The sequence below is a fragment of the Pseudomonas sp. NFACC10-1 genome (assembly GCF_900119195.1).
Classification (GTDB): Bacteria; Pseudomonadota; Gammaproteobacteria; order Pseudomonadales; family Pseudomonadaceae; genus Aquipseudomonas; species Aquipseudomonas cerasi.
The window spans coordinates 229,568-287,238 of the sequence record NZ_FPJB01000007.1 but is presented as its reverse complement, the minus strand read 5'-3'; the positions used below and the strand labels follow the sequence as shown (position 1 = coordinate 287,238).

Sequence of the window (57,671 nt, the reverse complement as noted above, 5' to 3'; positions counted from 1 at the left end):
GAGGTATTATCGCGAGAATATGATCGGGTTTTCATCGATGGAATAACCGCTGATGATTTAGACCTCGATCTAGTCAAGACTGTTGCAGATCAAGTATTGAAAGGGATGTCTATTGAAAGGTGCCTGCAATATTTGGAGTTGGCCGAGTACGGGATGTCTCATTTGCGATATCGCCGTGCAGCTTTGCTTTTATTCGCAAAAAATGCGAGCAAATGGCACCCAAGACTTCAAATCAGAATATTAAAAATTGATGGAAATGAGGTAGGGTCCGGCGAAACGTATAATGTCATTGCAGACCAAATCACATCTGGAAATATCTTGACATTGATCAACCAAGCCTGGGAAGCACTTCGCCCGCATCTAGTTCAAACCAGGATGGATAAGGATGCTCGATTTGAGCAACGTTCTATTTATCCTGAGCTGGCATGCCGAGAAGCGTTACTTAACGCTATCGCCCATAGAGATTATTCGGACGAAGGCAGAGGAACGGAAGTTTATATTTTTGACGATCATTTAGAAATTCGAAATCCTGGTGCACTGTTAACTTCTATTCGCATAGAAGACATAATGCACCAAAAGGGAGTGCATCAATCCAGAAATACTTACGTTTCCCGTGTACTTCGTGAACTTGGTTATATGCGCGAACTCGGTGAAGGAATGCGACGAATATACGATTTAATGAACAAGAACGAATTAGCCCCACCGAGGCTGGAAAGTAGATTCGAAGGGTTTAGCATAACACTGACAAACAAGGCTATGTATTCTGCTAAAGACGCCCTTTGGCTTAGTCAGTTTGACAAAGTTGAATTAAGCAGAGAAGAAAAGTCAGTTATTTTACTTGGACAGGACGGCCGCATATTCTCAGCCATACAAATTTGGGATGCCGTCGGCATAGTCGATACTGAAGATTATCGAAAGCTTGTTGACTCTTTAAATCGCAAAGGAGTTCTAGTTAATGCAATAGAGCGGGAAAAAGCAAGAAGTATCGCCAGGCAGAAGAAGATACCCTTTAAAGAATACCCGAGGCTAAAAATTGAAATACCATCTTCCCCTAGCCTAGATGGTAGAATCACAATCATCAATACCAAGCAAGCTATCACGGAGAAAGACACCTCCATTACTCAAGTCGCCTCCACAGAGCCAAGCCAAACTATACATATAGGCAATCTCCCCTCAAAAGTGAGAAAAAATGATCTGTATGATTTTTTCAGCGGCTTCGGCTCTATAGCAAAACTCGTAATCCCGAACAATAATGGATTGACGAAAGGCTATGGCTTCATAGAGTTCGAGGATTCCAGCAGCAGCCAAGACTTACTCAATACCCAGGACGAACTAATCTTTGCCGGACGCAAACTTGTACTGAGTCCTGCGACCAGAAAATCTAGCAACTAAACTCAAACTTCTGCGGGGTGCTATTAACACCCCGCTTAATCTTTTCTCCGCTGTAACTTTTCTGTTAAATATTGGCTGGACAAAACCAAAACGTCAAAAATCCAGTTCTCTAACCTCCTACTATTGCTAAACGCCAGCAAACAAACTGAATGTACAATTTTGACCTCCAACATTCAGGACTTCCTTATTCTCTGGCACTAATATTTTAAATGCAGATGTGACGACTTTTCTACAGCAAGACTAGCAATTCCTAGGCGCTTCAATCGGATATCTGTCCTAGGGCCTAAATCCGATCGGTCGAGCAACACCCATAATTGTCGTCACCGCAAGGGATGCCTGACGTACGGTTGAAAAGTTAATGTTAATATCCGTTATAGGCTCGATAGCAGCCACCCTAAAAGCGCAACTTTAGATATTGTCGATACTCCCAGAAGCTGACCTTCCACTTGATTCACTATGGGCTAGAAGCATCAGTTTAAAATCCCTACACAATGTCAGGAATAAGCACAAAAGAACCGTGAGCGACCGCCTCATTCCTTAAGGGGAAGTGCTGCTTTCCCCCAGTGTTTATATCATGATATATTTCAATTTTCTTTAATTTTAGAAGCGCAAATTACATGAACCTGCCACCTGAAAAACTATACAAATACGTCCCACCTGCTAGAGTTGATATAGTGCAAAATTTGACAATACGTTTTACTCAGCCGTCGGCACTGAATGACCCATTCGAATTTAACCTGCTGCTCAGCGAGGCTATATCAACCCAACAGCTACGAGAGCACTACGAAAGAGCAGACAAGCACGAACTAATCATGGAAGCAATTAACAGACTGCCAGACGATCAAAAAGCGTTGCTCGCTCTATTGCCAAGTGAAAAACTTCTTCAAATGCTTGAGCAATTCACTTTAATGATATTAAATTCAGAACAAATCGATGATATTCATAAAGCGCATATAGCGCCATTAACACCAAAGCTAAAGAAAGAAATTTATGAAAGTCTTAATAAAACAATTGGCATTTTGAGCTTGAGCGCAACACCTGTCTCTCCCCCTATGTGGGCGAACTATGCAGAAAACTCAACAGGATTTGTCTTAGAGTTTGATACCGCGCATTCTTTTTTTAATGGTCGCCGATCTGATAAGGATGAGTTTTATTACTTGCGCGAAGTGATTTATGCCGATAGGCAGCCAAGTGCAACAATGACGGATATGCCTTTCGATACCTTCGTCCTGAAAAGCAGAAGTTGGGAGTATGAACAAGAATGGCGCATGCTCTTACCATTGGATACAGCATGCAAAAAATTCACAATGCCATCTGGTGATGATGTATCGTTATTTAGCGTTCCGGCCACGTCAATCTCCAAAATCATCATTGGTCTCAATACAAAAGAACAAGCAATAAGCGAACTGGTAGGCGCTCTGGCCAAAAACGGGAATTTCGCTAACATTGACTTGGAAAAAATCCAGAAAGGCTCCACGGGTTTTGAGTTGACCAAGTTTAAAGATGCATAGCTGGTCTCTGTGCGAATCATTACCATCTTGAGACAGCCCTAAAGTAAATCGAGATTATCTTGTGAAGCAAATTTTTATACTGGCAATTATCGTCAATCGTGCGTAGCCGAATATACAATAGTCGTGGATAATTCCGGCTCGATTCAACGTGCTCACATTGTCGTGATTCAGTCGTCACAAAAAGGAATATGGACTAGTTTATACAATACCGACGAAGGACGAAACAACATATTGAATAGAATCTTAGTGCAAGACCTTTTTGGAGTCAGAGTGAAATTTTTGACATTTAATATTATTTTAGACCTATCTACTCGGATGGAAGGCTTTCGCCTTCCAATTAAGCTAAGTTGGTACAACTATATGATCAAGGGAAATCCTTATAGGTGGAAGTTTTCTGTAAACTCTGACTTCAAACGGTTCTTTCTTCAGTTGCTTCGCAAAAAGTATAGAGAGGTTTCAATCTGGAGCGGTCATGTAGTCGGCGGTTGTGCACAGTTCTACACTGATCTAATGGGTCCAGATAGGTACTCACTAGACATTAATGAGGCTAGTAAACTTCTCGAACAAGCTGGATACAGTCGCCCGAAACGTCGTTGCTAACTTAAACCAGTGAATATGCCGATATGAGGGTGGAGCGGCACAAGGACGGGGCTCTAGACGGGTTTAAAAATCATTGAATAGCCATAGCCGACGCCACCGACCGCTTTTGGCCGACTCTGTCGAAAAAGTAGATCTCCTGCCAGGCCTGCGGCAAATTATCGTATTGCGAAGCCCATTCCCTGAATCACGCATGTATTTCATACATGTCACCTCCGGGCGCTATACATTCGCCAAAGCGTGATTTTTCACGAGCGTCTAGCCGTTGCAGTCGGATAGGTGTTGGCGTCACAACGAACACGATCAAATAGACTTGATCCAGTAGTGCATCTCCCCAGACCATGCAAGAACCCATTAGTACCCAATCCTTGTCTCCAAGCGCGTGCGGATCAAAGTCACACGTTCGCTGACAGGCCGCTTCGTCGTAAAAGGCGAGTTCGTCGGCATCCAAAAATAATCATTGACGTCGGCGTGCCGCAACCCAAGTTGCATGGCAAGGTTCTGGCCTAATGTGGTGACGCCCGCACACGAGGCGCCTGTAATGTAAATTCGCATTTCTTCCTCCCAAAGTGCAGGTCGGGTTATGGGCGGAAGATACCTCATTTCCTTTTCGATCTCACATTTCCCCCCGTTGGCGTGACCGATGAGGGGCTTAGTTCTGCATGGAAATCAGATTTTGCTGGATACGAGCAAAAGGTAGTGCTGCTTCAGGTTCAGCACGAAGTCATGAGATACGTCATGGCTACATTCCTCACCTAGCCACTGACCATCTGAATGCTGGAATTGGCTAGGTATACTCCCGGAACGCTGACGAATTTACGATAACCGAGCTAGCTGCGAGCTATGCTTGAAGCCTTTTAATCTGTACAAATCATTGTCATCAGAGCATCAAAAGCCATCTATAAAAAAGACAAATTGGGGGTAAGGATGAATCGCCTATTTCATGCTGCAGCGTTTGCAAGCTCCATGATGATCGTTGCAGCACCCGCCCAAGCCCGTATTACACAGTTGGAGATCCTGCGGACCGAGCCCGCTTTCGGAGGCGAAAGCTTTGGGAATACAGGGGTTTACGAACGCGTATTTGCGCGCGCTCATGGTGAGTTAGACCCAGGAGCGTCTGAAAACAAGATTATTCAAGACATCGAACTTGCCCCCCGTAACGGGCGTGGGATGGTCGAATACACGACAGAAGTTGCAATCCTGCGTCCCGCTGACGTGGCCAAATCGAATGACATTCTTCTATTCGACGTGCCAAATCGCGGCTCTAAGCGCGCGATGTTATTGTTCAATGCTGATATGCGGGGTAGTCCAGCAGCGTTCAACAACTTCGACGTCGCTGGGGACGGTTTTCTACAGCGCCAGGGCACGACGCTGATCGCGTTTGCCTGGCAGGGGGACGTTGCCCCGGGTGACAACCGCATGATGGTGCAATTGCCGACGGCCATAAATACTGATGGGTCGCCGGTAACAGGTGTGGTGCGCAGTGAGTTGACCACGCTCTCAGCGACCGTCAGCCTTAACCTGTCTGCAGGTTGGTTCACCTCCACGCCGCCTCATACCAGCTATAAATCGGTTGAAACCGACAATACCAAAGTGCTCTCGGATGGCTTTCGTCCGACGTTGACGGTGCGTTCGCGGGCAAATGCGCCCAGGCAGGAAATTCCAGTGAATGACTGGAAGTTTGGCGATTGCAATACGCCGAACGAAACCCAGATATGCCTACCCGCTGGTTTTCAGCCCGGCAAGCTTTACGAGCTGATATACCGGGCCAAGGAGCCGGCGGTAATGGGTATCGGTTTTGCGATCGCACGGGATGTTGGTGCGTTTTTCCAGCAGGCTGAGCATGACGATAAAGGTGTGCCCAACCCTGTCGTGCATGGGCCCAAGGTCAAGTCGATTATCACTGGCTCATCACAATCCGGCCGATTCATCCGCAGCATGATCGCACAGGGTTTCAACCGCAGCGAGGAAGGTCATCGGGTCTATGATGGTGCGATGCCGCATATCGGTGGCGGCCTGATGCCGCTCAACATCCGGTTTGCTCAGCCTGGCCGGGCGTGGGGCCAGCAGGTCGATCATGACTACCCTGCTTACGATTTTCCGTTTACCTATGGCCGGGAAACCGATCCGATTACCGGACGCTCGCAGGGTTTGCTGGATCGCTGCAACGATAACAACACTTGCCCTCTGATATTTCACATGGCAACGGCCCTTGAACTTTGGGAGGGACGCCAGTCGCTTGGCCTTACCGATCCACTCGGCTTGCGCGATACACCTGAACCGGAAAACGTCCGCACTTTTATTATGGCAAGTACGCAGCATGCCCCGCCGTCTTTGCCGCTCCCGGTTAACCCACCCTTTGGGCTTTGCCAGGTTCAATCAAATCCAAACCCACACACCTGGACAATGCGCGCAGCGTTCATCAACCTCGTTGGCTGGGTTCGTGATGAGACAACACCGCCCGCTTCGATAAAGCCCTCTGTGGCGGACGGCACACTGGTGCCTGCGGACAGGGTCAGTTTCCCGCTCATCCCCGCGACCAATTATGGTGGCGTTACGCGCCCCGCGCTCCACTACACCGGTGCCGTCAATAGCCTGCAAGTGCTTGATTTTGGACCTGGTTTTCGTCCCGAAGACAGCTCTGGCATTCTCACAAACGAGCCGCCGAAATCGGGGGTCGGCAGTTACGGCCTCTTGGTACCTCAAGTGGATGCAGACGGAATTGATGTGGGTGGCGTTCGGGATGTGTATCTAGGCGCTCCCATCGGAACTTACACGGGTTGGAATACCTTCCGGCCCGAATTTTTTGATGGCGGCTTTTGTAACTTCCAAGGCAGCTTCCTCCCGTTTGCTGCGACGAAGAAAGAGCGAATCATGGCCGGAGATCCTCGCCTTTCCCTGGAGGAACGCTACCCCACGAAGGAGGCTTATGTGTCTGCAGTGAGTAAAGCCACAGACTCGCTGGTTGAAGCGCGGATGCTGCTTCCTGAAGACCGTGAGCGGCTTGTAAAGGAGGCGCAGGAGAAAGGTGTGCGTGTAGGGCCTTGAGCAGGGGTGATTGCAGCTGGCGGTAACTAACGGTACGGCGTCTGATCTGAATGTAGAGGCGTTTGATCATATGGTCGTTAACCCACCCTTCAACACCAAGATTAGCTGCAACAATCCCATCTGGCAGCAGTCCAAATCCGCACATGTGCCAGCGTTCAGAGGATGTACTGATGAAGGTGTTCATAAGCTCCGTGGTAAAAGGATTCGAGCATTTCAGGGCCGCAGCCAAAGACGCCGTGGAAACATTGGATATGAAGCCGATCATGAGCGAGTACTTCGGGGCGCGCACATATTCTTCGGAGCATGCCTGCCTGACAGAGGTCGACCAATGCGACGTTTATATTCTCATCCTCGGTGCTAATTACGGCTATGAACCCCAGCCAGCCCTCTCTGTTACGCAGCAGGAATTTCGCCAGGCGGTAAGCAAGCGTAAGCCGATTCTGGTTTTTATCCAGCAGACAGACTTTGATCCGAAGCAGGCTGTGTTCGTCAATGAGGTGTCCGACTACAAGCTAGGTTTTTTCAGAGCTTCATTCTCTGATCCCCAAGAGCTGTTGAAAGCTATCGTCCAAGGCCTGAGCAGGATGGAAAAATCCAAAAACTCACTTCCCGAGAAAGCTTTTCACGAGCGCATCATGGAGGCATCAAGCGCTCGTTCGTACAGTGGGCACTCTTACACGCCAAAACTTGAGTTTGCCTTTTTGCCACAGCCCGTTGAGCAGCATGCTGTGCACGGGGCTACCCAACGCCGTGATGATATTTTCCAAAGCCTTCATAATCTGGGCTTAGCGAAGTTTAAGCAGGGCTATGAAGAATGGGATGACAGGTCGTTCACGGGTTTGAAGTCGGGAGAAACGTCCTGGCGTGTTTTCGACGACGGTCTCATCCTGTTGGAAACTGATGCAAGTGTGCCGGTGGAGGGGCGTACTGCTGGTCTCTATTTCGTTTCTCCAACCAGCCTGTCCAAGCTGATTATGTCCTGCTTCGAAGTGGCCGCATTCAACAGTGGCTGGTATCGCATTACGTTGAAGAACTTAGAAATGGCGAAGATAGAAGAGCCACCAGCGACTGCCTCCAACAGCTATACAATGCCGATGCGTCGTGAAAAGTTTGTCAGCGAGTCACGACTTTTCATACCTGCCACACGTCCCATGGTGGAGCAATGGACACAGGAAAGCATCGTAAGAATGGCCAGAAGCTTGGCCTATTGATCTGTGTACCCCAAACACGCGCCTCGGTCACCATGAGCCAAGGGGATCCTCTTCAGCCTTCAATGTGCCATAGGCACCCAACAGCGTTTCCGCATAACTCCAACTGCCGACAGTCATTAAGGTTGCCTAGTGGTCCGCATTGACGTCATCTGGCTCTCCACCGAACCGATGGATACGCGTGCAGGTATGTCGAACGCGCTGGCTAGGTTGCCGACGTAGCGGCCAGTGAGATTGGCCAATTACTATCGCATCGTCAGCCGATGCCTGCCTGAGTCACGCATGACTCTCGCGAGCGCCTAGCGCCAATGTCTTCTAGTCCCATAATCTCGGATCCAGCCTCAAAACGAGAACGCTATCGGCCAAGCACACTCGCGAACCAGTTACAGTCCTGAAACTGGGCAGTAAACTTAAGCAACTCTCGGTTGATCTGGTCAACTGTTCCAACTATCCCGCTCTCAGCCAATGAATAAGCATCCTCGAAATAGCCGCACAGGCTAAGAGCGTCAGGAAAGTCGTAATTCGATCGAAACCAGGATTGATACATCCCCTCTGCTAAGACCTTTCCAAAATCAGGATCTGCAAGTAGTCTTTCATGTGCCTTGGCGAGCACATAGGGCAACACCTCTGCGCGGCTCAAGGAGGGAGTCCCGACTCGAAGTAACTGATTTGCGGTGTCGTACCGATTCGAGTCACTCATCAGCGCGAGCTCTATCAGTTCATAGGTAGGATTTCCCCGTGCAGTGATCTGATCGTCCGCCCATTGCACAATGTCCGAAACCTCAAGAAGACGTAGCTCTAACGCTTCTCTTAGGTAAGAGATCTGGTCATCAACACTAGGGCTATGAATGTTCCTTGCCATGCGTTCTTTCCGACTTTCCTATAAATAACTATATCCTAATTCAGTAGGAAAACATTGTCGTCTGCTCTCGAAAAATCGAAGGTAATGGAAACTCTAGAAATCGTGCCAATTGTAAGTTGCAGGGGGCGTCAGCGCTGCTCGGGGCTGATCCGGCGATAGAGCCGTTTCCTACAGAAAATTAGGCAGATAGGCGCAGATAATACGCCGCTGAGCACCTAAGATGGATTCACAACCAATAGGAGCTGAATCATGAGCGCTCGAATTTCTCCAATCGCGCCGGAATTTGAAACTGAGGAACAGGACACCCGCTATGACAAGTGGTTTTGTACGCAGGTCCAAGCCTCAATCAACTACCCAGCGCCTAATATTCCAAACGATCAGGTCATGGCCGAGATGCGGGCGCTTTTAAAGTCGAAGCAGCTCGCAGCCATTGACTTTGATTGAACAATCTCGCGGATCACTGTCCCGCCCTCCCCCAGAACTCTTCGACCGGTTGACTGGACAATGCTTTTGGCCGGGTCAGATGAATCTCCAGTGGTATATCCCAGCTTTCGTCCAGCGCTCTGACCAGGCGACCATCAAGAACCTCCTGTTCGGTGAGGCTCTTGGGTAACCACGCTACGCCTTTGCTTTCTAGGGCCATGGACATGAGCACCGCCGCAAGATGGCTGCTGAACAGTGGTTTGAGGTGCAGGTAATCTTCCTTGCCGCGCAGTCGGTGGGCGACGATACGGCCTAGTCCGGATTCGTGGGTGTACGCGAGGTAGGGCAACGCCGCAGGCGAGGTGCCGACGTTGGCGGAGGCGCTTGCAAGCGGAACGAGAACGTCCTCACCCACTTTCTTGCTGACAAACTGATCAGGGGCCAGTAGAGGCGGAACGTCGGGGTGGCGGTGGCAGAGCAGAAACTGCACCTGACCATGTATCAGCATCTGCTCACAAGCAGCCATGCTGTCGGAATGCAGTTGTACGGCCTCGATCGGGGCACCGTTTTCTGCGGTTCTGAGCCACTTGGGAAAGAACGTGAACGACAGAGAATGAGTGGCTGCAAACCGCAACGACCTGGCTGCCACGCCAGCGACTTCTTGAGCCTCACTGCGCATTCTGTACAAGTGCCGGGCAGCTTCCTGAGCACTGGGCAAAATCTGCCTTCCGGCCTCGGTGAGGGTGGCTCCTTGCGGTGTGCGGACAAATAACTCCACCCCCATCCAGTTCTCCAATGAACGAACTCTTCGGCTGAACGCCGGCTGGGTGACATGGCGTGCTTCAGCGGCACGAACAAAGCTGCCGTACTCCGCGAGCGCTGAAAGGTCTTCAAGCCAGACGAGTTCCAAGGGCCATGCCTCCTGTGCATAGGGTGCGGCATTAATAGCATTGGGCGGGTGGCGTCGCAACGCATAACGTGGCGCTCACAAACAACAAGAGGAGCCCGTCATGCGCATCGTAGACATTCGTGAAAAAACTGTTTCTATCGCCTCCCCTATTGCCAACGCCTACATCGACTTTTCGAAAATGACCTGCTCGGTCGTCGCTGTGATTACCGATGTGATTCGCGACGGTAAACCTGTTATCGGCTACGGCTTCAACTCCAATGGTCGCTATGGCCAGGGCGCACTGATGCGTGATCGTTTCCTGGCGCGCATCACGGAAGCTGACCCGGACACCCTTGTCGATCATGAAAACAACAACCTCGATCCGTTCGCCATCTGGAAAACCCTGATGACTAACGAGAAGCCGGGCGGCCACGGCGAGCGCTCGGTTGCAGTGGGCACGATCGACATGGCTGTGTGGGATGCTGTTGCCAAGATTGAAGGCAAACCTTTGTATCGTCTGCTGGCCGACCGCTATCGCGAAGGTGTCGCCGATGACAAGGTCTGGGTCTACGCCGCGGGTGGCTACTACTACCCTGGCAAAGACCAGACCAAGCTCAAGGCAGAAATGCAGAGTTATCTGGATCGGGGCTACGACGTCGTCAAGATGAAGATCGGTGCAGTGCCACTGGATGAGGATATCCGTCGCATCGAAGCGGTGCTTGAAGTGGTTGGGGACGGTCGTCGACTGGCGGTCGATGCCAACGGTCGTTTCGATCTTCAGACCGGAATCGCTTACGCCGAAGCCATCAAGAAGTACAACCTCTTCTGGTACGAAGAGGTTGGCGATCCGCTGGACTATGCATTGCAGGCCGAGCTTGCCAATCACTATGAACTGCCCATGGCTACCGGTGAAAATCTGTTCTCCCACCAGGATGCCCGTAACCTGTTACGCCACGGCGGTATGCGCCCTGATCGCGACTATCTGCAGTTCGACTGCGCTCTGTCCTATGGGCTTGTGGAGTACATGCGCACCCTCAAGGTAATGGAAGAAATGGGTTGGTCTTCCCGCCGCGTAGTTCCACATGGTGGTCACCAGATGTCCCTGAACATCGCAGCCGGCCTGCACTTGGGCGGCAACGAATCTTACCCGGATGTGTTCCAGCCTTTCGGCGGTTTTGCGGACGGGATCAAGGTAGAAAACGGTTATGTCGGCCTGCCGGATATTCCAGGTGTTGGCTTCGAAGCCAAGTCCGCCTTGTACGCAGTCATGCGCGAGTTGGGCGAAGGCTGATCTCCCTAGATCTGCGGCCTCCTTGAGAGAGGCCGCAGCATCAGGCGTCACCTACTGACGCCAAGCCACATGCCCATCACAAAAATAAAATGAGGTGCTTCCGTGGAAATCTCCAAAACCCGCTGGTATAGCCAGCTGTATGTGCAAGTGCTGATCGGCATCGTGATCGGTGCAGCCATCGGTTACTTCGTGCCTGATGTCGGCGCCAAGCTCCAGCCCTTTGCCGATGGTTTCATCAAGCTGATCAAAATGCTGTTGGCACCCATCATTTTTGGTACGGTGGTTGTAGGCATCGCAAAGATGGGCAGTATTAAAGAAGTCGGACGGATCGGTGTTAAAGCGCTGGTCTACTTCGAGATTCTTTCAACCATCGCGCTGGTGATTGGCCTGATTGTGGTCAACATTGTGAAGCCTGGCGCGGGTATGAATATCAACGCCAGTACGCTTGATGGCAGTGCTATCAGCAAGTACAGCCAGGCTGCCAGTGAGCAAGGAGGCACTATCGAGTTCTTTCTCAATATTATCCCGAATACCTTTCTTGGCGCGTTCTCCAATGGCGTGATGCTTCAGGTGATCCTGCTTTCGGTACTGATGGGTATTGCACTGGTGCAAATGGGCGAAACCAGCAAGCCGTTGATCAATACCATTGATTTGTTCCTGCAAGGTCTGTTCAGGATCGTTGCAATGGTCATGCGCCTGGCCCCTCTGGGTGCTGGTGCCGGCATGGCGTTCACGATCGGCAAATACGGAATTGGTACTCTGCTGTCACTCGGGCAGTTGCTGGTCGCCCTCTACGTTACCACCTTGATTTTCATCGTGGTGGTGCTGGGCTCGGTTGCCAGATGGTCGGGCATGCCGCTGATGCAATTCCTCCGCTACTTCAAGGATGAAATTCTCATCACACTGGGCACCTGCTCGACAGAAGCCGTGCTGCCGCGAATGATGGCCAAGCTTGAAAAGCTTGGCTGCAAAAAGTCGGTAGTGGGCATGGTGCTGCCAACGGGATACACCTTCAACGCGGACGGCACCTGTATCTACCTCACAATGGCCGCCATCTTCATCGCTCAGGCGACCAATACGCCACTGACATTTGTAGATCAGATGATTCTACTGGGGGTGTTTCTGCTGACGTCCAAAGGCTCGGCCGGAGTGGCGGGTGCGGGGTTTGTGACGCTGGCTGCAACGCTCACAACCATCCACTCCATTCCTCTGGTAGGTCTTGTATTACTTCTGGGCATTGACCGGTTTTTGAACGAAGCGCGGGCCGTGACCAACCTGATCGGTAACGGCATCGGCACCCTCGCCATTGCCAAGTGGGACAACTCGTTCGATGTCGAGGCCTGCGAGCGTGAAATCGCCGCGATGAAAGATGAAAAAACAGCGAGAAAAGCATTATTGGCGCAAAAGTAACCCTCGGAGCACCTTGGTCATGCCGTTCAAATACGGCATGACGGTTAGGGTTTGCGGCTTTAGAGCTGGACGTTCTTGTTCAAGCTTTCGGGGCTGCCTGCACATAAACCATCCATCACCAGGTTCAACAATCTGGTGATGCGTGAGCGCCATTCACTTTGAGAATCAACTTGCCATATGCCTGCAATGGCGAGAAAAAAGTCATCAGCAGTTACACCGCTACGAATCGTTCCAGCAGCTTCATTGGCCCGCAAAAGCAGCTCGGCGGCCGACTGAACGGGTGCGTATCCGGACTGCCCCGGAAATTCATAAACAGACGCGGCCTGCCGGATAGCGGTGGCGAGACCCGCCTTGGTCATTGCATATTCAACGAGGTGGTCCATCCACTCACGAAGGGCCTGCCTGGGGGCAGTAGTGGCGAGCAGTTGTTCCGCCAACGACGCCACTTGCTGCATTTCGAATTGATAAACCTCGAATACCAGTTTCTCTCGGGTAGGAAAATGGCGATAGAACGTTCCCTGCCCTACCCCGGCCTTCTTCGCGATTGCGCTTAGCGCCACAGCAGGATCGCTGGTCAGCTCCACCACTGCGACCTCCAGTATCCGTTCACGGTTCTTCCTGGCGTCAGAACGCATCACCAATTCGTCAGTCATGAGCAAAGATTTTCCTTGATTGGATTGATAAGCGGACACCTGTCCGGTAATGTCCTTCAAGTGGACAATTGTCCGCTTAAGCATTATTTCCGGAGTTTACTATGAACGGCACTGGCAATACGATTCTGGTTACTGGCGGCACCTCAGGCATAGGCCTCGGGCTGGCCCTCAGGCTTCAAAAAGCGGGCAACACTGTCATCATCGCGGGACGTCGCAAGGCTCTTCTCGACAAGATTGTGTCAGAACATCCAGGTATCGAGTCGATATTGCTGGACGTCTCCGATACACAATCAATCCAGCGCAGCAGCGAGGCGCTTGCGATCAGCCACCCGCATCTGAACGTTCTCATCAACAACGCAGGCATCATGCACTGGGAGGATCTGACTGATCCGCAATACCTGAGCACAGCCGAAGATATCGTGACAACCAACTTACTCGGCACTATTCGCATGGTGTATGCATTCACGCCACAGTTGATCAAGCAGCCCAGTGCAACGATCGTGAATGTCAGTTCGGCGTTGGCATTCGTTCCGCTGCCTGCGACACCAACCTACAGCGCAACCAAAGCGGCCGTTCATTCGTTCACTCAAAGTCTTCGAGTGCAGCTAGAGGGCTCGCCGATCGAGGTTATCGAGCTTGCACCACCGGGTGTACGCACCACATTGCTCGGGCAGGAAAATGACGAGCACGCGATGCCTCTGGAAGAGTTTCTGGATCAAATTTTCGACCTGCTCGAGACCTCTCCGACCCCACCAGAACTTATAGTGGAGCGCGCCAAGCCATTGCGCTTCGCCGAAGCAAGCGGTGCCCATGATGAGGTATTGAAAATGCTTGCAGGGTACAAACCACCGGCACAATGATATTAACCACGTGAGTGGCGACTGATGCCATCGCTGTCGGCAAATGCATTTGCTTGCCCAGCTACTCAGCTCGCCTCTCATGCTGAAACATTGTGCACAGGAGCATGCGGGGTGGCTGTCGACAGAGTTCGAACCAGCGGTGCTGGGCCTAACATGACCGCCACCACGTTCAATCGCTGATGGGTTCTTAATTGTCAGCAACCTAATGGGACCGGTGCGCGTACTGTGCCCATTTTTCTTTGTGCTAGAAAGTCGGCGGGCCTCGGCCTTTTTTGTAGTGCTGATGGCTGGCATTGGTTTGCCAGCGTGTCACCAAGCGCAAAGGCGCAACCGCGCACCTTATCGAATGGTCGGTCGAGTTATTCCGCAAAGAAAATAGTCAGCGATGAGAGACCTCCGCCAGCCCATTATCCGAATATAAGCAGCGCCATTTCCTACAAACAATTAAGGCCTGAAGGCACAGACAGGAAACAGCCTGGCAACTAAGATAGCCCTACCTAAATTGCATGTGGTCAAGTAACTGCTGAAATACAGACATCTTTAGTAACGAGACAACATGCAACACAGTTGCTGCCACGCATCCGATAGAAACATGTAACCCACTAGCGAATCCAAAAAGTTTACCGCCTAACCACGCAAAAAAACCGCACGCAAGCCTACACACATCAAGAATTGAGTTTTTCAATTAAAGGAATATCATGAAAAAAGTATTAATCAGCGCCGCAATTGCTACGTGCCTGCTGGGCATGTCCCTGACCTCTCAAGCGGCGGAAAACTGCCCTACCGTCGAGAAGATCGAGCAGGTCTCACCCGGTGTATACCGGGCGAGCGGCAATGACGGCGAGTGGACCGGCGTGCTGCAAGGCGTTGTAAAAAAGAAAATGCCTGTGCAGTCCTTTGAACTGGCCATCGCTATTCAAGAGAGCGCAGACGCGCCTCAGATGCTGCAATACTGTACCTACAACATCGGTGGGCGCGAGATGCTGGACATGCGCTTCACTGCTAAAAACAATAAGGATTTCACTGTAAAAACTGCAGGCAGTACCTGGAAAAAAGAAAATGGTTTTTTGGGTCTCGTCTATAACGTATGTGAAAAAACATCACCTGAAAACTGCAAGTTCACCGTTGTTAAGTAAAACAAGGTGAGCATGTCGCTCTTCAGCGGGCCTGCAATGGCCGGCTGAAGAGTCACTCACGTCAGATCATGCAAATCCTTGCCCAGTGCAGGCACGACCTCGAAATGAGAGAACACGACCTCCAGCCCTCCCCGCTCCGGACTGCAGCACATCGGCCCTACGGCATAAGACTCACTCACGGGAAATGGTGCCAGGCGCAGCAGCGGCCAGCGCAGGCCGTCGCTGGAGTGCTGAATGCGCAACACGCCCTTGGCGACGGTAACTCGCAGCCAGAGGCCGGATGACGAATCATCAAATACACCCGTGGCCCAATCGGATTGTCCGCAGGTTAGAACGCTGCCCAGCATCAGCGCTCCATCACTGACTTCAACACCGGTTTTGACCCAGTTGCGCTCGTCAATGCGAACCATCAAACCCGCCTGATCGTAAAGCGTCTTGAAGTCACCCTGCACATGGACTTGCGCAGTGAAATCACCGGTCACCGAAACACCTAGAAAATGACCCGTGTCACGGCAGAAGCCGTAGTGCGTCTGCTGCCAGAAATCGGTTTGCGGGTCTGTGGTGACTGTCAAACGCTCGTCCGTCACGCCGCATTGCCGGGGTTGGTTCAGCCAGATGCCTTTGTCGAACATGTTGCCTCCAGTGTAGGGTTGTCGAGGGTGATGGAGGCGTTACCTCATCTAACCCATGCAGATGGGCGCGCTTCAATAATAAACATCAACCGACAACACACTATCTGAACACAACCTAAAATCTAACGCATCGCAGCCGCCCCAAAAAATGCCGTTTCCTACGCTTCAGCCCCACACCTTTCCCCCCACACACCCCATTTCGAAGCCACCCTAGTCCTCCGTCACAGCCATATGCTGCGTCAGTGGCTGACGCATGAGGTGCTGACGACCTTGCATGATCAACAGAACGTCACGCTGGATAACCCCAGAATGAGCCAACTGCAATGGCCCGGCACGTCGCTGAGCGTGCTGCACTGGCGCAGCGAAACCTGGGTTCGCTTGCGCGACATGCCGAATGTGGTGGCCGAGGCATCTCCTCGTCCGAGGCGGCCGTTATGGCGCAGGGTGTTGAAGCGCATCAACACAATGCGCACTGCCGCCTGACCGGTACTGTCTGAACCCCGTTGACACCCCTCCCACCAAAAAACATGATGCATCCACCCTAAAAACCGGAACGCACTCATGAGCGACAAGAAAAAGCTTTTGCTGACTGGCGCAAGCCGGGGTATCGGTCATGCCACGGTCAAGCATTTCAATGCCGCTGGCTGGGAGGTGTTTACCGCGTCGCGGCAGAATTGGGTCGCTGACTGCCCGTGGGCTGAAGGTCTGCTCAACCACATTCACCTGGACCTGGAAAACATCGACAGCGTCAGCGAGAGCATGGCGGCGATCAAGGACAAGCTCGGCGGGCGGCTCGATGCGCTGGTCAACAATGCCGGCGTTTCACCGAAGACCGAGGACGGCGGGCGCATGGGTGTGCTGGAGTCGGATTACAGCACCTGGATCAAGGTGTTCAACGTCAATCTGTTCTCTACCGCGCTGCTGGGTCGGGGTTTGTTTGACGAGTTGAAGGCAGCCAAGGGCAGCATCATCAATGTCACCTCGATCGCCGGCTCGAAGGTCCACCCGTTTGCAGGCGTCGCCTACGCCACGTCCAAGGCGGCACTGTCTGCCCTGACCCGGGAAATGGCCTTCGATTTCGGCCCGCACGGGATACGGGTCAATGCCATTGCGCCGGGTGAAATCGATACGTCGATTCTGTCACCCGGCACCGCCGAGATTGTCGAGCGGCTGGTGCCGATGCACCGGCTGGGCAAGCCCGAGGAAGTCGCTTCGCTGATCTACTTCCTGTGTACGGCTGGCGCGTCCTACGTGAACGGCGCGGAGATTCACGTCAACGGCGGCCAGCACGTCTGACTCAACGTGTGCCGGAAACGCTCTCCGGCACGCGCCGCACGCCCAGGCGACTGATCCACACCGACGCCACGATCACCCCGCCACCGATCAGCAGGCGGGTGAAGTCCTCATGCTGGTTCCAGATCAGCAGATTGATCAACAGCCCCAGCGGCACATGCAGGTTATTCATCACCGCCAGGGTGCCGCCGTTGACCATGCACGCACCTTTATTCCACCAATACATGCCCAGCGCCGTCGAACACAGGCCGAGAAATAGCAGCACGATCCATTGGGTCGGCGCTTCGGGCAGGTGTTGCGGGTTACCGAATATCAGGAACGCAGGCAGTACCACCGCCAGTGCGCCGAGGTAGAAGTAGCCGAAGCGTCGGTAATGCGGCAGGTCGCTCGGGTAGCGCGCCACCAGATGCTTGTACAGCACCTGCCCGGCGGCGTAGGTGAAGTTGGCCAGTTGCAGCAGCAGAAAGCCGCCGAGGAAGTCGCCGTCCAGGCCATCGTAACGAATCACGCCAGCGCCCAGCACCGCGACCGCCGCCGCCAGCAATGCCCAAGGGTTGAAGCGTCGGTTCAGCGCGTCTTCGATCAACGTTACGTGCAGTGGCGTGAGGATGGTGAACAGCAGCACTTCCGGCACCGTCAGCACCCTGAAACTCAGGTATAGGCAGACATAGGTCACGCCGAATTGCAGCGCGCCGATCAGCAGCATGCTGCGCATGAAGCGGGGTTCGACCTGACGCCAGCGGGTCAGCGGAATGAATACCAGACCCGCCAGCACCACGCGGATCAGTACCGCGAAATAACTGTCGACGTGCCCGGCCAGATAGACACCGATCAGGCTGAACGAAAACGCCTGAATCAGTGTGACGAAAATTAGATAACCCATGCCCGCCCCCCATTTTTGAAGGGCGCGACCATAGCGGTTGCGTCACTCACTGTCCACTCGACGGCCGCCAATTTTTGACGCCAACCCGTCGCCGCGCTCCGCGTTACCCGTCACAAATATGACAGTCGCATTATTGACGTACATGTCGTCGGTTTCGACGAAAATATAGCCTATATCGGCAACTTTTCCACAGAAAAAGGTCTTATCATCTCGACGCTGCAATATTGACTCATTTCATCCACATTCGTCGTCGCCTGGAGTAACACCATGATATTCAACACAAAAGACTTCGGAGCAGTGGGCGACGGCGTCACTGACGATACAGCTGCCATTCAGGCCGCAATCGATGCGGCGGCGGCTGCAGGCGGCGGTGAAGTGGTCATGGGGGCCGGCACATACATCGTGTCCGGTGGCGAAGAGCCTTCTGATGGCTGCCTGATGCTCAAGAGCAACGTCACCCTGTCGGGTGCAGGCATGGGCGAGACAGTCATCAAGCTTGCGGATGGCTCGGACACCAAGATCACCGGCATCGTGCGCTCGGCCTATGGCGAAGAAACCCACGACTTCGGCATGAAGAACCTGACGCTGGACGGTAACCGGGACGCCACCACCGGCAAGGTGGATGGCTGGTTCAACGGTTACATTCCGGGCTCTGACGGCAAGGATTCGAACGTCACCCTCGACAGCGTCGAGATCAAGGATTGCTCGGGCTACGGCTTCGACCCGCACGAGCAGACCGTCAACATGGTGATCAAGAACAGCGTGTCGCATGGCAACGGCCTGGACGGCTTCGTGGCCGATTACCTGAGCGACAGCGTGTTTGAAAACAACGTTGCGTACGACAACGATCGTCACGGCTTCAACGTGGTCACCAGCACCCACGACTTCACCCTGAGCAACAACGTTGCCTATGGCAATGGCAGCACCGGCATCGTGGTGCAGCGCGGCAGCGAGAACATCCCCTCGCCCGCCAACATCACCATCACCGGCGGCGCGGTGTATGGCAACGCAGCAGAAGGCGTACTGATCAAGCTGTCCAGCCAGGTTTCGGTCAGCGGCGTGGACATCCACGACAATGGCAACGCCGGCGTGCGCATTTATGGCAGTTCTGGGGTGGATATCTTCGATAACACCCTGAGCAACAACGCGCTGGGTTCAGCGGTTCCGGAAATCATCATTCAGTCCTACGACGACACCACGGGCGTGTCCGGCAAGTTCTTCAGCGGCAGCGACAACCTGATCCGTGGCAACACGATCACCGGCAGTGACAACTCCACCTACGGCGTCGCCGAGCGCAACGAAGACGGCACCGACCGCAACAGCATCGTCGGCAACACCATCAACCACACCAGCAAGGGGCTGACCCTGGTGTATGGCGACGGCAGCTTTGCGGGCGATGCGTTCCCGCTGGTGACCGTCAATGGCACCGAGGCCAACGACGTCATCACCGGTGGCGCGGCCCACGAGCAGATCTTCGGTCTGGCGGGCAAGGACACCTTGAACGGCGGTGCGGGTGACGACATCCTGATTGGTGGTGCCGGAGCCGACAAGCTCACCGGTGGCGCGGGTGCCGACACCTTTCGCTTCGATCAGTTGACCGACAGCTACCGCACGGCCACCACCAGTTCCACCGATCTGGTCACCGACTTCGATATCAGCCAGGACCGCATCGACCTGAGCAACCTGGGCTTCACCGGGCTGGGCAGCGGCAAGGGCGGTACGCTGAACATCAGCTACAACGCCACGCTGGACCGCACCTACGTCAAATCACTCGACGCCGATGCCAGCGGTAACCGCTTCGAACTGGGCCTGAGCGGCAACCTGAAAGACACGCTCAATGCCAGTCATTTCATCTTCCAGCATGTGGTGGAAGGCACGGCGGGCGGCGATACCCTGACCGGCACCGACGGCAATGACGTGATCAACGGCAACGCCGGTACGGACCGTATCGATGGCGGCGCGGGCGCCGACACGATCACTGGGGGAGCCGATGCCGACACCCTGACCGGTGGCGCGGGCGCGGACCTGTTCATCTACAACTCGCGTCTGGACAGCTATCGCAATTACACCGCCAGCGGCACCAAGCAGAGCGACACGATCACCGACTTCAACCCGGCCGAAGACCGCATCGACCTGTCCAGCATCGGCCTGCGCGGCCTGGGCGATGGCAGCGCCAACACCATTTACCTGTCCGTCAATGCCGACGGCAGCAAGACCTACATCAAGACCGATGCGGTCGACAGCACAGGCAATCGCTTCGAGATTGCCTTGCAAGGCAATCTGGCCGACAAACTGAGCGCGTCCAACTTCATCTTCTCCACCGCAGCCGCCGCCAATCAGGCACCAGTGCTCAATACGCCGCTGATGGACCAGAACATCAACGAGCTGAAGGCGTTCTCCTACGCTGTGCAACCCGGCAGCTTCAGCGACCCGGACAGCAACACGCTGACCTACAGCGCGACCCTGGCCGATAACAGCGCCCTGCCCGACTGGTTGAAGTTCGACAGCAAGACCCTGACCTTCAGCGGCACGCCGGGTGGCACGGCATCGGGGCTTTACTCGGTATTGCTGACCGCAAGCGACGCCACCGGCGCGTCGGTGGCCGACAGTTTTGCCATCAATGTGGGCAACGTCACGCCGGGGACCCTCACCGGCACCGAGAACGCCGAGGCGCTGTATGGCACCGAAGGCAACGACACGATTCTGGGCCTGGGCGGTGACGACACGCTGCGCGGCGATACCGGCGCCGACATCATCAACGGTGGCGCAGGACGTGACGCCCTGTACGGAGGAGCCGATGCCGACACGTTCGTCTACAGCGCCCTGACCGACAGCTACCGCGATTACGACGCTGGCGGGCTGACCGCCACCGACACGATCTATGACTTCACCCCCGGCCAGGACAAGATAGACGTTTCCGCCCTGGGCTTTCTGGGGCTGGGCAACGGCGAAGATCACACGCTGTACATGACCCTCAACGAAACGGGCGACAAGACTTACATCAAGTCCGCTACGGCGGATGCCGACGGCAATCGCTTCGAAATCGCCCTGAGCGGCAACCTGATTAACACCCTGACCGATGCGGACTTCGTGTTCGGCCAGCGTGAGGCGCAGGAGATTCTCTACCTGCCGACGCTGGGCCAGTCCAATGCGCGCCTGCTGCGCATGACCGAAGACGATAACCAGTCCGGCACCTCGGAAATGGTCAAGGACCTGACCCGCTACACCGATTACGACGTGCGCAGCCAGTTCACCGACGCCAACGGCGATGGCATCGACCTCGCCGTGGGCGGCAGCACAGTGGTCGGCTACTCGACCGGCACTCAGGAAGAACAGCGTGTTTCCTGGTGGCTGGTCGACACCGATGAGCCGGGCCCTGCGCTGTTGCGCGCCACCGAGTTGCTCAAGTCGCAACTGGCGTCGCTGACCGCCATCGACAAAGTGACCACCGGGATCATCTGGGGTCAGGGTGAAGAAGCCGCTCAGGAAATCGCCCGCGCCACTGACAAGCAGGCGGCAGCCGAGCTGTACAAGGCCTCGACCCTGAAAGTGTTCGACTACTTGCATGCGCAGATCGGCGATTTCACCGTATACATCGCCGAAACCGGGCACTACCAGACCGACGCGGCCAAGGCCCGCGGCTACACCGATGAAAAGATCAACGCCATTGTCGAGGGTACCGGGTACGTCAGAAGCGTTCAGGAAGCCATTGCCACTGAGCGCGCCGACGTCAAGCTGGCGGTTGACTACACCGACCTGCCGCTGCGTTACGAGGTCAACCCGCTGGTTTACCCCGATGACGTCTGGCACTTGCATGAAGAGTCCGCCGAGATCGTCGGCCAGCGCCTGGCCGATTTCATCGCCGATGACCTGGGTTTCCACGGCAACGCCGCTGACAACAACGACCCGGCCGCCATTTTCGAGAGTGGCCAGAACGAAGGTGGCCACATCTTCGGCACCAGTGACGACGACACACTGGTCGGCAGTTCCGGCAATGACGTGCTGGACGGCGATCAGGGCGCGGATGACATGAGCGGCGGCGATGGCAACGACATCTATGTCGTCGACAACGCTTTCGATACCGTCACCGAAAGCAACGACTCGCCCTCGCAGGTCGACACCGTGGTGTCGTCTGTCAGCTGGACGCTGGGCGCCAACCTGGAAAACCTGGTGCTTACCGGCGTGTCTGCCATCAACGGCACCGGCAACGCCGTGAAGAACGTCATCATCGGCAATGCCAGCAACAACATTCTTGACGGTGCTGCAGGTGCCGACATGCTGACCGGCGGCGATGGATCGGACAGTTATTACGTCGACGATGCCGCCGACCGGGTGGTCGAAACCAATGCCGATGCACAGGTGGGTGGCGTGGATACGGTGTACAGCTCGCTGGCCAGCTACACGCTGGGGGCCAATGTGGAAAACATCGTCATCAACAGTACCGGGGCCGCCAACGCCACCGGCAATGCCCTGGACAACCTGATTTACGCGGGCGCTGGCGACAACGTCATGGACGGCCGCGACGGCAATGACACCGTGTCGTATCTGTTCGCCACCGCCGGCGTCACCGTTGCGTTGAACACCAGCGCCCAGCAAGCCACCGGGGGTTCGGGCCTGGACACACTGAAATTCACTGAAAACCTGATCGGCAGCCAGTTTGCCGACACGCTGACCGGCAACAAGAACGCCAACACCCTGAGCGGCGGCGATGGCAATGACACCTTGTCCGGCGGTGCGGGTGATGACGTGCTGATCGGCGGGTCAGGCGCTGATACGCTGATCGGCGGCACCGGCGCGGACCACTACGTGTTCAACAGCATCACCGATACGGGCCTGGGTGGACTGCGCGACATCATCAATGGCTTCAAGACAGTCGAAGGCGACAAGCTGGACTTCTCCGGCTTCGATGCCCGACCGCTGACCGATGGCCACGATGCGTTCGTATTCATCGGCAACGCGGCGTTCAGCGCCAACAACAGCGGTGAACTGCGTTTTGCCGACGGTGTGCTGTACGGCAATATCGATGACAACGTCGGCGCGGACTTCGAAATCCAGCTCACGGGCGTGCAAACGCTGCAGGCCGCCGACATCATTGTCTGATCGTCCCAAAGCACATAACTCATAAAAAGCCCTGGAAACGGGGCTGCACCCTCAGAACATCAGCAAGAGCGACCGGGGTGAGTACCATCCCCCGCAACCCCGGTCCTACACCAACGCGTTGCACAAAAACGCGAAGCCTCTGTGCTCCCCCCATAAATTTGTCTTATCCATAAGAGCGCTCTACTCTCAGGCGGGCTGACAGCTGAGCCTGATTCGCAACTTTATGATGCTGCGATTGAATCGGGATGAAACGTCGAGACTCTTGCCTGCGCCGACCTGCACATGTCGGGTGCGCGGTGCCTCCGGCCCGTTGATGAACACCACCGAACATTTGGCGTCTACTTCACCGTAGTTGTTGACGGTGATTGACCCGGTATCGTGATAGACGTCGTGGGCAACATAATCGATCTTCACGCCCTGGTACTGTTTTTCCACCTCGATGGGGTACGCCAGGGCCGTCAACGGCAACATGACCAGCAGCGCACAACACAGTCGATTCATTCGGCAATCTCCGAGTCGGGATTGTCAGAGTAGAACAATAAGCCCGTACTTTAAGAGGAATTACAGCATGAAAGCGCCCCGCGTGACTCTCGACCAGTGGCGCACATTGCAGGCCGTGGTCGATCACGGTGGTTTTGCTCAGGCCGCCGAAGCGTTGCATCGCTCGCAATCATCGGTGAGTTACACCGTGGCGCGCATGCAGGAACAGCTCGGCGTGCCGTTGTTGCGTATCGACGGGCGCAAGGCGGTACTGACCGAAGCCGGTGGCGTACTGCTACGCCGCTCGCGGCAACTGGTCAAACAGGCCAGCCAACTGGAAGACCTCGCCCACCATATGGAGCAGGGCTGGGAAGCGGAAGTGCGCCTGGTGATCGACGCGGCGTACCCTTCGGCGCGTCTGGTCAGGGCGCTGACCGCGTTCATGCCGCAGAGCCGAGGCTGCCGGGTGCGACTGCGTGAGGAAGTGCTCTCCGGCGTCGAGGAGGTCTTGCTCGAAGGCGTCGCGGACCTGGCCATCAGCGGCTACAGCATTGCCGGGCATCTGGGCACCGAGATGAGCTCGGTCGAGTTCGTCGCCGTCGCTCACCCGGACCACGCCCTGCATCAGGCCAATCGCGAGCTGACCTTTCAGGACCTGGAAAGCCAGTTGCAGGTCGTCATCCGTGATTCCGGCAGGCAGCAACCCAGGGACTTCGGCTGGCTGGGCGCGGAACAGCGCTGGACCGTCGGCAGCCTGGGCACCGCTGCGACCTTCGTCAGCAACGGCCTGGGCTTCGCCTGGCTGCCTCGGCACATGATCGAGCGTGAACTGCGCGAAGGCCTGCTCAAGCCCCTGCGCCTGGACAAGGGTGGCAGCCGCAACCCGGCCTTCTATCTTTACTCCAGCAAGGACCGACCGCTGGGCCCGGCCACGCAGATTCTGATCGATCTGATCCGCAGCTTTGACACGACCCCGCTCACCGCTGCACTCGGCACGCCGCAAAATGCCTGACCGGCGCAGGCACTTGGCGCTCTTCACTGTATGCAGCACGTCAATCGCACGCGGCTGGAATTCATCGCCAGCAACGCAGTCTGAAAATCCTGTGCGGTCCATGGACGTGCAGCCTGATCGTCTGAAGTGCTGCAAACCCGCCAATACGCTGGGCAAAAAAAGCCAAACGTGGTTACCTTGCCGGTCACAGTCGATATCTCTTAATGAAGGACGTGTTGCCACATGCTGAAAAAAATCGCTCTCGCCGCCTGCTCCGTACTGTTCGCCGCCAACCTGATGGCTGCTCCGGATAAAGCCACGCACGTGGTACTCGACACCAGCTTCGGCCAGATTGAAATCGAACTTGCAGACACCAAGGCGCCGATCAGCACCCAGAACTTTCTGGGCTATGTCGACAGCGGCTTCTATACCAACACCATCTTTCACCGGGTGATTCCGGGTTTCATGGTGCAGGGCGGTGGCTTCACCCAGCAACTGGTTCAGAAGCAGACCAAGGATCCGATCAAGAACGAAGCCCAGAACGGTTTGCATAACGTCCGCGGCACCATTGCCATGGCGCGTACTTCGGACGTGAACTCGGCCACCAGTCAATTCTTCATCAACACCAACGACAATGCCATGCTCGACAACGGCGCGCGCGACTTCGGTTACGCGGTGTTCGGTAAAGTCGTCAAGGGTATGGACGTCGTCGACAACATCGTCAACGCCCGCACCACGACTCAGAAAGGCATGCAAAACGTGCCAATCGACCCGATCCTGATCAAGTCCGCCAAACGCGTCAACTGATCGGGAAACCTGCACCGCATGGAGCCTTCGGGCTTCGTGCGGTCCGGACGGGAGAGCCTCCACTTATCAAGGAGAACCCACGTCGCGTGGGTGTGATAGCCAATGCTTTATCGTCGTTTCGAAAAACTGATCGATATCTTCAAAGACGCTCCTACCGCTGCCCCGCCCAATACCGTCTTCGCGTTTTATCTCTACTACCTGCGTCAGGTGTGGCCGACGTTTACCGCGCTGCTGGTGGTCGGGCTGATCGGTGCGCTGATCGAAGTGTCGCTGTTCAGTTACCTGAGCCGCATCATCGATCTGGCGCAAACCACGCCGCCGGAGAACTTCTTCAGCATTCATGGTTCCGAGCTGATCTGGATGGTCGTCGTGGCCCTGCTGCTGCGGCCGATTTTCGTCGGCCTGCATGACCTGCTGGTACACCAGACGATCAGCCCCGGCATGACCAACCTGATTCGCTGGCAGAACCACAGTTACGTGCTCAAGCAGAGCGTCAACTTCTTCCAGAACGACTTCGCCGGGCGTATCGCTCAGCGCATCATGCAGACCGGCAACTCATTGCGCGACTCGGCCGTACAGTCGGTGGATGCGCTGTGGCATGTGCTGATCTACGCGATCAGCGCGATGGTGCTGTTCGCCGAGGCCGACTGGCGCCTGATGATCCCGCTGGGTACCTGGATCGCGGCGTTCATCCTCTCGCTGATGTACTTCGTGCCGAGGGTCAAGCAGCGCTCGGTGGATTCGTCCGATGCGCGCTCACGACTGATGGGCCGCATCGTCGACGGCTACACCAACATCACCACGCTCAAGCTGTTCGCCCACACCAACCACGAGCAGCAGTACGCTCGCGAAGCGATGCGCGATCACACCGAAAAAAGTCAGCTGGCCGGCCGCGTGGTCACGTCGATGGACACCACCATCACCACCATGAACGGCATACTGATCGTCACGACGACCGGCCTGGCCCTGTGGTTGTGGACTCAGTCGATGATCTCGGTGGGGGCGATTGCACTGGCCACCGGTCTGGTCATCCGCATCGTCAACATGTCCGGCTGGATCATGTGGGTGGTCAACGGCATCTTCGAGAACATCGGCACCGTGCAGGACGGCCTGGAAAGTATCTCGCAGCCCGTCACGGTCAATGACAAACCCGGCGCCCTGCCGCTGAAGATCGAAAACGGCGGCGTCAGGTTCGACGGCGTCGATTTCCATTACGGCAATGGCAACGGGATCATTCACAACCTCAACCTGGACATCAAACCGGGTGAGAAGATCGGTCTGATCGGGCCTTCCGGCGCGGGCAAGTCGACGCTGGTGAACCTGCTGCTGCGCATGTACGACGTGCAAGGCGGGAGGATCCTTATCGACGGCCAGGATATTTCCGAAATCACCCAGGAAAGCCTGCGGGCGCAGATCGGCATGATTACCCAGGACACCTCGCTGCTGCACCGCTCGATTCGCGAGAACCTGCTGTATGGCAACCCGCACGCAACCGACGAACAGCTCTGGGAGTCGATCCGCAAGGCTCGTGCTGACGAGTTTATCCCGCTGCTGTCGGACTCCGAAGGTCGTACCGGCTTCGATGCTCATGTCGGTGAACGCGGCGTCAAGCTGTCCGGCGGTCAACGCCAGCGTATCGCGATCACTCGCGTGCTGCTCAAGGACGCACCGATCCTGATCATGGACGAAGCCACTTCGGCACTCGACTCGGAAGTCGAAGCAGCGATTCAGGAAAGCCTGGAGACGTTGATGCAGGGCAAAACGGTGATCGCCATCGCGCACCGCCTGTCGACGATTGCACGCATGGATCGCCTGGTGGTTCTGGAGAAAGGCCAGATCGCCGAAACCGGCACGCACAGCGAACTGCTGGCGCATGGCGGGCTGTATGCGCGGTTGTGGCAGCATCAAACGGGTGGGTTTGTAGGCGTGGATTGATAGGGGGAGTTTGCTGGCCTCTTCGCGAGCAAGCTCGCTCCCACAGGATCTTCAGAGGCCACAACATCTTCAGCGGCAGCGACGCAGCACTTGTGGGATCCACCTGTCGATCATGTGTACGCCGCACCTGTGGGAGCGAGCTTGCTCGCGAAGAGGCCAGTGCAGTCGCTGAATGTCTGCTGTGTAGCGACTCCACCTGTCGGTCATATGTACGCCGCACTTGTGGGAGCGAGCTTGCTCGCCAAGGGGCCAGTGCAGTCGCTGAACGTCTGCTGTGGTCATGTGTACGCCGCACTTGTGGGAGCGAGCTTGCTCGCGAAGGGGCCAGTGCAGTCGCTGAATGTCTTCTGGCCGGTTACTCCACCTGCCGATACGGCAGTGCGCTGCGCGCTTCCTCGGCATAGGCCAGTACGCCGACTCGCTCCTGCTCCAGAAACTCGCTGACCGCGTCTTTCAGGCCTGGGTGCATCAGGTAGTGCCACGAACGGGTGATCTGCGGTTCGAAGCCGCGGATCAGTTTGTGTTCGCCCTGCGCGCCGGCGTCGAAGCGTTGCAGGCCGTGAGCGATGGCGTAGTCCATACCCTGATAGAAACAGGTTTCGAAATGCAGCCGGTCAAACTCGGCCAGACAGCCCCAGTAGCGCCCATAGAAACTGTCGTCGCCGATCAGGCTGAAGGCCATCGCCACCGGCCGTGAGCCCTGCAGCGCGATGACCACACGGATCGATTCAGGCATGCGCTCAGCCAGCAGGCTGAAGAACTCACGCGTCAGGTAAGGCGCCTGCCCGCGCACCTCGTAGGTATTGGAGTAGCACGCATAGACGAAGTCCCACAGCACTTCACTCATCTGCGCGCCTTCGAGCCATTCAAACTCGATGCCCTGCCCGGCCACCTGCCCACGTTCCTTGCGCATCTGTTTGCGCTTGCGCGAACTCAATGCATCAAGGAAGTCCTGAAAGTCCCGGTAGCCGCGGTTATGCCAGTGAAACTGGCAGCCAAAGCGTTCCAGCCAGCCCGGTTGCGTTTCAAGCAAGGCATCGGCCGCCGGATCGGTGAAGTTTACGTGGGCGCTCGACAACCCTTCACTCTGCAGATAGGCAGGCAGCTCGCTGAGCAACTCGATACCGCCCTGAGGCGTCGCCGACAAAATCCGCGAACCGCCGACCGGGCTGAAAGGCACGGCGATCAGCAGCTTGGGGTAATAGGCGATGCCGGCGCGACGGCAGGCGTCTGCCCAGGCGTGATCGAACACGTACTCGCCATACGAATGCCACTTTCGGTAAGCCGGCAACGCCGCCACCAACTGATCGTTTTCGTAGTGCAGCACGTGCTCGGCACGCCAGCCCGATCGTGGCCCGAGGCTGCCGCTGTCCTCCAGCGAGCTGAGAAACGCATGCCGCAGGAATGGCTGATTGCCAGGCACCAGCGCATCCCACTGGGCAGGCGCGACGGTGCCGAGGCTGTCGATTACGTGAACAGGCATGCAGGTTCCCCGATAGGCAGACAGGGTGAAGAATATCCCTTATTGAGCCGTCATGTTCACCGCCTGGGCAATCTGCCTGGAAAGAGTGATCGCGAATTCGTTGAGCGCCTGCTCACGCTGACGAGAGATCAGGCCAATCTGCTCGAGGTACTGCTGATCGGATCGCTGATCAGGCGGCAACTCATCCAGGGCCACCAGGCGCTGATTGAAAGGCTGCTTGACCGGCTCGAACTCGGGGGCGTAACGAATTTCCAGATAACTCATCCAGAATTCCCGGGCAATCATCGACTGGAAAAACTCAGGGGTGGCTTCGCGATCGATGATTTCGTTGTAAGCGGCCTGCAAATCCGCTTCGCTCACCTTGGCAATAGCGCGGAACCACATGTTTCGCGGCTGGCCCGGCAGCTCAAGCCGCGCCTGCAGACCGACGCGGTAGGCCAGGCGTACTTCGGCCTCATCGACCGTTTCGCCGCTCGCCTGACGAAACGCTATATCGCGCAGGGCAATTTTCTCCACCTGGTCCAGACGGTCCAGACTGCGGGTCATCCTGAACAGCTTGCGTGGCTGCGCGGCCGCCGTCGTGGATGACATGATCGAGAAGATCTGGACGCGCACTTCCATATCGCCAAACACCATTGCCAGTCCATCACCACACGTCTGCGGGTGCGCGGCAACATCGAAGAGCTGGGCACGCAGCTCGGCGTTGACCGACGCCGATTCGATCATCGACCAGACTCGCGCAATCAGCTCATCGCGGTTACTTGAGAAGTCGGCCGATTGCGTCAGATCGCTCAGCATCTGAAAAAAATCCGTGGATCCGGCACAGGCGCGCAGGTCTTGCCACAGCCTTATGCGGGTATTCACCTGCTCACGATTCAGACCTGCAAGCCACGGCGCACTGCCAGGTCCGGCCTCGACCGGATTGCGACTCTGGCTGACACCCCACCGCGGGCGCAGCCTGCCCTCCCGAAACAGCCTGATGCGTTCCAGCGTGGGTGAATTCAACGGATTGCCGCTCAGATGCAGGTGCAGGCGCGAGGAACTGAGGGAGCACTCGATGTTATCGAGTTCATCGATGGATATTTCCGAGATGCGATTGTCACGCACATCAATCCGAATCAGCTCGGACCGCACCCAGTTCCATGCCGGCAATGTCTGAATGCCCGTGCCACGCAAAAACAGTAGGCGCAATGAGTTCAATGCGTGGATGGGGACGTCCTCGCCGAGCGAGCAAAAGTTGAGGTCCAGAATCTCCAACCGGTTCAGGTTCTGCAACGCCACGTTGGCGGACTCTGTCCAGATCAGCGGGTTGTGGCTGATGGACAGCTCTGCAAGCTGAGGCATTTGCCCTATCGAGGTCGGCAAGGATCGCAGATCATTGAAGTCCAGGCTCAGCGAACGCAGTCTGTTGAAGTTTTTCAGTAATGCGTTCGCTTGTGGATCGGTAAGCTGCATGGCGCGGGCTTTCAGCACCGCCACATGGTCGAAGTTAGCCGTGATATCCGGGAGTTCTCCGATACGCAAGTTATCCAGATCGAGCGCATACCCTAAAAAGTCACCCTGAAAGTTTCGGCACTGAAAGCTCAAGCGTTTCCAGCAGTCGCGAATGCGCGTCGCGGCGACCTCCCTCGGCCTGCGTAACGAAGAAAAGGGCGTTTCCGCGACCCAGTTGTCCAGGGTAACTTGAAGCGTTCGCAATTCATCGGCGAGGCTGCTCAGTCTTTGCCGGACGAAAGTCGACAACTCCCTCGCCGGTCCGGTGTGTTCGGCGCGCAGCGTGCTCAGGAAGTCGGACACTTCTGCATCGGAAAAACCCGGGTACAGACTTCTTACCGCAAGCTCCGGCGAGTGCCTGGACGCGCCAATGCCCAAGCGACGAAAGAAACCCCGCAAGCGTCCACTCAGGGGGTAGCCAATACGGCCATGAGGCAAGCGTTGCGGCCACTTGATACCCGGCTTGATCGGCTGCAATTGCAAAATGGCAGCCATGCGCTCACGCCGTTCGACTGCCGTATTGCGCAACAGACTGCGCAGTTGCTGCTCATCCGCGCCAGCAGGCAGCTGAATGTCGAGGCGTATCTGTTCGGGAAGCGCCAGCAGCAACGCCTTGAAAAATTGCTGATCGACTTCACCGAGCGGCTCACCTGAAGGATCGAAGCACTGAACGCCCGCTTCGGTGCTGACCAGCAGCCGGTGCACTGAGGCCTGATCGCTGTCGAGACTGGCGATTTCGTCGCCCTCCAGCGAATCTTTCAGCAGATCGATGGAAACATCACCTCGCCAGCCTGGCACGTACTGCAGCATACCCATCCCCGCCGCCTGGGTGTCCAGATTGTCGGTTACTGCCCGATAGAAGCCTTCGTTGGCGCGGTTTATCCGCAGTTGCTGCTGATACTCGCGGGCATGCTCGGCAAGTGTCAGAGGAATACGTTCTTCCGTGGTCATCCGCGCTTTGTCCGCGTCGCTGGCCATGCCGATGAGTTCGAGCGCCACGCTGCTCGGCAAGCTGCCAAAGTCGCGCTGTATCAGTTGAACATGCGGATCGTCGCTGCGACCTTTGAGCGCCTGCACGTCATTCAGCAGGCGCCCCACGTGCGTCTGGGCGCAATCGGCCAGATAGCGTTTGAAGCCGCGCAGTTGAACGGCCTTGTCGGCACTGTCGCTCCCGGTCAAACGAGTGACTTCATCGGCGGGCAGACCTTCCAGCAACTGGCCGAGCACTTGACTGAGGTGCCCGGTCGGCCCTGTGACATGGGACGACAGCGTCATCTGCGATCCCACGTTCCAGGATTCCAGCAGCGCCCCTTGGGCGTCGATGAGCAACAGGCCGCGGGGCTCATGCCAGCGCGGTGACGACACCAGCAGTTTCAGCCATGGCTCAAGATGAGAAACATGGACCTCAGACACATCGGCGGCCTGAAGAGCGCCGATGCAGACGTGCAGTTGCCGTTCTGTTTCAACGCGCTGAATGGCGTCCTTCAGCAAGGCCGGAGGCTGGAGGTTCTCGACATGTACCTGGCGCAGCAACGCCTCGTGGGTGCCGGTAATGCGCAGGACTTTCTGAATGTCCTCTTCCGGGAGAGCATGACAGGTCGGGTTGAGGCGTCTGAAAGCCGTTACCTCGTCCCACCCCATAGGGTTTTCCCATTCATGGCGCCAGGCACCGGCCCCATTGTGCTTGAGCTTCGGCGCGTAAGAACGCTCATTCAGCGGATGCCTGATGCGCCAGTTGGCGCCGGAGGCATCGGACTCGACGCGATACAGCTTGCCGTCGAGTGGCAGCCAGGTCCTGCCATCGTGCTCATAAAGTCCAAGGGCGTTGCTGCTCAGGTTGTCGGGCAACGAAACCGTATGCGCATAGGCGTCGATGCTCGGCTTGCCGAGACGTACGGCTCCGTCGACACGTCGTTGCACCAGGCTTTCGATGAACATCGAGGGTTGCAACCCGTTCACCGCGCCCACCACGCCGCCTACCAGCAACATCTGTGCAACGTTTTCGCCGATGTTGTAGACATGTTGCATGGCGTCTTCGACTTCATCGTGCTGCCAGTCCTCGTAAGCCACGAACGCTTCGCTGGCGAGCTGATAGAGGGCGACCACTGACATGATTTCACCCAGCACCGGCACAAAGAACCCGGCCACGTTGAGCAGGTTCATGCCATTGTTTTCAAGGCTTTCGATCAGTGAATCATGAGCCTGCTGGTCCACCTGCGCGGAAGGCACCGCGATAGCCTTTGAGTCGTCATAGGTTTTGGCCAGCAAATGGTCGTACAGCCGTTCGAATGGCGGTTTCGAAAACGGCTGTGCCTGCACGACCAGGTCGGCGTCGGGGTCCAGCTTGCGGTCCCCGGCGGGATACAGCCGTGCATCCAGTTTGGTAAAAAATGCCGGAGCCTGGCCAAGGCTGACGAAACGGCTGAAGTAGCGTCGATAGTGTTCGCTGCCCAACGCCGTCACCAGCCAGGCGTTGAAGGCCCGCAATGACTCGAACTGCTTGATCGGATGCGAGGGCTCGGAAGGCAGGTAGACCAGACAAGGACTGTCATCGGGCCTGGCGCCATCCTGCTGTATCAGCAAGGCACCCTGTAACAGCGAGCCTGAAAACGTGTAGGTGTCGAGCACGTGCAGCTGGCAATAGCGCACGCCCTTGCCATCCCAGCGGGGCTGGTCAACGGACTTCACCATATCCAGCAGGGTCTGGTACGCCGCTTCAGTGATATCGCCTTTCATCACGGCAATATGCGCAAGCACCTCGACGGCGGCACGCTCGCTGTCCATGAACGCGCTGGCAACCGCTCGCGCAGCCGGGCCTGGCGGCTTGAACACGCTGTCCAGGTGAGTCTGATACTGACGGCCCAGATCCAGCTCATGGCAAAAATCAGCGAACTGCTCAAGATCGATCGCCTGACGGTCCCGGTATTCCACCTTGTAGCGGCGCTGGGCGCTGTCGATCAGCCAGTAGCGCAGGCCACCTGTCCGCAGGATTGCCGAGTAGGGATTGAAGCGGCTTCTGTTGCTCGGAGCGAAGTTCTGCAAGGCCGCCTGGAGCAAGGTCTGCTCGAGCGGGGCGGGGTTCCAGGCGCTGTCGTAGCGCCAGGTCATCAGTTGAAAGGCTTCAACGTCCAGGTCGAGCTGGAAACGTTCGACAAACGCTTTCGACAGCAAGGGCGCTGCAAATTGCTGTGGCGATAACAGGCGGTTGCGCACCGGCTCCAGCGCCTGCGCGTAACGCCGTGCACTTTGCTGGCTGGCGTGCAGTGCCTGGCGCAGTGCCGTGGACGCACCCACATACCAGTCTGGCAAGTTGAGCCTGATGAATTCGGTGTTGGCGTGCTCCGCTTCGAACGGCGCCGCGTCCTGCGCTCGAGGCGTTACAGAGGCGTGCGCAATGGACGCTTCTATGGTTTCAAAGGGGTTGTAACGGAGGGTGAACATGGTCGATACCGCTAATGGCTTTGTGAATAGCCAATACGATAAAGACCCAAGGGCCTGCACATGACATAACGGGATATGACAGGTAGCGCCCGCCTCCGGAGCGCTACCCGTCGAACGCGATCAGCGCTTGCGCAGAATCACGCTGCCGATCGAATAACCGGCGCCAAACGAGCTGAGTACCGCCAGCGCGCCTTGCGGCAAGTCATCCTGATAGGTGTGAAACGCAATCACCGAACCCGCCGAGCTGGTATTGCCGTAGGTGTCGAGAATCACCGGCGCCTCTTCGACCGTAGCGTCGCGGCCCAGCAGCTTCTTGACGATCAGATGGTTCATGCTCAGGTTGGCCTGATGCAGCCAGAAGCGTTTGACGTCAGTGATGTTGATGCCGTTATCCTGCAAATGCGCAGCGACCAGCTCGGCGACCATCGGGCACACCTCGCGGAACACCTTGCGGCCTTCCTGCACGAACAGCTTGTCCGGCGCATTCTGCCCCTCGTCCGAGGTACGGTTGAGGAAACCGAAATTGTTGCGGATGTTGTTGGAGAACTGGGTCAGCAGGCGGGTGCTGACGATATCGAACTGGTAAGGCGAGGTTGCCAGGTCGGCGCGCTCGACCACCACGGCAGTAGCGCCGTCACCAAAGATGAAGTGGCTATCACGGTCACGGAAATTAAGGTGTGCGGTGCAGATTTCCGGGCTGATCACCAGCAAGGCGCGGGCCTGACCGAGTTGCACACTGTTGCAGGCTGCCTGAATGCCAAAGGTGGCCGAGGAACAGGCCACATTCATGTCGAAGCCGTAACCGGCGACACCCAGCGCTTGTTGAATCTCGATGGAGATCGCCGGGTATGCCCGCTGCAGGTTGGAGCAGGCAACGATTACACCGTCGATATCGGCAGCGGTTTTGCCCGCGCGTTGCAGCGCCTGTCTGGCGGCAGCTACACCCATCTCACAGAGGATCGACCATTCGTCATTGCTGCGCTCCGGCAGGTTGGGCTTCATGCGCTGCGGATCGAGAATGCCCTCCTTGTCCATGACGAAGCGGCTTTTGATACCCGAAGCCTTTTCGATGAAAGCGGCGCTGGATTCACTCAGCGCCTGCACGTCGCCACGTTCGATAGCGGCGGCGTTATCATTGTTGAACTGTGCAACATAGGCATTGAAAGACTGCACCAGCTCTTCGTTGGAGATGCTGTTGGCCGGGGTAAACAGGCCTGTGCCGCTGATGACGACGTTGTGCACGGTCGTTCCTCTCTTATTGAGTTGCAGGTAATGACCTGCTCAGGCACGGCAATTGAAGGCCCACTGTTTTTGGGACCAACGTACCAGTGCGACTGTAAAAGCTGCCCGTAACAGGGAGCAGCATTTCATGACACGGTGAAGACAGGCGCGGAGTGTGCCACAGAGCCCGGTTTTGGCGCTATCGGGCCAATGAATATAGGCACGATAGACGCCTTTTACTGGGTGACAGGAAGCAGTGGATCAGCTCTCCACCTGACTCCACTGCTTGCTCAACCGTTTGTCCGACACCGGCATTTTGGTGCCCAGTTGCTGGGCGAACAGCGAGACGCGGTATTCCTCCATCCACCAGCGGTACAGCGCCAGCTCCGGGTCGCGCTTGCCCTCTTGAGCATGCTTGTCGGCGCGTGTCTGATATTGCGTCCACAGACCTGCCAGCTCGATGCTCCATACCCTGTCCTTCTGCACCTGAGCCGGGAGTTTTTCCAGGCGCATCTCGATGGCCTTCAGGTAACGCGGCAGCTCCTTGAGCCATACCGCCGGGGTCTCGCGGACGAATCCGGGGTACACCAGCTTGCTCAGTTGCGCCTTGATATCGTTTAGCGCCACCGCTTGGGACAGGTCGATCTTGCCTTTGAAGCGCTTTTGCAGACCGTGCCACAGCTTGAGGATTTCCAGCGTCAGCTTCGCGAGCCGCTCGGCATGCTCGGTCCAGTCGGCGCGCTTGCGCTCAGCCAGTGACAGCAGGCCGGCACCGTCGCGCGGTAACTCGGCTTCACCTTCCAGCACGCAACTGTCGAGGCTGGCCAGCAGGATGTCTTCGATCAACGCATCGATGCGCCCCAGTTCGCGATGCAGCAAGGCCAGTTCGGTCTGCCCCGGCAATTTGTTGCGTAGAAACTTGGCGGGTTCGGCCAACTGCTGCAACAGTAAACGCTGCAAGGCGCGGCGATGCTGGTATTCGGCCTCGGCCTGAGTCGAGAACCGGCCTTCCTTGACCGCGCCGCCCTCTTCGACCAGCGCCGGATAGACCGTCATCGACAGCCCGGCGATGTTCTGCTGGGTTTTCTGCGCCACCGCTGCGAAGGCCTTGGCCTGCACCGGCTGCTGGCTTTTTGCGGTTTGCGGCACGGCCAGCGCGGCCTGGCTCGCCTCGGCAAAGCGCGCCGTCAGCTCGGCCAGATCACGTCCCTCACCAAGAAACTTGCCGCTGCCATCGACGATTTCCAGGTTCATCTTCAGGTGGCCTTCAAGCTGCTGTGCCGCCTCGGCCCAGGCTTCGTCGCTGACCCGTACGCCGGTCATGCGCAGCAGTTCACGACCCAGCGCCTGAGGCAACGAGCCCTCGCCGAAAGTAATGCGCTGCAACGCCGCCTTGATGAAATCCGGGACCGGCACGAAATTCTTGCGTACCGCCTTGGGCAGGTTGCGGACCAGCGCGATGCATTTGGTCTCGAGCAACCCCGGCACCAGCCATTCAAGACGCTCGGCAGGCAGCGACAGCAACAATGGCGCGGGAACGCGCAAGGTCACGCCGTCACGCGGGTGGTTGGGTTCGAAGTGGTAGCTCAGCGACAGGCTCAGGTCGCCCAGACGCAAGGTATCCGGGTATTGCGCGGCGGTGACTTCGCTGGCCTCGCGAGCCAGCACGTCCTCTTCGCGCATGATCAGCAGCTGCGGATTCTTCTGGCTTTCGGTCTTGTACCAGCTGTCGAAGGTGGCCGTCTGATGAATCTCGGCCGGGATGCGTGCTTCATAGAAGCTGTACAAGGTGTCTTCGTCAGCCAGAATATCGCGGCGTCGAGCCTTGGCTTCCAGCTCGTCGAGCTGCTCCAGCAAGCGGGTATTGGCGCTCAGGCACTTGGCCCGCGACAGGATATCGCCACGCACCAGGCCTTCACGAATGAACAGCTCGCGCGAAACCACCGGGTCGATGGGGCCGAAATGCACAGGGCGACGGCCCACCACGATCAGGCCGAACAGCGTGATCTGTTCGAACGCCACAACCTGCCCGCGCTTCTTCTCCCAATGCGGCTCGAAATGATTTTTCTTGATCAGGTGGCCGGCCAGCGGCTCGATCCAGTCCGAGTCGATCTTGGCGACCATGCGCGCGTACAGCTTGGTGGTTTCCACCAGTTCGGCGGTCATCAGCCACTGTGGACGCTTCTTGCCCAATCCGGAGGACGGATGAATCCAGAAGCGCCGCTGCCGTGCGCCGAGGTAATCGCCCTCGTCGGTCTTTTGCCCGATCTGACTCAGCAGACCGGAAAGAATGGCCTTGTGGAATTTCGGGTAATCGGCCGGCTCCTTGTTGACCGTCAGTTGCAGGTCGCGACAGATCAGACTCAATTGCCGATGGGAATCGCGCCATTCCCGCAGGCGCAGGTAATTCAGGAAATTGCGCCGGCACCAGTTACGCAGCGGGCTGGCGGTCAGGGTCTGGCGCTGCTCTTCGAAGCCGCGCCATAGATTGACCATCCCGGCGAAGTCCGAGTCGGCGTCCTTCCATTGCGCGTGGGCCTGATCCGCGGCCTGCTGACGCTCGGGCGGGCGCTCGCGCACGTCCTGTACCGACATGGCGCTGGCGACGATCAGCACTTCCTGCAGGCTGCCCTGCTTCGCTGCTTCCAGCAGCATGCGGCCCATACGCGGGTCCACCGGCAGACGCGCCAGTTGACGGCCCAGCGGGGTCAGCTGATTCTCACGGTTGACCGCCGAGAGCTCCTGCAACAGGTTGAAACCGTCGCTGATCGCCTTGCCGTCCGGCGGTTCGATGAACGGGAAGTCGGTGATCTCGCCCAGGCGCAGGTGCAGCATCTGCAGGATGACCGCAGCCAGGTTGGTGCGCAGGATCTCGGGGTCGGTGAATTCCGGCCGACCGTTGAAATCCTCTTCGCTGTACAGACGCACGCACAGGCCGGGTTCGACCCGTCCACAACGGCCTTTGCGCTGGTTGGCGCTGGCCTGCGACACCGCCTCGATCGGCAGGCGCTGGACCTTGGCGCGATAGCTGTAGCGACTGATGCGCGCCGTACCGGTGTCGATCACATAACGGATGCCTGGCACGGTCAGCGAGGTTTCAGCGACGTTGGTGGCCAGTACGACGCGACGACCGGGGTGCGACTGAAAGATACGCTGCTGCTCGGCCGGCGAGAGGCGCGCGTAAAGCGGCAGGATCTCGGTATGCCTGAGCTGCGCCTTGCGCAGCACTTCGGCGGCATCGCGGATCTCGCGCTCGCCGGGCAGGAACACCAGCACATCGCCTGGGCTCTTGCGCTCGCTGCGCTCGAAGGCCGCCAGTTCGTCCAGCGTGGCCAGAATCGCCTGATCGACGGTCAGGTCCTCTTCAACGCTGTTGCCGTCTTCGTCCTGCTCGCTGGTCAGCGGGCGATACCAGACGTCCACGGGGAAGGTACGCCCGGACACTTCGATCACCGGCGCATCGTTGAAATGCTCGGAAAAGCGCTGCAGGTCGATGGTCGCGGAGGTGATGATGACTTTCAAGTCCGGACGACGCGGCAGCAGGGTTTTCAGGTAACCCAGCAGGAAATCGATGTTCAGGCTGCGTTCGTGGGCTTCGTCGACGATGATCGTGTCGTAGCGCTCAAGAAAGCGATCATGCTGGGTTTCGGCCAGCAGAATACCGTCGGTCATCAGCTTGATCAGGGTATTGCTGTCGCTCTGATCCTCGAAACGCACCTGATAGCCGACCAGTGCGCCCAACGGTGTGCCGATCTCCTCGGCAACCCGGCTGGCCACGCTGCGAGCGGCGATACGGCGCGGCTGGGTATGACCGATCAGACCGTGCTGACCGCGACCGATTTCCAGGCAGATCTTCGGCAACTGGGTGGTCTTCCCGGAGCCAGTCTCGCCGGCAATGATCAGCACCTGGTGCTTGAGCAGCGCCTCCTTGATCTCGTCACGCTTGGCCGCGATGGGCAGGTTATCGTCATAACGAATCGCCGGCACACTTTCACGCCGCGCCGTGACCTGCGCACAGGACGCCTGCACCCGCGCAACCCACTGCGCCAGCTTCGCCTCGTCGGGCTTTTTGCGCAGGTCGTGCAACTGACGGCGCAGACGATGACGTTCGCTGATCATCGCTTGGTCGAGGTTTTTCAGAAGTTGGTCGATAGAGGGCGATTCGTCGGTCATCAGGCGCGCAGGGTCTTTTTTCAAATGGCAGGTGCGGATTGTCGCAGATTGTGGCGGGTCGTGACGAATGGCCTGAGTGTCAGGCTATCCATTGCGGTCATGGTTTGAGGCAGCAGTGCTCAATCACAATAAAGTATGAGGTACTCCATTCCTGACTCTTCGCGCCCTTTTTGCGACGCAGAGCGTCGAGACCTGCATTCCCACGCTGGAGCGTAGGGAACGATAATCGCAACTATCGTGCGGCGCTCCGCGTCGCATGCCGTTCCGGACGCTGCGCGTCCTCTTGCGACGCAGAGCGTCGAGAACTGCATTCCCACGCTGGAGCGTGCGGAACGATAATCTCAACTATCGTGCGGCGCTCCGCGTCGCATGCCGTTCCGGACGCTCTGCGTCCTCTTGCGACGCAGAGCGTCGAGAACTGCATTCCCACGCTGGAGCGTAGGGAACGATAATCGCAACTATCGTGCGGCGCTCCGCGTCGCACGCCGTTCCGGACGCTGCGCGTACTCTTGCGACGCAGAGCGTCGAGAACTGCATTCCCACGCTGGAGCGTAGGAACGATAATCGCAACTATCGTGCGGCGCTCCGCGTCGCATGCCGTTCTGGACGCTCCACCCTACTTCTTCACACCCAGCTTCTTCAATTCCTCGTCACGCAGCTCGCGACGCAGGATCTTGCCGACGTTGGTGGTTGGCAGCACGTCGCGGAATTCGACGCTGCGTGGCACTTTGTAGCCGGTCAGGTTGGCGCGCATGTGTTCCATGACCTTATCCTTGGTCAGGGTCACGCCCGGTTTGGCCACCACGAAAACCTTGATGGTTTCGCCCGATTTTTCGTCCGGTACGCCGATGGCCGCGCATTGAAGCACGCCGGGAAGTGTCGCCAGTACGTCTTCCAGTTCGTTGGGGTACACGTTGAAACCGGAGATCAGGATCATGTCTTTCTTGCGATCGACAATCCGGATGTAGCCATCAGGCTGAATGATCGCGATGTCGCCGGTCTTCAGCCAGCCTTCGCTGTCGATCATTTCATCGGTCGCTTCCTGGCGCTGCCAGTAGCCCTTCATGACCTGCGGCCCCTTGATGCACAGCTCGCCGGTTTCACCGAACGCCAGCTCGTTGCCCGCATCGTCGATGACCTTGCACAGGGTCGACGGTACGGGAATGCCGATGCTGCCCATCTGCACGTCCTGAGCGGGATTGACCGTGGCCACCGGGCTGGTCTCGGTCATGCCATAGCCTTCGCAGACCTGGCAGCCCGTCACCTGCTTCCAGCGCTCGGCGGCGGCCTGCTGCAGGGCCATGCCACCGGACAAGGTGACTTTCAACGCCGAGAAATCGAGGTTGCGGAAGCCTTCGTTATTGCACAGGGCCACGAACAGCGTGTTAAGGCCGACAAAGCCGCTGAACTTCCATTTCGAAAGCTCCTTGACCATGGCCGGCAGGTCACGCGGGTTGCTGATCAGGATGTTGTGATTGCCAAGCAGCATCATCGCCATGCAATGAAAGGTGAAGGCATAGATGTGATACAGCGGCAGCGGCGTGATGATGATTTCACAGCCTTCGCCCAGATTTGACGCCATCAGCGCGCGGCATTGCAGCATGTTGGCGATCAGGTTGCGGTGCGTCAGCATTGCCCCCTTGGCCACCCCGGTGGTGCCGCCGGTGTACTGCAGCACGGCAACATCGGCGCTGCCGGGCGACACGTCGGTCACTGGCTGACCACGGCCCTTGCCAAGCACATCGTTGAATTTGATGGCCTTGGGCAAGTGATAGGCCGGGACCATCTTCTTCACGTACTTGATGACGCTATTGATCAGCAAGCGCTTGAACGGCGACAGCATGTCGGCCACTTCGGTGACAATCACCTGCCTGATCTGCGTCTTGGGTACGACCTTCTCGGCCAGGTGGGCCATGTTTGCCAGACACACCAGCGCCTTGGCACCGGAGTCGTTGAACTGGTGTTCCATTTCCCGCGCGGTGTACAGCGGGTTGGTGTTGACCACGATCAGCCCGGCGCGAATCGCACCAAAGACGGCAATCGGGTACTGCAATACGTTGGGTAGCTGCACGGCGATACGGTCACCCGGCTGCAGGTCGGTATGTTGCTGAATCCAGGCGGCAAACGCGCCGGACAGCTCATAAAGCTCGCCGTAGGTGATGGTCTTGCCCAGGTTGCTGAACGCCGGCTTGTCGGCGAAGCGCTGGCAGGACTGCTTCAGGACCGCCTGGACGTTAGGGTACTCGTCGGGGTTGATATCGGCAGGGATACCGGACGGGTACTTGTCCTTCCAGAAGTTATCAATCATTCAGTCGGCTCCGTAGCGATAGCGAATTCTTCACATCGCCTGAAGCGATGATTTTCTTGTGCTTGGAATTATGCAGTAGACGCTTTTTCGCTTTATGACTGATCAAAAAGCGCGCCGAGAGTAGCAGCTTTGCCAAAGGCCGACTAGAGGCAGAAGCAGGCCACACAGTCACGAATACGACCAGAAACTAACAAGCAGTCACTTTAAATTCATTTAATAAATTTTCATCATCACGTCGAAAGTACCGGAACAGAGCGGTCAATCAATATAATCGCCTGTTTCCGAAAAAAACCGACCCCGTTTACAGCGTTCTGCAAACGGGGCCAGGTACACACATGGAGACGATTAAAGGGTCAGGCGATGTCCCGAAGCTCGCGTCGCAGAATCTTGCCCACCGGAGTCATCGGCAATGAATCACGCAGAACGATCTGTCTGGGCACCTTGTAGCCGGTGAAATTCTCTTTGCAGAAGGCCTTGAGCTCTTCAATGCTCAGCTGCGGGTCTCGCGCCACCACGAACAGCTTCACGGCCTCCCCCGAGCGCTCGTCCGGCACGCCGATACAGGCGCAGTTGGCGACTTTCGGATGGGCCATGACCACGTCTTCGATTTCGTTGGGGTAGACGTTGAAACCGGACACGATGATCAAGTCTTTCTTGCGGTCGACGATACTGACGAACCCGTCAGCGCCAATCACGGCAATGTCACCGGTCTTGAACCAGCCTTCGGCGTCCAGGCATTCGGCCGTGGCATCAGGCTGGTTCCAGTAGCCTTTCATGACCTGCGGCCCCTTGATACACAGCTCGCCACGCTCGCCGAAAGGCAACTCGATGCCATCGTCATCAATGACTTTCATCGCGGTGCCGGGCACGGGAATGCCCACGGTTCCCAGGCGTGCCAGGGCGCCATAGGGATTGGCGCTGGCGACAGGCGACGTCTCGGTCAGGCCGTAACCTTCGACGATCGTGCAGCCGGTGATCTGCGCCCAGCGCTCGGCCGTGGCCTTGACCAGTGCAGTGCCACCGGAGTTGGTGCTTTTCAGCGCCGAGAAATCCAGATTCTTGAATTCCGGGTGGTTCATGAGCGCCACGAACAGCGTGTTGAGGCCGATCATGGCGGTGAAGCGCCACTTGCCCAGCTCCTTGATGAAGCCGCCGATATCGCGAGGGTTGGTGATCAGGATGTTGTGATTGCCGCTGATCATCATGCACATGCAGTTCGCCGTGAACGCATAGATGTGATAGAGCGGCAACGGCGCAATCATCACCTCCTTGCCCTCTTCAAACAGCGATCCGCCTTGCGGTCCTTGCTGGCGCATGCAGGCATAGACTTGCTGCATGTTGGCGACCAGATTGCCATGGGTGAGCATCGCGCCTTTGGCCAGCCCCGTGGTGCCACCGGTGTATTGCAGAACGGCAACATCCTGCAGACCTCGCGATACGACCTGCATGCGGCTCTCGCGCCCCAGGCGCAGCGCGCGCTTGAAGCCGACGGCCTGAGGCAGATGGAATTCGGGGACCATCTTCTTGACCTTGTCGACAATGGTATTGACCAGCCAGCCCTTGGCCGCCGACTGCATGTCGCCCATTTTTACTTCGATCAGGTATTCGATGGCCGTGTCCGGCAGCACTTCCTGCACCAGCTTGCCGAACAGGTTGAGGTAAACCAGCGCTCTGGCACCAGAGTCCTTGAATTGATGGCGCATCTCGCGTGCGGTGTACAACGGGTTGGTGTTGACCACCGTCAGACCGGCGCGCATCGCACCGAATACGGCGATCGGATATTGCAGAATATTGGGCATCTGTACGGCAATGCGATCACCCGGCACCAGTTGCGTATGCTGCTGTAGATACGCGGCGAAGGCGGCGGAGTGACGCTCGAGTTCCGCGTAGGTCAGCGTCACGCCCATGTTGCTGAACGCAGGTCGGTCGGCGAATTTCCTGCAGCAGCGCTCGAACACCTCGACGACCGATTGGTAGGTTTGCAGATCCACCTCGGCGTCGACACCCGCCGGACGCTTGTCATCCCAGAAGTCAGCTTGCATTATTTTTATCCTTTTTCCCTGCATGGGTCTGGGCGGACGTTAGCAGTTAAAGTGTCTCAGGCAAATGATCGTCCGGGCCTCATCAGCAGCATGAATCTTGTCTCTGTTCAGACTGAAATCTGTCGTCGGCGATACACTGCTCACGGCAATCGGGCTGGTAAAGATACTTGCCCGATCGCTCAGTAGCCTTATTCACATGGCGTTTGCTTATTATTTGCCTTGAATGTGATCCGGGAAGCGCCAGCAAGCGTCTGAATGATCTTGTCTGCGCATTGGCGGCGACAGGTCATCAAGTGTTACAAATCAAGGCCAGGTCGGATTGCACGAACCGGCACGCTTCAATTCATTTTTATTGTCAGGACAGCCACATGACTCAAGTCACCAACACGCCTTACGAAGCTCTTGAAGTCGGTCAGACCGCCAGCTACAGCAAGACAGTGGAAGAGCGTGACATTCAACTGTTCGCCGCCATGTCCGGAGACCACAACCCGGTCCACCTGGACGCCGAATACGCCTCCAAGACCATGTTCAAGGAGCGTATTGCCCACGGCATGTTCAGCGGCGCACTCATCAGTGCGGCGGTTGCATGCGAGTTGCCTGGCCCCGGCACCATCTATATCGGTCAGCAGATGACCTTCCAGAAGCCGGTGAAACTGGGCGATACCTTGACTGTGCGCTTGGAAATCCTGGAAAAACTGCCGAAATTCCGCGTGCGCATCGCCACCCGTGTTTTCAATCAGAACGATGAGTTGGTTGTAGACGGCGAAGCCGAGATTCTCGCCCCGCGCAAGCAGCAGACCGTCGACCTGACCGTATTGCCCGAGATCACTTTCGGCTGATCCCCGGAACCGGCGCGCGCACCTGCGGCCGCGCCCGGGCTCCACTGCTGACCTGAACACAAATTCATGATGCCCTCGGAACTGTTTTGGCTGCGCTTTCCACTCAGGAAACCAGCGCTACCTTATCCGGATCACGAATCGTTCATTCCTGCAGGCGGGGCAATCACCCATGAATATGATCACCCGAAATTATTATCCCGTCTCCGGGCAACCAACCCAGGGCATAAACCCGCAAGCCGATAACAGTCCGCCACCTCAGGTAACGTCCGGCAATGGCAGCAAACTGGTCGACTTCGCCCCGCCGCAGCAGGCAACAGGGTTGCAGTCGTCGTTCAATGGCCTTGGCTCCAGGGCGCAAACGCCCGCTACAAACGCAGCCTCGGGTGCAACTGAAAACCCCGTCGAGTTGTTGCTGAACAAGCTGGTGGAAGCCATTCGCACCATCCTCAAGGATCTGTTTTCCAGATCACAAGGGCATCAGCAGGACGGCTCGACACCGGCACCTGCACCGTCTGAACGGGAACAGGCGCCGACCTCCCTTCAGTCTTCATCAGCCCCCTCGTCAGGGTCGCCGTCATCGTCCGGCAACACAGAAAAGCCGTTCGTGGTGAAAAACGATTATCCGACCGACAAACCGGTCTCGCTGCAAAAGAACGCCACAGCAGCGCCGTCTGATACGACGCGCACTTCGGCGTCAGCCCAAGGCAATACGCCAGCCGCCAATCAGCCTGCGCCCGCCAAAACGTTGCCAACCGCCACAGACAGATCTGAGACCACAGAAAAAGTGGCGCAACCCGCGCACCGAGCGGGCAACGGTCCTGGGGCCGACATGTCCGGAATGGTCGGCTTCGCCAAACAGGCGAATACCACCGGCGGTAATGGTGGCGAAGTCGTCACGGTCAATACCGTAGCGGACCTCAAGAAGTACATGGAGGACGACAAAGCCCGTACCGTCAAACTGGGGGCCAACCTGTCTGCCGACAGCAAGGTGACCATCAACTTTGGCGCCAACAAGACCCTGCTGGGTACCGACAAGGGCAACAGCCTGCACAACATCTACCTGGCCAGCGGCAAGACCGCCAGCAATGACATCTTCCAGAATCTGAACTTCGACCACGACAGCCGTTATCGCGAAAACGGTGACATGCAGATGTTCATCAGCAGCGGTCAGAAATACTGGATCGATCACAACACCTATTCAGGCACCAAGGATCAGAACGCCAAAGGCCTGGACAAACTGCTTTATGTCGGCGGGACGGCAGACAACGTCAGTCTGACCAACTCGAAATTCCAGAACAACGAATATGGCGTGATTCTCGGTCAGCCGGACGACTCCGCTCAAGCCAAGGCCGAGTACAAGGGTTACCCGCGCATGACCATCGCCAACAATGTGTTCAGCAACCTGGATGTTCGGGCACCCGGCCTGATGCGGCATGGCGACTTTGACGTTTACAACAACTCGATCGACAACTTCCATCTTGGCTTCACCGCGACGGGGGATGCGACCATCCTCTCGCAGGCCAACTATTTCGCAAAAGGCGTGGATGTTTCCAACAAGGCCAGCAACTCCGGCGTGCTGGATGACTATGGCGATGCGCACTTCAAGGACATCGGCAGCAATGTCAGCTTCACCCAGAAGTCACTGGTGACCGCCTGGACGCCGAGCTATCAGCGCGACATCAAGACCGCCGAAGCCGCCAGAGCCTACGACTTGGCCAATGCCGGTGCCAAAACCGTGAGCTGATAGCGCCCGGCGTTCGATGCAGGGCGTGGCATGCAGAAGAAAAAAAGGGCGACCGAAGTCGCCCCAAGTGCCTTGCGTGCTCATTGAATGCATGCAGGCGCGTGTCCGCCCACAACGCATTCGATGGAACAAGATTAAGGCAGCGAACATAACGGCGAGTTGATCCAGATCAGCTGTTACTGAACCAGACTGATCAGATCAAGGGTGTGGCGGCTGGATCAGCGTTTTTTGGGCTTTTTCTTCGGTTTTTTGCTGCTCAATGGCATCGCCTGTTCGAAGGCGTTACGCACTTCATTGAGGCGCTTGTCATGCAGATCGTGGATACGCTTGGCGCGCTCGGCACCCAGGTCGATCAATTGTGCATCGTCGCTCATGGCTTGCGGTTCTCGAACACGGGAAATCAGGGCCAATAATGCTCAATCGCAGCGGCCCTGACCAGTCCCGTGACCAGTACAGCCCTGGGCGGTGCAGCGATCAGATCTGGATATCCACCCAAAGCCCCTGGCGCGGCTCGTCGTCGATGAGCGGTACAACGGGTACGGTGTTGTCGGCGTTCAGCGAATCACCCGGGACGACCAGCCCGACGTATTCCTCGGCTTCTCCGCCGCCATGAGCCTGCTGCTGTTGCTGCTGGCGCTGTTGCTCTTCACGCAACAGCAACGCGCTGCGTTCAGTATCTTCATTGCGCAGGTCGATGGAGGTCTCGCTGGAGCTCTCCTGCACCGGCGCTACAGGTGGAATGTCCGGCATGCGTTTGGCCGGATCCAGCTGTGATGTCACAGGCACCACACTTAACGGAAGCATAGGTTGCAGCATGGTTTTATCTCCTCTTACCGGGGTTTCGGCCGTGCACGAGGCAACTTGAACCGGGCTGAAAGAGCCAGTGGTGGTTTATAAGATCTTTTTTGACCCCTCTCAGTGAAATAAGTGTCATGGAACCAAAAATTCGATAGGTTCCGGCGCTGACCATGAGTTTTTTCACGCTGCCTTTGGCCTTCGGGGCGTGTTCCGTTAACATACTCAGCTTTTTCAAGCGGGAGACAGGCAGCATGGCGCAGCAGTATCAACCGGGGCAACGCTGGATTAGTGACAGCGAAGCCGAGCTGGGTTTGGGCACCGTTCTGGCACAGGACGGCCGCTTGTTGACCGTGCTCTATCCGGCCACTGGCGAAACACGTCAGTACGCACTGCGTAATGCGCCGCTGACCCGCGTGCGCTTCTCCCCTGGCGACGTGATCACGCACTTCGAAAACTGGAAAATGACCGTTCGCGAAGTCGACGATGTCGATGGCCTGCTGGTATACCACGGCCTGAACGCGCAGAACGAACTGGTCACGCTGCCGGAAACCCAGCTGTCGAACTTTATCCAGTTCCGCCTGGCGACCGACCGTCTGTTTGCCGGCCAGATCGACCAGTTGTCATGGTTCTCGCTGCGCTACAACACGCTCGAACACACCAGCCGCCAATTGCAGTCCTCGCTGTGGGGCCTGGGTGGCGTGCGGGCACAGCCTATCGCCCACCAGTTGCACATCGCTCGCGAAGTCGCGGACCGTATCGCGCCGCGCGTTCTGCTGGCCGACGAAGTGGGTCTGGGCAAAACCATCGAAGCCGGTCTGGTGATCCATCGCCAACTGCTGTCGGGCCGCGCCAGCCGCGTGCTGATTCTGGTCCCGGAAAACCTCCAGCACCAGTGGCTGGTGGAAATGCGTCGCCGCTTCAACCTGCAGGTCGCGCTGTTCGACGCTGAGCGCTTCATGGAAAGCGATGCCGGCAACCCGTTCGAAGACACCCAGCTCGCACTGGTCGCCCTGGAATGGCTGGTCGAAGACGAAAAGGCCCAGGACGCCCTGTTTGCGGCAGGCTGGGACCTGATGGTGGTTGACGAAGCGCACCACCTGGTCTGGCACGAAGACAAGGCCAGCCGCGAATATTCGCTGGTCGAACAACTGGCCGAAGTCATTGCCGGCGTACTGCTGCTGACCGCGACGCCGGAACAACTGGGCCAAGACAGCCACTTTGCCCGTCTGCGCCTGCTGGACCCGAACCGTTTCCACGACCTCAAGGCCTTCCGCGCCGAGAGCGAGAACTATCGCCCGGTGGCTCAGGCCGTTCAGGAGCTGCTCGACAAGGGCAAGCTGTCTGCCGAGGCGCAGGAAACCATTCACGGCTTCCTGGGTGCCGAAGGCGATTCGCTGCTGGCCTCGGTGAATACCGGCGACGAAGAAGCCAAATCGCGTCTGATTCGCGAACTGCTGGACCGTCATGGCACCGGCCGCGTGCTGTTCCGCAACACCCGTGCCGCCGTGCAGGGCTTCCCGGAGCGCAAGCTGCATCAATACCCACTGCCCTGCCCTGTCGAATACCTCGAACTGCCGGTCGGCGAGCACGCCGATCTTTACCCTGAAGTCAGCTTCCAGTCGCAGTCGGAAGTCAGTGAGGAAGAGCGCTGGTGGCGCTTTGATCCACGCGTCGACTGGCTGATCGATACCCTGAAAATGCTCAAGCGTGTCAAGGTGCTGGTCATCTGTGCCCATGCCGAAACCGCCATGGACCTGGAAGACGCGCTGCGGGTGCGTTCCGGTATCCCCGCCACGGTTTTCCACGAAGGCATGAACATCCTCGAGCGCGACCGAGCCGCGGCCTACTTTGCAGACGAAGAGTTCGGCGCCCAGGTGCTGATCTGTTCGGAAATCGGCAGCGAAGGCCGCAACTTCCAGTTCTCCCACCATCTGGTCCTGTTCGATCTGCCGTCGCACCCGGACTTGCTGGAGCAGCGTATCGGGCGTCTGGACCGGATCGGCCAGAAGCACACCATCGAGCTGCATGTCCCGTTCCTGGAAACCAGTCCGCAGGCCCGCCTGTTCCAGTGGTATCACGAAGCGCTGAATGCATTCCTCAACACTTGCCCGACCGGCAACGCCCTGCAGCATCAGTTCGGCCCGCGCCTGCTGCCGTTGCTGGAAAGCGGTGACGACGACGAGTGGCAAACCCTGATCGATGAAGCCCGCAGCGAACGCGAGCGCCTGGAAAGCGAACTGCATACCGGTCGCGACCGTTTGCTGGAACTCAATTCCGGCGGCGCAGGCGAAGGCGAAGCGCTGGTCGAAGCGATCCTCGACCAGGACGATCAGTTCAGCCTGCCGATCTACATGGAAACCCTGTTCGACGCCTTTGGCATCGACAGCGAGGACCACTCGGAAAACGCCCTGATCCTCAAGCCGAGTGAAAAGATGCTCGACGCCAGCTTCCCGCTGGGCGACGACGAAGGCGTGACCATCACCTACGACCGTAATCAGGCGCTGTCCCGCGAGGACATGCAGTTCATCACCTGGGAGCACCCGATGGTGCAAGGCGGCATGGATCTGGTGCTGTCCGGCTCGATGGGCAACACCGCCGTGGCACTGATCAAGAACAAGGCGCTCAAGCCGGGCACCGTTCTGCTCGAACTGATCTACGTCAGCGAAGTGGTTGCGCCTCGCTCGCTGCAACTGGGGCGTTATCTGCCGCCTGCTGCGCTGCGCTGCCTGCTTGACCCCAATGGCAACGATCTGGCCAGCCGTGTGTCGTTCAATACGCTCAACGATCAGCTCGAAAGCGTGCCCCGTGCCAGCGCCAACAAGTTCATCCAGGCACAACGCGACCAACTGACCCCGAGGATCAACGCGGGCGAAGAGAAAATCACGCCGAAACACGCAGAGCGCGTCGCCGAAGCTCAGCGTCGCCTGGCAGCCGACACCGAAGAAGAACTGGCCCGCCTGACGGCATTGCAAGCGGTCAACCCAACCGTGCGCGACAGTGAACTGGTGGCTCTGCGCACGCAACGTGAACAGGGTCTGGCCATGCTTGAAAAAGCGGCCCTGCGTCTGGAAGCGATCCGGGTACTGGTCGCAGGCTGAGGGCTGGTCACACACCCGCCCGTCATGCCCATGCCCCGCATGGGCATGACGCTCTTGCTCACGCTATGACGCGGAGCGTCATGAAAGGCATTCCCACGCTGGAGCGTGAGGAACGATGTGTCCCGTAACCACGCCCCTGCTCCGCGATATCCGCAACAACCCCTATCGTGCCCATGCTCCGCGTAGGCATGCCTTTCCGGACGCTCTGCGTCCTCTAAACAATAAGCACCAAACACGCCAGCCATCACTTTGATGCCAAATTGGCACCTCGTGCATTTGCAGGTTGTAAACAGCTTCTATACTCAGCTTTGAACGCCAGGCTTTCGGCCTTGGCGGCCTTGCAGTGAGATAAGGGCAAGCTATGGATTGGCTGGGTTTGAACGTATTCGCTGGCCCACCAGCGGACGTGCAATTATTGATCGACTGCAGTCACAACCTGTTTCTGGTCGCGCTGGCTTACGGCGTGGCCTGTGCTGCGTGCTTTGCCACGCTGGACATTGCGGACCGTGTCATCCAGGTCGACGCCCTTAAAAGCCGTCGCCTCTGGAAGGCGCTGGGCGCGTTATGCCTGGCCGGTGGCGTGTGGGCGATGCACTTCATCAGCATGCTGGCGTTCCAGGCGCCGCTCAAAATCACTTATGACCTTTCCATCACGCTGATTTCCCTGCTGATCGTACTGGTTACCGCACTGGTGGCCATGCGGGCGCTGACCATCCCGGAGCTGACCCTGAGACGCTGCCTGACCAGCGCGGTGGTGATGGGGATCGGCATCAGCGTCATGCATTACCTCGGCATGTCAGCCATGCGCTCTACCGCTACGCAGTACTATGAGCCGCGAATGTTTGCCCTGTCGATTCTGGTCGCGGTTCTTTCCAGCATTGCGCTGCTGACCCTGTCCTGGCACTTGCGCCAGTACCACGGCATGTTTCATCAGATGTTCCGTTATGCGGTCAGCCTTCTGCTGGGCGCAGGCCTGCTGACCATGCACCTGATGGGCATGAAGGCGCTGCGGCTGGTGATACCCGAAGGCATTGAGCTGCACGTCCCCAGCACTGAAAACAGCCAGCAGTTGGGGCTTACCATCGCGGCCATCGCCCTGCTGACCATCGCCGGCAGCATCAGCGCGGCAATGGCTGACAAGAAACTGCAAGGCAAGGAGCATGATCTGCAGCGGGTCAATGCACTGCTTACCCAGCTGGATCAGGCACGCGTTTCACTTCAGCAGGTTGCGCATTACGACCCGCTGACCAACCTGATCAACCGCCGCGGGTTCAATCAGATCTTCGCCGAGAAGCTGCAGGAGCATACCTTCAACAAAGGCATGCTTGCGGTGATGTTTCTGGACATCGACCACTTCAAGCGCATCAATGACAGCCTGGGCCATGATGCGGGTGACGAGCTGCTCAAGGTGATCGCCGAGCGTATCCGCAGTGCTACCCGTACCCAGGACGTGGTGGCGCGTTTCGGCGGCGATGAATTCTGCATCCTGCTGAGCATTCCGGACTACGAAGAGGCCCGCCATCTGGCTCATCGGGTCATGCAAAAGATGAAGGAGACCATCGCGCTGGCAGGAAGGCGCATGGTCATGACCACCAGTATCGGCATTGCCGTATTCCCGCGTGACGGTGAGACCTGCGATGAGTTGCTCAAGCACGCAGACCTCGCGCTGTACCAGTCAAAGGACAAAGGGCGCAACGGCGTCAACTTCTTCAATCCGGCCCTCAAGACCAAGGCCAGTCTGGAGCTGCAACTGGAAGAAGAACTGCGCAATGCCCTGCGCGAGGGAACGGGGCTGCAGGTGTATTACCAACCTATCGTCGACATGCGCACCGGCCACGTTGCCAAGCTCGAGGCGCTGGTACGCTGGAATCATCCGCAGCACGGCTTGCTGGTACCCGCACGCTTCATCGGCATCGCCGAGGCCAACGGCCTGATTGCCGAACTGGATAACTGGGTGCTGCGCCGCGCCTGTCACGACTTGCGCACTCTGCATCAGGAAGGGCTGGAACAGCTGATCATCTCCGTCAACTGCTCAGCGCTGACGCTGGGCCGCAACGAATTGGTCGAAGAGGTTGAGCGGGCGCTGGCCGATGCTGACGCAGCGCCTGGACGGCTGGAACTGGAAGTGACCGAAAATGCCCTGATGGGCAACATCAGCAACACTATCCTGATGCTCAAACACATTCGCAGCCTGGGTGTTTCCCTGTCGATCGACGACTTCGGCACCGGTTACTCGTCGCTCGCCTATCTCAAGCGGCTGCCGCTGGACACGTTGAAGATCGACCGATCGTTCATTATCGACATCCCCCAGTCCCCGCAGGACATGGAAATCGTTCAGGCAATCCTTGTCATGGCGCATACGCTGCGCTTGAAAGTCGTGACCGAAGGCGTCGAAACCCAGGATCAACTGGAGTTTCTCAGGCAGTTTGGCAGTGATTACGTACAGGGTTATCTGTTCAACAGGCCCCAGCCGCTGGAGCGCATCCTGCCTCTTGCCAGACAGATGAACCAGCGCGAGCCCACGACCCGCTGGTCTGCCCTGCCACAACAGCACAGCCAGGGGCAAGACAGCGAAACACCAGACATTCCGGATGTGTTTGCCGAACTGCCTGAAAATGACGACTTCGCCAGTCCCAGACCTGTTCGTACCTGAAGGAGCAGCGCAAGGCTCCATCGTCAAAAGAAACAGTGCAGCCTGCAGAAACCGCCACCTTAACGGTGTGGTTTTACGCTACGCGGGCTGCCGAAGAGTTACCTTCCCACTCACTCCGGAAAACCGCAAGGCACCTGACTGGTGCGCAAATCAATCCTGCGCCCTATTTTGAATCAAAACCCAAGGTGCCACTACCACAGCCCAGAGCAGCGGATCTGTCTCCACCAGCTCAAGCGCCTTGGTTTCAGACACCTTGCCAACCCGCCCCTCCGCCAGCCACGCAGACACCCTGGCTGCATCATTTTCGGCCACTGCCTCGGCGACTTCGATCAAATCCAGAGGCAACTCGACCCACAACAGGGCACCCTTGGCAAAGAATGGTTGCAATTCAGTCCAGGTGATTGAGGCCGTTTCGCCAAGCAGTTTGGCATAGAGGGTGCTAGGTTCTTGCGTCATGGGTTTCACCAAAAAGAAAATCGGCGCAATCATACCGCCGACTTTCCCACCGGCAAGCCCAGAAGCAGGCGATTTATCGCAGGGAAGTGCAGATAACCTTATGGATCTGAAGTGATTTCAGACACTCAAGCGGTTCGATTCTGTAACTTTCTTTCGATTAAGCGACACCCACAGGTTTGTCCCCAGACGCCCGGCTTTCCAAGCCAGCGAACCGCGCTCTAAACTGTTCCGGTACAGTTGGCGGCGTGGGACAACCGGTGATCGAATCGGTCCTGGAGCCTTGGCCATCAGGATTATAAAAACTACAACGCAAGAGTGGAGCATCATGACTAAGGGTACCAATAAGCTTTCAAGGCTGTTTGCCGCACTGGTTATGGCGGGGGTTGCCAGCCATTCGTTCGCAGCTGACACCATCAAGATCGGCATTGCCGGCCCCAAGACCGGCCCTGTCGCCGAATACGGCACCATGCAGTTCAATGGCGCCAAGATGGCCATCGAGCAGATCAACGCCAAAGGCGGCGTGGATGGCAAAAAGCTCGAAGCCGTCGAATACGATGATGCCTGCGATCCGAAACAGGCCGTTGCGGTCGCCAACAAAGTGGTCAACGACGGCGTTAAATACGTGGTCGGCCACCTCTGCTCCAGCTCCGCTCAGCCAGCGTCCGACGTTTACGAAGATGAAGGCATCATCATGGTGACCCCGGCTGCCACCAGCCCGGAAATCACCGCGCGCGGCTACAAACTGGTGTTCCGCACCATCGGTCTCGACAGCGCCCAGGGTCCGGCCGCTGGCAACTACATTGCCGACGTCGCCAAGCCGAAAATCGTTGCAGTCATCCACGACAAGCAGCAGTACGGCGAAGGCATCGCGACAGCCGTCAAGCAGACGCTGGAGAAAAAAGGCGTCAAGGTTGCACTGTTCGAAGGCATCAACGCTGGCGACAAGGACTTCTCGTCACTGATCGCCAAGCTCAAGCAGGCCAACGTCGACTTCGTCTACTACGGCGGCTACCACCCTGAGCTGGGCCAGATCCTGCGTCAGTCCAAGGAAAAAGGCCTGAACGCCAAATTCATGGGCCCTGAAGGCGTCGGCAACGAGTCGATCTCGCAAATCGCGGGCGATGCTTCGGAAGGCCTGCTGGTCACTCTGCCAAAATCCTTCGACCAGGACCCGGCCAACCAGGCGCTGACCGAAGCCTTCAAGGCCAAGAGCCAGGATCCGAGCGGCCCGTTCGTGTACCCGTCCTACTCCGCCGTGCAGGTCATTGCTGACGGCATCGCGGCCGCCAAGTCCGAAGACACCGCCAAGGTGGCCGCTGCCATCCATGCCGGTACCTTCAAGACGCCAATGGGCGAGCTGAGCTACGACGAAAAAGGTGACCTGAAGAACTTCCAGTTCGTGGTCTACGAGTGGCACTTCGGCAAACCCAAGACCGAAGCCGCCAAATAAGCTGCTTGCATCAACCCTCAAAGCCCACTGCCAGCGCAGTGGGCTTTGTTTTACGAATCCAGGCCCGTACGCACGTTTCGGCGACCCGAACGGCGTGCACGAGGCCCCCTGAAAATCTTAAAACCGTCAACAGCGGTTCCCTGGCAGCGCAACAGGCTACGCATCCACAGAATGCCACCCCGGCGCAGGTCAGAGAAATGCAGATCAGGTTTTTAGGAGCGCGGTAAATGCCCGAGTTATTCCACTATATGCAGCAGCTGGTCAATGGCCTGACCATTGGCAGTACGTATGCATTGATCGCCATCGGTTACACGATGGTGTACGGCATCATCGGAATGATCAACTTCGCCCATGGCGAGGTGTACATGATCGGTTCCTATGTAGCTTTCATGGCACTCGCCGGTCTGGCGATGCTGGGGATTCACAGCCTGCCGTTGCTGATGATTGCCGGTTTTGCCGCTGCGATCATCGTGACCAGTGCCTATGGATACAGCATCGAGCGTGTGGCCTACCGTCCGTTGCGCAACAGCAACCGTCTGATTCCACTGATTTCTGCCATCGGCATGTCGATTTTTCTGCAGAACTCGGTCCAGCTTTCCCAGGGCTCGGGCAACTTCGCCATCCCCAACCTGCTACCCGGCAGCCTCTCGTTCGGGCCCGGTGGCGCAGAGGAAGTGCTGATTTCCTATATGCAGATCGTGGTGTTCCTCGTCACCTTGGTGGCCATGACCGGCCTGACCCTGTTCATTTCCCGCTCGCGAATGGGCCGCGCCTGCCGCGCCTGCGCCGAGGACATGAAGATGGCCAATCTGCTGGGCATCAACACCAACAACATCATCGCCCTGACCTTCGTGGTCGGTGCGGCACTGGCCGCTGTCGCCGCCATGCTGCTGAGCATGCAATACGGCGTGATCAACCCCAACGCCGGCTTCCTCGTCGGCCTGAAAGCCTTCACGGCTGCGGTACTGGGCGGTATCGGTTCGATCCCGGGTGCCGTGCTCGGTGGCCTGGTGCTGGGCGTCGCCGAAGCCTTCGGTGCCGACATTTTTGGTGATCAGTACAAGGACGTGGTGGCTTTCGGCCTGCTGGTCCTGGTGCTGCTGTTCCGACCGACCGGCATTCTGGGTCGTCCGGAGGTTGAGAAAGTATGAGCAAGTCCTTCAAACAGGCGCTGTTCAGCGCCGCACTGGTCTGGGCCGTGGCCTATCCGGTGTTCGGTCTGAAACTGGCCTTTTCCGGCGTCACCCTGCAAGTGCAGAACGCCAGCCCGCTGACCCTGACCATCATTGCCGTGTGTTCGGTCCTGCTGTTTCTGCGCGTGTTGTTTGCCGAGCAGATCAGCGGCCTGCGTCGCGGCTCCGACAAGCCGCTGATCCCGCAAAAGACCAGCGACTTTCTGACCCAGCCGAAAACCCAGCGCTGGGGCCTTGCGGCGCTCATCGTGCTTGCGTTCATCTGGCCATTTTTCGGGTCGCGCGGTGCGGTGGACATTGCCACGCTGATCCTCATCTACGTGATGCTCGGCCTCGGCCTGAACATCGTAGTCGGCCTGGCAGGTCTGCTTGACCTGGGCTATGTCGGTTTCTATGCGGTCGGCGCCTACAGCTATGCCCTGCTGTCGCACTACTACGGACTCGGTTTCTGGATCTGCCTGCCGATCGCGGGGTTGATGGCGGCGCTGTTCGGATTCCTGCTGGGCTTTCCGGTGTTGCGTCTGCGCGGCGACTATCTGGCTATCGTGACGCTGGGCTTCGGCGAGATTATCCGTATCTTCCTGCGTAACCTGACCGATATCACCGGCGGCCCGAACGGCATCAGCAACATCGAAAAGCCGACCCTCTTCGGTCTGACCTTCGAGCGCAAGGCCGCTGAGGGCATGCAGACCTTCCATGAGTTCTTCGGCCTGCCGTACAACTCGATCAACAAGGTCATCTTCCTCTACCTGATCGCCCTGCTGCTGGCACTGGCGGCGTTGTTCGTCATCAATCGCCTGCTGCGCATGCCGATCGGCCGGGCCTGGGAAGCCTTGCGCGAAGACGAAATCGCCTGCCGTGCACTGGGTTTGAACCCGACCGTGATCAAGCTCTCGGCGTTCACCCTTGGCGCTGCGTTCGCAGGTTTCGCAGGCAGCTTCTTTGCCGCGCGTCAGGGCCTGATCACCCCGGAATCCTTCACCTTCATCGAGTCGGCAATCATCCTGGCCATCGTCGTGCTGGGTGGCATGGGCTCGCAATTGGGTGTGATCCTGGCAGCCATCGTGATGATCCTGTTGCCCGAGCTGATGCGTGAGTTCAGTGACTACCGCATGCTGATGTTCGGCGCGCTGATGGTGCTGATGATGATCTGGCGCCCACAAGGCTTCCTGCCGATGCAGCGCCCCGAAATGAAATTGAAAGCGGAGCAGTCGAAATGAGCCGCCCATTACTGCAAGCCACTGGCTTGAGCATGCGTTTTGGCGGCCTGCTGGCGGTCAATGGCGTTGCCCTGACCGTCAATCAGGGGCAGGTCGTATCGATGATCGGCCCCAATGGCGCCGGCAAGACGACAGTTTTCAATTGCCTGACCGGTTTCTACCGGCCAAGCGCGGGCACGATTCTGCTGGACGGTGAGCCGATCCAGGGCCTGGCTGGCCATCAGATCGCGCGCAAGGGCGTGGTGCGTACGTTCCAGAACGTGCGCCTGTTCAAGGAAATGACTGCCGTGGAAAACCTGCTGGTTGCCCAGCACCGGCATTTGAACACCAACTTCCTGTCCGGCCTGTTCAAGACGCCCGCGTTCCGCCGCAGCGAACGTGAAGCCATGGACTACGCCGAGCACTGGCTTGAGGCGGTCAACCTCCGGGAGTTCGCCAACCGCCCTGCCGGGACGCTGGCCTACGGTCAGCAACGCCGCCTGGAAATCGCCCGCTGCATGATGACGCGCCCGCGCATTCTGATGCTCGACGAACCGGCGGCGGGTCTGAACCCCAGAGAAACCGATGATCTGAAAGCGCTGATCGGCGTGTTGCGCAGCGAGCACAACGCTACGGTCCTGTTGATCGAGCACGACATGAAACTGGTAATGAGCATTT

The 57,671-nt window shown here is 57.5% G+C and carries 37 protein-coding genes and 3 pseudogenes (2 of these 40 running past the window's edge); 24 read left to right on the top strand and 16 right to left on the bottom strand.

The window, feature by feature from the left end; all coding sequences use genetic code 11:
* Positions 1 to 1,392, top strand: partial view of an ATP-binding protein gene (locus BT119_RS20325; RefSeq protein ID WP_072366822.1) — the 3' portion only. 468 nt of this gene lie to the left of the window's left edge; the window shows 1,392 of its 1,860 coding nt (coding positions 469-1,860); its start codon lies off the left edge, out of view; the stop codon is at positions 1,390 to 1,392.
* Positions 1,393 to 2,009: 617 nt separating this feature from the next.
* Complete coding sequence (locus BT119_RS20320; RefSeq protein WP_083553797.1) at positions 2,010 to 2,903, top strand: DUF2971 domain-containing protein; 894 nt, start codon at positions 2,010 to 2,012, stop codon at positions 2,901 to 2,903.
* A 787-nt stretch (positions 2,904 to 3,690) separates the two neighbouring features.
* Here BT119_RS20320 and BT119_RS27590 read toward each other — a convergent pair.
* Positions 3,691 to 4,055, bottom strand: a pseudogene (locus BT119_RS27590) (adenylate kinase); the annotation flags it as partial.
* 372 nt (positions 4,056 to 4,427) lie between these two features.
* Between BT119_RS27590 and BT119_RS20305 the strand changes: the two are divergent.
* Complete coding sequence (locus tag BT119_RS20305; protein WP_072366816.1) at positions 4,428 to 6,548, top strand: alpha/beta hydrolase domain-containing protein; 2,121 nt, start codon at positions 4,428 to 4,430, stop codon at positions 6,546 to 6,548.
* A 170-nt stretch (positions 6,549 to 6,718) separates the two neighbouring features.
* The gene (locus BT119_RS20300) at positions 6,719 to 7,759 is read left to right on the top strand and encodes a DUF4062 domain-containing protein (RefSeq protein ID WP_003363432.1); all 1,041 of its coding nucleotides are present in this window, start codon (positions 6,719 to 6,721) and stop codon (positions 7,757 to 7,759) included.
* A 352-nt stretch (positions 7,760 to 8,111) separates the two neighbouring features.
* Here BT119_RS20300 and BT119_RS20295 read toward each other — a convergent pair whose 3' ends face one another.
* A complete protein-coding gene (locus BT119_RS20295) occupies positions 8,112 to 8,618 on the bottom strand; it encodes a hypothetical protein (RefSeq protein WP_003363434.1) in 507 nt (168 codons plus the stop codon).
* Between the two features lie 249 nt (positions 8,619 to 8,867).
* Here BT119_RS20295 and BT119_RS20290 point away from each other — a divergent pair, with 249 nt between their 5' ends.
* On the top strand, positions 8,868 to 9,062 hold the full coding sequence (locus BT119_RS20290; RefSeq protein WP_003363436.1) for a type II toxin-antitoxin system RelB family antitoxin: 195 nt from the start codon (positions 8,868 to 8,870) through the stop codon (positions 9,060 to 9,062).
* Between the two features lie 13 nt (positions 9,063 to 9,075).
* Here the strand turns inward: BT119_RS20290 and BT119_RS20285 are convergent, their stop codons facing one another.
* Positions 9,076 to 9,951 (bottom strand): LysR family transcriptional regulator, encoded by an 876-nt coding sequence (locus BT119_RS20285; RefSeq protein WP_054082138.1) that lies wholly within the window; start codon positions 9,949 to 9,951, stop codon positions 9,076 to 9,078.
* 100 nt (positions 9,952 to 10,051) lie between these two features.
* Between BT119_RS20285 and BT119_RS20280 the strand changes: the two genes are divergently transcribed.
* Together BT119_RS20280 and dctA are read left to right on the top strand one after the other, a co-directional pair.
* A complete protein-coding gene (locus tag BT119_RS20280; protein WP_003431122.1) occupies positions 10,052 to 11,221 on the top strand; it encodes a mandelate racemase/muconate lactonizing enzyme family protein in 1,170 nt (389 codons plus the stop codon).
* 102 nt (positions 11,222 to 11,323) lie between these two features.
* Positions 11,324 to 12,631: a C4-dicarboxylate transporter DctA gene (gene dctA, locus BT119_RS20275; RefSeq protein ID WP_003431124.1), complete on the top strand. Its 1,308-nt coding sequence runs from the start codon at positions 11,324 to 11,326 to the stop codon at positions 12,629 to 12,631.
* A 59-nt stretch (positions 12,632 to 12,690) separates the two neighbouring features.
* On the opposite strand, the gene BT119_RS20270 is transcribed toward dctA, so the two are convergent.
* Positions 12,691 to 13,284, bottom strand: a complete 594-nt coding sequence (locus tag BT119_RS20270) for a TetR/AcrR family transcriptional regulator (RefSeq protein WP_032609194.1) — start codon at positions 13,282 to 13,284, stop codon at positions 12,691 to 12,693.
* A 101-nt stretch (positions 13,285 to 13,385) separates the two neighbouring features.
* Here BT119_RS20270 and BT119_RS20265 point away from each other — a divergent pair, with 101 nt between their 5' ends.
* Both BT119_RS20265 and BT119_RS20260 read left to right on the top strand, forming a co-directional pair.
* Complete coding sequence (locus BT119_RS20265) at positions 13,386 to 14,144, top strand: SDR family oxidoreductase (RefSeq protein ID WP_003363443.1); 759 nt, start codon at positions 13,386 to 13,388, stop codon at positions 14,142 to 14,144.
* Positions 14,145 to 14,842: 698 nt separating this feature from the next.
* On the top strand, positions 14,843 to 15,280 hold the full coding sequence (locus BT119_RS20260) for a DUF3757 domain-containing protein (protein WP_003431127.1): 438 nt from the start codon (positions 14,843 to 14,845) through the stop codon (positions 15,278 to 15,280).
* A 56-nt stretch (positions 15,281 to 15,336) separates the two neighbouring features.
* Here the strand turns inward: BT119_RS20260 and BT119_RS20255 are convergent, their stop codons facing one another.
* Positions 15,337 to 15,912 (bottom strand): DUF1349 domain-containing protein, encoded by a 576-nt coding sequence (locus tag BT119_RS20255; protein ID WP_072366814.1) that lies wholly within the window; start codon positions 15,910 to 15,912, stop codon positions 15,337 to 15,339.
* A 234-nt stretch (positions 15,913 to 16,146) separates the two neighbouring features.
* On the opposite strand from BT119_RS20255, the pseudogene BT119_RS20250 reads away from it, so the two are divergent.
* Together BT119_RS20250 and BT119_RS20245 are read left to right on the top strand one after the other, a co-directional pair.
* Positions 16,147 to 16,395: pseudogene (locus BT119_RS20250) on the top strand (phage antirepressor); the annotation flags it as partial.
* A gap of 78 nt (positions 16,396 to 16,473) precedes the next feature.
* A complete protein-coding gene (locus BT119_RS20245) occupies positions 16,474 to 17,208 on the top strand; it encodes an SDR family NAD(P)-dependent oxidoreductase (RefSeq protein WP_003314465.1) in 735 nt (244 codons plus the stop codon).
* Between the two features lies 1 nt (position 17,209).
* Here BT119_RS20245 and BT119_RS20240 read toward each other — a convergent pair whose 3' ends face one another.
* Positions 17,210 to 18,088 (bottom strand): carboxylate/amino acid/amine transporter, encoded by an 879-nt coding sequence (locus BT119_RS20240; RefSeq protein WP_072366810.1) that lies wholly within the window; start codon positions 18,086 to 18,088, stop codon positions 17,210 to 17,212.
* A 267-nt stretch (positions 18,089 to 18,355) separates the two neighbouring features.
* Between BT119_RS20240 and BT119_RS27575 the strand changes: the two genes are divergently transcribed.
* Entirely contained in the window at positions 18,356 to 23,188 is a 4,833-nt protein-coding gene (locus BT119_RS27575) for a M10 family metallopeptidase C-terminal domain-containing protein (RefSeq protein WP_072366808.1), read from the top strand.
* 186 nt (positions 23,189 to 23,374) lie between these two features.
* Here the strand turns inward: BT119_RS27575 and BT119_RS20225 are convergent, their stop codons facing one another.
* The gene (locus tag BT119_RS20225; protein ID WP_003363462.1) at positions 23,375 to 23,689 is read right to left on the bottom strand and encodes a hypothetical protein; all 315 of its coding nucleotides are present in this window, start codon (positions 23,687 to 23,689) and stop codon (positions 23,375 to 23,377) included.
* Between the two features lie 67 nt (positions 23,690 to 23,756).
* Here BT119_RS20225 and BT119_RS20220 point away from each other — a divergent pair, with 67 nt between their 5' ends.
* From BT119_RS20220 to BT119_RS20210, 3 genes are all read left to right on the top strand, one after another.
* Positions 23,757 to 24,680: a LysR family transcriptional regulator gene (locus BT119_RS20220; protein ID WP_058397206.1), complete on the top strand. Its 924-nt coding sequence runs from the start codon at positions 23,757 to 23,759 to the stop codon at positions 24,678 to 24,680.
* 222 nt (positions 24,681 to 24,902) lie between these two features.
* Entirely contained in the window at positions 24,903 to 25,466 is a 564-nt protein-coding gene (locus BT119_RS20215) for a peptidylprolyl isomerase A (RefSeq protein WP_003363466.1), read from the top strand.
* A 102-nt stretch (positions 25,467 to 25,568) separates the two neighbouring features.
* Positions 25,569 to 27,401 carry an ABC transporter ATP-binding protein gene (locus tag BT119_RS20210; RefSeq protein ID WP_003431136.1) on the top strand — a complete coding sequence of 611 codons (1,833 nt, stop codon included), beginning with the start codon at positions 25,569 to 25,571 and terminating at the stop codon, positions 27,399 to 27,401.
* Positions 27,402 to 27,756: 355 nt separating this feature from the next.
* Here BT119_RS20210 and BT119_RS20205 read toward each other — a convergent pair whose 3' ends face one another.
* From BT119_RS20205 to fadD2, 6 genes are all read right to left on the bottom strand, one after another.
* Complete coding sequence (locus tag BT119_RS20205; RefSeq protein ID WP_072366806.1) at positions 27,757 to 28,884, bottom strand: GNAT family N-acetyltransferase; 1,128 nt, start codon at positions 28,882 to 28,884, stop codon at positions 27,757 to 27,759.
* Between the two features lie 39 nt (positions 28,885 to 28,923).
* Positions 28,924 to 33,819, bottom strand: a complete 4,896-nt coding sequence (locus BT119_RS20200) for an NEL-type E3 ubiquitin ligase domain-containing protein (RefSeq protein ID WP_072366804.1) — start codon at positions 33,817 to 33,819, stop codon at positions 28,924 to 28,926.
* 120 nt (positions 33,820 to 33,939) lie between these two features.
* Positions 33,940 to 35,061: a beta-ketoacyl-ACP synthase III gene (locus BT119_RS20195; protein ID WP_003363473.1), complete on the bottom strand. Its 1,122-nt coding sequence runs from the start codon at positions 35,059 to 35,061 to the stop codon at positions 33,940 to 33,942.
* Between the two features lie 240 nt (positions 35,062 to 35,301).
* Entirely contained in the window at positions 35,302 to 39,213 is a 3,912-nt protein-coding gene (gene hrpA, locus BT119_RS20190) for an ATP-dependent RNA helicase HrpA (protein WP_003431146.1), read from the bottom strand.
* 616 nt (positions 39,214 to 39,829) lie between these two features.
* Positions 39,830 to 41,521, bottom strand: a complete 1,692-nt coding sequence (fadD1, locus tag BT119_RS20180) for a long-chain-fatty-acid--CoA ligase FadD1 (protein WP_003431149.1) — start codon at positions 41,519 to 41,521, stop codon at positions 39,830 to 39,832.
* Between the two features lie 353 nt (positions 41,522 to 41,874).
* Positions 41,875 to 43,563, bottom strand: coding sequence for a long-chain-fatty-acid--CoA ligase FadD2 (gene fadD2, locus BT119_RS20175; RefSeq protein WP_072366802.1), 1,689 nt, complete (start codon positions 43,561 to 43,563; stop codon positions 41,875 to 41,877).
* 368 nt (positions 43,564 to 43,931) lie between these two features.
* Between fadD2 and BT119_RS20170 the strand changes: the two genes are divergently transcribed.
* Both BT119_RS20170 and BT119_RS20165 read left to right on the top strand, forming a co-directional pair.
* A complete protein-coding gene (locus BT119_RS20170; protein ID WP_003363482.1) occupies positions 43,932 to 44,402 on the top strand; it encodes a MaoC family dehydratase in 471 nt (156 codons plus the stop codon).
* A gap of 169 nt (positions 44,403 to 44,571) precedes the next feature.
* Positions 44,572 to 46,146, top strand: a complete 1,575-nt coding sequence (locus BT119_RS20165; protein WP_058416690.1) for a pectate lyase family protein — start codon at positions 44,572 to 44,574, stop codon at positions 46,144 to 46,146.
* A gap of 218 nt (positions 46,147 to 46,364) precedes the next feature.
* Here BT119_RS20165 and BT119_RS20160 read toward each other — a convergent pair whose 3' ends face one another.
* Positions 46,365 to 46,520, bottom strand: coding sequence for a hypothetical protein (locus tag BT119_RS20160; RefSeq protein ID WP_072366874.1), 156 nt, complete (start codon positions 46,518 to 46,520; stop codon positions 46,365 to 46,367).
* 100 nt (positions 46,521 to 46,620) lie between these two features.
* Positions 46,621 to 46,962 (bottom strand): hypothetical protein, encoded by a 342-nt coding sequence (locus BT119_RS20155; protein ID WP_003363486.1) that lies wholly within the window; start codon positions 46,960 to 46,962, stop codon positions 46,621 to 46,623.
* A 233-nt stretch (positions 46,963 to 47,195) separates the two neighbouring features.
* On the opposite strand from BT119_RS20155, the gene rapA reads away from it, so the two are divergent.
* Both rapA and BT119_RS20145 read left to right on the top strand, forming a co-directional pair.
* Entirely contained in the window at positions 47,196 to 50,042 is a 2,847-nt protein-coding gene (gene rapA / locus BT119_RS20150) for an RNA polymerase-associated protein RapA (protein WP_003363488.1), read from the top strand.
* Positions 50,043 to 50,403: 361 nt separating this feature from the next.
* A complete protein-coding gene (locus BT119_RS20145; RefSeq protein ID WP_058397237.1) occupies positions 50,404 to 52,695 on the top strand; it encodes a putative bifunctional diguanylate cyclase/phosphodiesterase in 2,292 nt (763 codons plus the stop codon).
* Between the two features lie 150 nt (positions 52,696 to 52,845).
* On the opposite strand, the gene BT119_RS20140 is transcribed toward BT119_RS20145, so the two are convergent.
* Complete coding sequence (locus BT119_RS20140; protein WP_003393364.1) at positions 52,846 to 53,151, bottom strand: DUF2288 domain-containing protein; 306 nt, start codon at positions 53,149 to 53,151, stop codon at positions 52,846 to 52,848.
* On the opposite strand from BT119_RS20140, the pseudogene BT119_RS27565 reads away from it, so the two are divergent.
* The 5 genes and pseudogenes from BT119_RS27565 to livG form a co-directional block, all read left to right on the top strand.
* A pseudogene (locus tag BT119_RS27565) lies at positions 53,150 to 53,401 on the top strand (hypothetical protein); the annotation flags it as partial. The gene BT119_RS20140 and the pseudogene BT119_RS27565 sit on opposite strands and share 2 nt — an antisense overlap.
* Positions 53,402 to 53,476: 75 nt before the next feature.
* Positions 53,477 to 54,601 carry a branched-chain amino acid ABC transporter substrate-binding protein gene (locus BT119_RS20130; RefSeq protein ID WP_003431160.1) on the top strand — a complete coding sequence of 375 codons (1,125 nt, stop codon included), beginning with the start codon at positions 53,477 to 53,479 and terminating at the stop codon, positions 54,599 to 54,601.
* A gap of 227 nt (positions 54,602 to 54,828) precedes the next feature.
* Complete coding sequence (gene livH, locus BT119_RS20125) at positions 54,829 to 55,752, top strand: high-affinity branched-chain amino acid ABC transporter permease LivH (protein WP_003363499.1); 924 nt, start codon at positions 54,829 to 54,831, stop codon at positions 55,750 to 55,752.
* Positions 55,749 to 57,014: a high-affinity branched-chain amino acid ABC transporter permease LivM gene (locus tag BT119_RS20120; protein WP_003363501.1), complete on the top strand. Its 1,266-nt coding sequence runs from the start codon at positions 55,749 to 55,751 to the stop codon at positions 57,012 to 57,014. Before livH ends, BT119_RS20120 begins: the two co-directional genes overlap by 4 nt.
* A protein-coding gene (livG, locus tag BT119_RS20115) for a high-affinity branched-chain amino acid ABC transporter ATP-binding protein LivG (protein ID WP_003314434.1) crosses the window boundary here: on the top strand, positions 57,011 to 57,671 show its 5' portion. The gene runs 107 nt beyond the window's last position; only the first 661 of its 768 coding nucleotides appear in the window; its start codon is at positions 57,011 to 57,013; its stop codon lies off the right edge, out of view. The genes BT119_RS20120 and livG overlap by 4 nt, the downstream gene beginning before the upstream one ends.

What these genes read in the sequence shown, in the direction of transcription:
- BT119_RS20320 (WP_083553797.1), top strand. Translation starts at nt 2,010, where the DNA reads ATGAACCTGCCACCTGAAAAACTATACAAATACGTCCCACCTGCTAGA.
- BT119_RS20305 (WP_072366816.1), top strand. Translation starts at nt 4,428, where the DNA reads ATGAATCGCCTATTTCATGCTGCAGCGTTTGCAAGCTCCATGATGATC.
- BT119_RS20300 (WP_003363432.1), top strand. Translation starts at nt 6,719, where the DNA reads ATGAAGGTGTTCATAAGCTCCGTGGTAAAAGGATTCGAGCATTTCAGG.
- BT119_RS20295 (WP_003363434.1), bottom strand. Translation starts at nt 8,618, where the DNA reads ATGGCAAGGAACATTCATAGCCCTAGTGTTGATGACCAGATCTCTTAC.
- BT119_RS20290 (WP_003363436.1), top strand. Translation starts at nt 8,868, where the DNA reads ATGAGCGCTCGAATTTCTCCAATCGCGCCGGAATTTGAAACTGAGGAA.
- BT119_RS20280 (WP_003431122.1), top strand. Translation starts at nt 10,052, where the DNA reads ATGCGCATCGTAGACATTCGTGAAAAAACTGTTTCTATCGCCTCCCCT.
- BT119_RS20270 (WP_032609194.1), bottom strand. Translation starts at nt 13,284, where the DNA reads ATGACTGACGAATTGGTGATGCGTTCTGACGCCAGGAAGAACCGTGAA.
- BT119_RS20265 (WP_003363443.1), top strand. Translation starts at nt 13,386, where the DNA reads ATGAACGGCACTGGCAATACGATTCTGGTTACTGGCGGCACCTCAGGC.
- BT119_RS20260 (WP_003431127.1), top strand. Translation starts at nt 14,843, where the DNA reads ATGAAAAAAGTATTAATCAGCGCCGCAATTGCTACGTGCCTGCTGGGC.
- BT119_RS20255 (WP_072366814.1), bottom strand. Translation starts at nt 15,912, where the DNA reads ATGTTCGACAAAGGCATCTGGCTGAACCAACCCCGGCAATGCGGCGTG.
- BT119_RS20245 (WP_003314465.1), top strand. Translation starts at nt 16,474, where the DNA reads ATGAGCGACAAGAAAAAGCTTTTGCTGACTGGCGCAAGCCGGGGTATC.
- BT119_RS20240 (WP_072366810.1), bottom strand. Translation starts at nt 18,088, where the DNA reads ATGGGTTATCTAATTTTCGTCACACTGATTCAGGCGTTTTCGTTCAGC.
- BT119_RS27575 (WP_072366808.1), top strand. Translation starts at nt 18,356, where the DNA reads ATGATATTCAACACAAAAGACTTCGGAGCAGTGGGCGACGGCGTCACT.
- BT119_RS20225 (WP_003363462.1), bottom strand. Translation starts at nt 23,689, where the DNA reads ATGAATCGACTGTGTTGTGCGCTGCTGGTCATGTTGCCGTTGACGGCC.
- BT119_RS20220 (WP_058397206.1), top strand. Translation starts at nt 23,757, where the DNA reads ATGAAAGCGCCCCGCGTGACTCTCGACCAGTGGCGCACATTGCAGGCC.
- BT119_RS20215 (WP_003363466.1), top strand. Translation starts at nt 24,903, where the DNA reads ATGCTGAAAAAAATCGCTCTCGCCGCCTGCTCCGTACTGTTCGCCGCC.
- BT119_RS20210 (WP_003431136.1), top strand. Translation starts at nt 25,569, where the DNA reads ATGCTTTATCGTCGTTTCGAAAAACTGATCGATATCTTCAAAGACGCT.
- BT119_RS20205 (WP_072366806.1), bottom strand. Translation starts at nt 28,884, where the DNA reads ATGCCTGTTCACGTAATCGACAGCCTCGGCACCGTCGCGCCTGCCCAG.
- BT119_RS20200 (WP_072366804.1), bottom strand. Translation starts at nt 33,819, where the DNA reads ATGTTCACCCTCCGTTACAACCCCTTTGAAACCATAGAAGCGTCCATT.
- hrpA (WP_003431146.1), bottom strand. Translation starts at nt 39,213, where the DNA reads ATGACCGACGAATCGCCCTCTATCGACCAACTTCTGAAAAACCTCGAC.
- fadD1 (WP_003431149.1), bottom strand. Translation starts at nt 41,521, where the DNA reads ATGATTGATAACTTCTGGAAGGACAAGTACCCGTCCGGTATCCCTGCC.
- fadD2 (WP_072366802.1), bottom strand. Translation starts at nt 43,563, where the DNA reads ATGCAAGCTGACTTCTGGGATGACAAGCGTCCGGCGGGTGTCGACGCC.
- BT119_RS20170 (WP_003363482.1), top strand. Translation starts at nt 43,932, where the DNA reads ATGACTCAAGTCACCAACACGCCTTACGAAGCTCTTGAAGTCGGTCAG.
- BT119_RS20165 (WP_058416690.1), top strand. Translation starts at nt 44,572, where the DNA reads ATGAATATGATCACCCGAAATTATTATCCCGTCTCCGGGCAACCAACC.
- BT119_RS20160 (WP_072366874.1), bottom strand. Translation starts at nt 46,520, where the DNA reads ATGAGCGACGATGCACAATTGATCGACCTGGGTGCCGAGCGCGCCAAG.
- BT119_RS20155 (WP_003363486.1), bottom strand. Translation starts at nt 46,962, where the DNA reads ATGCTGCAACCTATGCTTCCGTTAAGTGTGGTGCCTGTGACATCACAG.
- rapA (WP_003363488.1), top strand. Translation starts at nt 47,196, where the DNA reads ATGGCGCAGCAGTATCAACCGGGGCAACGCTGGATTAGTGACAGCGAA.
- BT119_RS20145 (WP_058397237.1), top strand. Translation starts at nt 50,404, where the DNA reads ATGGATTGGCTGGGTTTGAACGTATTCGCTGGCCCACCAGCGGACGTG.
- BT119_RS20140 (WP_003393364.1), bottom strand. Translation starts at nt 53,151, where the DNA reads ATGACGCAAGAACCTAGCACCCTCTATGCCAAACTGCTTGGCGAAACG.
- BT119_RS20130 (WP_003431160.1), top strand. Translation starts at nt 53,477, where the DNA reads ATGACTAAGGGTACCAATAAGCTTTCAAGGCTGTTTGCCGCACTGGTT.
- livH (WP_003363499.1), top strand. Translation starts at nt 54,829, where the DNA reads ATGCCCGAGTTATTCCACTATATGCAGCAGCTGGTCAATGGCCTGACC.
- BT119_RS20120 (WP_003363501.1), top strand. Translation starts at nt 55,749, where the DNA reads ATGAGCAAGTCCTTCAAACAGGCGCTGTTCAGCGCCGCACTGGTCTGG.